Below are 57,671 nucleotides of genomic sequence, written 5' to 3' on the forward strand. Positions count from 1 at the left end.
AAGGACCCATATTACGGCATTAAAAAATCAGGCAGCACAACAACTTAACGAAAATCCAGCCGCAGATTTAGTCGCTGCATTTAGCCAAGTAAGACGCGCCAAAGATAGTTTTAGTTGACCTCTATCGCAACGTCTTTAAAATGACCAAACTTTATCCAAAATTGTGACCTAAATGACCTATAAAATATTCTGGATTTGTCTTGCCAGCCTAGTTCTCAGTGCATGTCAAACCACCTCAAAACTAGAACAAAGCGATACATCTAACGAATCTATAGAAGCAACAGAAGATACAGATATTCTAGAAGCTGACACTGAACAATTAGGCTTTATTGATACCGTCCCTCCCGTTGATAGCGTAGAAGAAGAACAAGTAGTTGAACAGGATGAACCAGCTATTGCGGCGAAACCGAAAGCCCCTACAGACATTTGGGATAGAGTACGTGCTGGATACGGTCTGGATCTAGATATAGATCGCCCTCGCCTATCTTCACAACTTCGCTGGTTTAGCTCTCACCCCTCTTACCTTGACAGAGTATCAAAACGTGGCGAACGTTATTTATACTACATTGTCGAAGAGCTAGAAAAAGCAGGCATCCCAACTGAAATTGCATTATTACCCATTGTTGAAAGTGGCTTTGATCCTTTTGGATACAGTCATGGCCGTGCCTCTGGACCTTGGCAATTTATTCCTTCGACAGGCCAAATGTACGGACTTGATCAAACTTGGTGGTACGATGGCCGTAGAGACATTATTGGTTCAACTCAAGCTGCTATCGCTTACCTAACACGCTTGCATAAAATGTTTGACGGAAACTGGCTACACGCTCTTGCGTCTTATAACTCAGGTGAAGGTACAGTATCAAGAGCAATTAGAAAGAATAAGAAAGCAGGTAAACCCACTGACTTCTGGTCTCTGGATTTACCAAAAGAAACACGCGCCTATGTTCCAAAACTAATCGCATTAGCAAAAATCATCAAAAACCCGGAAAAATACAACTATTCAACGTATTTCATCCCGAATAAGCCTTACTTTGATATCGTCAATATCGGCGGTCAACTTGACTTAGCACAAGCGGCAGACATGGCTGAAATAAGTATCGATGAAGTTTATTTACTTAATCCTGGATTCAATCAATGGGCTACATCTCCTGATGGACCTCATCGTTTGTTGATGCCTATTTCCAAGGCCAAACTATTTAGAACTAAGCTAGCAGAAATACCAAGTAAAGAACGTGTTACTTGGGTTCGCTATACAGTAAAAGCAGGCGACAATTTATTGCTGGTTGCGAAGCAACACAATACCACGGTTAACGTTCTGCAAAACGTCAACAAGATCTCTTCTACGATGATCCGTGTTGGCCAAGAGCTCATGATCCCCGTTGCTGGGAACGATATAGAAAGCTACACCCTAAGCTCTCATCAGAGACTGCTAGCAAAGCAGTCCCGAGCACCAAACCGCAACAGAATCAAAATAAACTACACGGTTAACTCTGGTGATAGTTTATGGCTAATTTCTAACAAATACGGAATAGACAGCAAAACACTGGCTCGATGGAACAACATGGGACTTGGCGATCCACTAATGCCAGGCAAAAAACTTGTCGTTTGGTTGGAACCAAAAGCCTCTGAAAAGAGTACTCGTAGCGTGATGAAGAAAGTGGTTTATACCATTCGATCTGGCGAGTCATTGGCTGTAGTAGCAAATAAATTCAAGGTTTCCATTAACGACATTAGAGACTGGAACCCTAAAGTTAGCAGCCAAAAATACGTTCAACCGGGTGACAAGGTGACCTTACTTGTTAACGTGGTCGGCGGTTAAATAATACATCTGAATCACCATAAAAAAGGGGCTGATTATTAAAATCAGCCCCTTTTTTTGTTCATAAACAAAAAAGAAATTATTCGTAACGGCAAAGGTATGCTGTTGTTTCTTCTACTTTAACTTGAAAACTTTGATTCGCTTCTACGATAAAAGTATCGCCTTTGGTAAACACTTTCCAGTCACTTTGCGCAGGTAGTTTAACGGTCAAAGCACCTGATACAACAGTCATGTACTCACGCTGACTTGTCCCAAACTCGTAGTCACCAATAGCCATTACACCAACTGTTGACGTTCCTTCAGCATTGTCCAACGCAATGGACTTAACTTGATCATTAAAATAACTGTTCACCGTTAACGCTGTGCTCATATATAAACTCTCATCTTTATTTAAAAAACTTTGCTGTTGATCGCCTACGGCTCAAGAGTGCTGATTGCCCGCCATCTCTTCAATAATCCACTCTTTAAAAGCCAACATTGCCGATGTCACTGAGCGACGTTTTTCATACACCAAATAAAACGAACGGTTCGTAATTAAATGCTGATTGAATAGAACTTTTAACGTGCCAGCCTCTATTTCAGGCATGATTAACTCAGGATCTGTTAAAGAAATCCCCAAACCTTGCGCTGCAGCACCAGCCGTTAAAGACCCGCTAGAGAACATTAAACCTCGACGAAATAATTTAGGATCAAGATCATGTTGTTGCAGCCAGTCGTGCCATTCATCCTTTCTTTTTGTAACATGAAGAAGCGGATAAAAACGCATGTCTTCAGGCTTATTTATTGGCTGTTCTGGTTTTATTAATCGCGGGTTACATACAGGAGCAAGACGAGCAGGACGCAAGTAATGTGCTTCAACCCCTTCCCAGTCTCCTGCGCCAAAATACACAGCCATATCGATATCATTCGCCGAAAAATCAATCAAGCCTGTCGAAGAACTTATCTCAATTTCAATATCTGGGTATCTCTGCTGAAAGCGTTCCATTCTTGGCATTAACCAACGAGTAAGAAACGCAGGAGCAACAGCCAACCGCAGCGAGCCTGATTTTTGCTTACTTTTCAGCTCTGATGTGGCATTTTCCAATTGTTCAAAAATACTTTTGATGGGCTTTAAGTATGACTCCCCTGCCTCCGTTAACACTACTTTTCGCTTAGTGCGTCGAAACAACTCAAGGCCTAGAAAGCTTTCTAGGCCTTTAATTTGATGGCTAATTGCTGAAGGCGTCACAGACAGTTCTTTGGCTGCTTTATTGAAACTGCCATGTCGAGCAGCGGACTCAAAACACTTCAATGAGTTCAATGGGGGCAAACGATTAATAAGCTCATCTCCAATAGATAAGAAAGATTAATCAATAGCGTGAATATGGCTCACCTGTCAATTAAAAAATCTTTTCTGTGTAAAAAGTCATCTGACAGCAACGAGTTACTCGTCTTCATCACCAAAATTAGGCTGTGAATCAGCTCGTTTAGTTGGCAGTTTAAACGCCTCAAAACCATCTTGCTGGTTATCATGAAAACGCGCTTTCGCTGGCGCTTTCTTAGTGACCTTTTTGGACGGTTTAGTTGACGCTTGGGCTTTAGGTTTTTTACTTACAGAACGAGCAGGCTTAGGAGGTAACAAACCTTTAAACTTACCTTCTAACCCTTCAATTACTTCTGTCGTAAACGTTTTCTGTAAGAAAGTCTCGATTGCTTTAAAGTTCACCCAATCTTTAGGGCCAACTAACGAGTATGCATCCCCTTTAAATCCTGCACGTCCAGTTCGTCCTGTTCTATGGACAAATTCTTCGGCTTGTTTTGGCAAATCGAAGTTAAAAACATGTGACACACTAGCAATATCCAACCCTCGAGAAGCAACGTCAGTACTTACCAACACTTCAAACTGGCCTTTAGCAAAGCTTTCCATGGTTTTATTACGAGCACTTTGAGATAAGTTCCCGTTGAGCGCCTGAGTCGTCAAGCCCCATTCCGCGACCATATCAGACAAGCGAACCGTATCATTTTTCGTTGCAGTAAAGACAATCGCCTGCTTAATCGTTTGCCCTGTCAAAAGATGCTTTAACAATGCTTCTTTGTGATCAAGATGGTCGCAAAGTAAAACGTGCTGCGATATGTCAGTATGCTCATCAAATCCCTGTCCCACAGCCACTCGAGATGGCTCTCGCAATAATTCACTCGCAATAGTACTGACTTCCGTATTATCAAGTGTCGCGGAAAAGAATAATGTCTGGCGCTGACGGTGATTCGCTGCAGCATTGATGGCTCTCATAGCTTCTGCAAAGCCTAAATCCAACATTCGGTCAGCTTCATCCAAGATAAGAAGCTCCAGACCTTCCAAAAACACATTTCGCTGCTTCAGGTGATCAACCAAACGCCCTGGTGTCGCCACAATAAAGTGTGGATCTTTTTGTAATAACTTATGCTGATCATTAAAGTTTTCGCCACCTTGAATAAGAATAGAGGTGAAACGACTAGACGCCAATAAAAGTCGTAGCTGCCCATACACTTGCTTTGCCAACTCACGCGTCGGCACCAAAATAACCACTCGAGGATCACGCTTGGACAAAGCTTTCTTTTTATAAACTCGATGCAGCGCAGGTAAAAGGTAAGCGAGTGTTTTTCCTGAACCCGTTTTTGAGGACGCTAATAAGTCACGACCAGCCATTGCCTCTGGGATGGCACGAGATTGAATTTCGGTTGCCTTATCAAATCCCAAATGACCGATGGACGTTAAAATACGATTATCAAAACCAAATTCTTCGAATAACAAAAAAATACCCCTTCAAAACTCAAATACGACGCAAACAAAGTGTCACGCTTAATCCCTACATTATAACCTAGACGCAAAGAAATTCGTCATTCATCTTTCATTAAAAGATAGCTTTTACCTGCACTTATCACCCCCATTCCAGAGCCTTCTGCTGTATTAACATGTTCCAAACACTCCACTACGCCATAAAACACATTTCGGTTAACCAATGCCTTCATTCCATAGCGCATAGAAACATAAGGCCGTTCTTCTTTTTGAAAGAAACCCAACCAAATATCACAATCGACGCCCAATATAAGGACATCGTCTGTTTGCGTGATAAATTCAATAGCGCGACCCGCTTGTGTCTCTATCCACTGCCAACCAGTCACCAAAAAAGGCGCATCCTCAACTTTAATCCGCACCTTTTCCACCGGTGTTACCAAGAAGTATTCACCCGCCTCAAACCATAATATACGGCTGAACATGGTTACCATCGCTGGACGATTGATCTTCCCACCTTCATGAAACCACTCACCGTTCGCCTTGATCACCATATTCATGTCACCACAAAAAGGTGGGGACCAAGTGTGCACTGGTGGCAATCCAGACGTTTTTACCTCAGATAACCCCTTTAATTCTTTATTTAGCATGACGCCTCCTTTGCCATATCAGCAACTCAGCAAACTCATTAGATCACCAGAAGATTAACCGCCTTCACTTAAACTACAATATAATTCAACTTTATAAGAAAGCCTTGAATTCATTTCACTGTTAGAATAGATCCAACGAACAAACATACCGAAGAGCAGAACGTTATTATCTGCCTCGCTTATTTAGAGTGTGACATTATGAAATCGGAATTGGCAACAAAGTTTCAAGACCCTACACGTGGTATCTACTTTATCGGCACAACGCCACCAAAATCTTCGCTTGAAGAAGAGCAACTCGCACAAGTTAGTCAAAAATTGCTTGAACGTCTTGATAATATCGACATTGATGGTTTGGTTGTCTACGACATTCAAGACGAAACTAGCCGTATTGATAAGCCACGCCCTTTTCCTTTTATGGAAACACATGACCCACGAGCTTGGTCTAAACGCCTTCACCAACAGTCTGGCAAACCTGTCATCACTTACAAATCTGTCTCATCTCGTAGCTCAGAAGAGTTTTCGGGTTGGCTTTCTGAAGCGTGGGAGCAATATGGGATTCGAGATCTAGTATTGGTCGGCTCACCTTCTTCCAATGGCGATATTAAGCTGCCATTACCACAAGCGTATGAAACTCTAAAAGCATCTGAACACCCCTTTAATTTGGGCGGCGTCACAATCGCTGAGCGCCACGCTAAAAAAGGCGATGAACATTTACGTTTAAGCAAAAAAACAGAAGCAGGTTGTGAGTTTTTCATCTCTCAGGCCGTTTATAATCACCAAGCGACAGCGGACCTCATCAGCCGTTACGCAAGAACCTGCAAAGAAAAGAGTGAAGCACCAAAACGCATCATTCTAACCTTCACACCTTGCGGCAGCGCGAAAACATTAGAATTCATGGAGTGGCTAGGTATTTCGGTACCTGAAGCAACAAAACATCGTATTTTAGATGCCGAAGCACCATTAGATGAATCTATTAAGATATGCCGAAACGCTTTAGAACAGATTATTGAAATCGCCTTACCACTTGGCGTTCCTTTGGGTCTAAATATAGAAAGCTTAACCAACCGAAAAGAAGAAATTGATGCCTCTATTCAGCTATACAAGCTATTAAAGGCGACATTAGACCTTAAATTAGCAGAGCAATCTCTGATTAAATAAGCGTTTTTAACTTCGCTAGAACAGACTCTACTTTAATATGCTGCATGGCCTTAGGGTCATGCACGCGTGTTGACCAAGGCAATTCTGCTGCTGGCTTCTGATATTCTTTCTCTACCAATTCATCATAAACACTGATTACCTTATCCAAATCGCGGTAAGGCCCTGTACGCCGAGGATCGGAGTGCGCATATAACCCCAAAACAGGCGTTCCCACCAGTGTCGCCATGTGTGCAGGCCCAGTGTCTGGAGAGATAACCAAAGCTGCATTTCTTAACACCGACAACATCATATCCAAGGGTGTTTTCCCAACCAGATTGACAACGTTTTCTGCGCGATCAGCCATGATACTGTTGGCAAAATCTATCTCGTCTTGGGATGGACCACCCGTCATGACGGGACATATCCCTTTCGCTAATAAATAGTCCAATATTGCTTGATAGCCTTCTATCGTCCAATTACGCTCTGCTTTGGACGCAGATGGGTTAATCACCACATACTTGGCTGGCAATCCAAATGTTTCAGCAGGCAAAGAAAGCTCGCAAGGCAAAGAAGGCTGATCAACACCAAGTACACTTGCAATAGATAAAAACGAATCCAGTACATGCTCGCCTTTCGGCTCTGGAGCATACTCATTCACAAACCAATGCTGTCGCTCACGAGAATGTGACAAAGCAAAACCTATACGTCGCTTCGCTCGAATCATTCTGGATACCAAACTCGCTCGAATTGACCACTGTAAGTGCAGCAGCACATCAAAGACCTGGCCTTTTAACTGAGAGCGTAATGCCAACAAACCAGAAAAACCGCTTTTTTTGTCGTATTCAACAACGTCCACACCTTCCAGCAAGCGCACAAGCTTAGCTTCTAAAGGAGAAGTCACCCAAGTCACTCGCATGGAGGGATAGCGTTTCATAATAGACTGAACCACTGCCATAGCGTGACATACATCCCCCAAAGCGGATAAGCGCACTATCGCCAAATGTTGAATATTCTCTTGCTGCATCTCGTCCTCTAGGGCTGCTTAAATTCAGCAAGTATTATAGAATAGTCGCCCTTGAATGTGTCTAACTTTGTAGACATAACCCACAGAGATCATGACAAAGCGAGTAACATGCCACAAGCTATCAAAATATCGCCCAATACAGTGTTACTAAAAAGCGATCCAGAGCTCCCATTATCCAAGACATGGTTTGATTCTTCATTTTGGCAGTTAGAAGGTGAACTCGCAGGCACAGGCAATGGACGTGGCGCCGTTTGGTTTATCAATAGTCAATTTGGCAAATTTGTTCTGCGCCGCTATCGGCGTGGCGGCTTGATCGCCAAAATTAACAAAGATCGTTTTTTATTTACAGGCAGAGACCGCACCAGACCATGGCTAGAACTCACCCTTCTAGAAACCATGCGCAACTTAGACCTTCCTGTACCACGCCCAATTGCAGGTATATATTCGGTATCGGCTGGTTTTTATCAAGCCTTACTACTAACTGAAACAATACAAGGCGCTAAAGATTTATTCGACATAATAAAAAGTGATCAACAGGCTCAAATTAATTGGAACGACATTGGGCGAGTAGTAAAACGTTTTCATCAAAATGGCATCTATCATTCTGACCTTAACTGCCACAATATTATGATAGATGAGCAACAGAAAGTTTGGATTATTGACTTCGATAAGTGTGAGCAAAAAGCGCCTCACTCCAGCTGGATGGAATCCAATGTTGAACGCCTAAAACGCTCACTCGACAAAGAATCCAGCAAACATACAAATTTTCGTGTATCAGAAAAGCAATGGCAGGCTTTTTTGGAGGGATACCATGGCTAAAAAAACGACAACATTAGACAAAAGCATCACAAACTTTTTGGGACCAAAACACTGGTTAAGTTGGGGCGCGATGGGCGTCGCTTATTTACTCAGCTATTTACCTTGGTGTGGCCAAAAATTTCTGGGTAAAATTCTTGGTACGATACATTACGCTTTAAGTTCAAACCGTAAAAATATTTGCCATGTAAACTTAAAAATTTGCTTTCCTGACATGACGGATGCTGAGCGAACTCGATTAGCCAAAGCTCATTTCAAAAGCATGGGGATAGGTGTTTTTGAAACGTTTGCCTCTTGGTTTCAAAATCAGAAAAAGTTTCAATCACGAGTCACATTTGAAGGCCAGGATGTGATCGATCGCGTTCTAGCCAAAGGTCGCGGCTGCATCCTTATTAGTGGACACTTTTCTTCTCTCGATATTTGTGGAGGCCAAATGCCACGCTTTATCGATGTTCATCCGATCTACAAACTACAGAGCAACCCAGTTATGAACTGGGTAATGGAACGTCAACGCCAAGCCATTTTCTCTAAAACTATCGAACGTACTAATATGCGCGAAGTGTTGAAATCACTAAAACAGAACAAAGCGGTTTGGTACGCCGTGGACCAAGATTACGGACGTAAAAATTCAGTCTTCGCCCCTTTTTATGGTCGTCAATGTGCAACGATCGCCCATATTGGCCGTATAGCTAATATGACCAACGCCCCTGTTGTTCTTTACGACTATGGTAGAACAGAGAAAGGCTTTCACTTAAGTCTAACCGAAGTAGAAAACTACCCAACTCAAGATGACGTCGTAAACGCCACTAGAATAAACGAATTGATGGAAGCCATTATCGCTCCCAAAAAAGAACAATATTTTTGGTCTCACCGACGCTTTAAAACACAGCCTGTACCAGGTGATCCTTCACCTTACAAAAAATAAAAAATAGCCACTAAAGAAACGTCTTTAGTGGCTATTTACCTCACCTATAATATTGCTCTTACCCTACAAGCTATCCCGAACTTCGGCCATTAGACGCAAAGATTTCAATCTGGCTTCGGAGTCATGGATTGGCATAGAGACAATCAATTCATCAACATTTGTTTTTTCTAAGAAACTAGACAGTTGAAAGGCAACCGATGCTTTCGAGCCCACCATAGCGTATTGCAACATATGCTCAACCATGTACTTCTCACTAGGCGACCAAATACCATCCATTGTTTCAACAGGCTTAGAGAAAGGCAGGTTGCGGCTACGACGCAAGTTCACAAACTGCTGCTGTGCTGAGGTAAACAAATATTTTGCCTCTTCATCGGTATCAGCGACGACAGCCATCACCCCCGCCATTGTATGAGGTTTAGACAGTTGCTCAGACGGTTTAAAGTTACGACGATATACAGTAAGTGCTTGAATTAACTGATCTGGAGCAAAGTGAGAGGCAAAGGAATAAGGCAAACCAAACTCAGCGGCAACTTGCGCACTGTATAGACTGGAGCCAAGCATCCATAAAGGAACGTGCGTGTTACGCCCAGGAACAGCCAAAACACCCTGATCACCACTGCCAAGTAAACGCTGCAACTCCAGCACATCGTCAGGATAGCTATCAACAGAGGCATCCATATTGCGACGCAAGGCTCTGGCGGTTTGCATGTCTGTACCAGGTGCTCGACCTAACCCTAAATCAACGCGATCAGGATATAACTCAGCCAAAGTACCAAATTGTTCAGCAATAACTAATGGTGAGTGGTTCGGCAGCATCACGCCCCCCGAACCGATTCGAATTTTCGATGTTGCAGCCCCCAAATAGGACAAGACAACAGATGTAGCGGAACTGGCTACACCAGCCATACCATGATGCTCTGCAAGCCAGAAGCGAGCATAATCATGATTTTCAGCGGCAACTGCCATTCTACGACTCATCGCCAAGGATTCTGCAACTGAGTGGCCATCAGCCACTGGTGCTAAGTCCAATATAGAAAACGGAACCATAATACTTACCTAGTAGAGAATATACCTACTATTTAAGGCGCTTCTCTATTAGTACAAGTACACAATCATGCAGAAAATGCAGAAGTGCCTTACAACGACTCGTTAACAAGACAACTTAGCGATTTTCTAGACGATTATAATCTAAAATACCACTTTCCCTTGGGCGATCTTGCTTATTCAAGTTAGCAATAGCATCACTGACAAACCAAAAGTTAGGGTGCGTTCTACGAATACCAAACGTATCCAGTAAATTCGAATAATCTTCTGTCGTTTGAAGATTTCCTACTTGTTTGGCCCAATCAATTAGTTCAGCCTCTTCTACCTGCATCAAGACATTCGGATAATCACCCAACACACCTTTCACTAAGGTCACACCGTCTTCTTCAGGTAATCGAGTATCTTCTTCATCTAATAAACTTGAAATATTGGCATGTGCTTTATTGTGTATAAGACTAAGCACTTCAAGTGGAACACCTTGCTGCGTCACCAATATCGTCGAGACATTAGGCAGATGGACCAAACCACCACCGCGTACAGCTTGCAACTCATATAAAGCCTTAAGCTGATCTGATGTCAATTTACTTTGTTCTAAGTCATGACTACGATCTAGAACACTCGATAATTTGTCACGCAGCTTTTCATAGAGTTCAGATTGATGATCATCCGTTGCGTACTGAACTTCGGACTGTCGATCGACCTTAATATAGTCACTGAATATGTAATCCTTGATGATTTGATTTACATCTCGATACCAATATTTTCGAACGGTTTCTCGATTTTCTTTAGGGAGAAAAAGCAAAAAATTCATTTCCCCTTCCATCCTCAAGAAGTCCATATACAAGCGTGTCACTAACTGATGACCCACATTGCCATACACATCAAATCCCGCTACGAGAAGATAATGGATTCGCTCTAATAATGGATAATCAATCACCCAAGCGGTTTTCGGTTGCTGCCCTACCATACCTTTGACAACGGAAGCATTGTCAAAGTGACGAAAAATAGTCAAGGCTGCGTTTTTGTTAACACCTTCGCCATCCCAAATAAGGCCTAGATCCAAAGGAGTATTATTGAACCCTGAACTTTCAATCAAAGCAGCTTTGGCCGATAAATAAGACTTCTGTTGCTCAGAAAACCTAACCCATGACGCTATAGGCAAGCTATTGCTTGAAGCAGGTAAATCTAAGCTCTGCACTTGGTCTTCTAAGTAATCCGTCGAGCCTTTGCCATACACCACTTCCGGATCAATAAAATACACCCAAAATTGATCATTAATTACATTAACTGCCACTTGCCCACGACAAACAGGGCCTTTTATAAACGACATAATCGTTTTTTGTGAATGATCCAATAAAAAGCGATAACGCGCACGTGTGGGTATCTCTTGAAATGTCTTAAACGGATTCGCTGCAATTTCAGGCTTATAACCTGGATCTTTGGTCACTTCATAATCATCGGAATAAAAATACGATTGCCAGCGAGCATAGCGCTCCTCATCCAACTGCATAGGAATATGGTTTTTTTGCACTTTTACTTCTTGGTCTAACCAAAGTCGGTAGTAGACGTGCTCTACACCGGGATCATCATAAGGGCGTCGGGTCGCGATTCTATCAATTGCTTCTCCAGGTGGAGTTTTAGAACGGACCAATTGAAAACGGAAGGCTTCACCGCCATCAAGATACAAGCTGTATAAATAAAGGTGCTCGTAAATATAACGGGAGACTAATTGAGTCTTTAGATCATCTCCATTTAAGCGCGATTCCCATAGCGCAACTTTCTTTTTAAGATTTTCTGGAGCAGACGCCGCTTCTGGCATTTTCCCACCCGTGGCTAACCAACGGGATAGCACATCATACTCGCTGGGACTCAGTGCTGGGAGACCGTACGGCATTCCCCAATTTGGGTAGTCTTGCTCAAATTGCCGATACTCTTCAACACTGACACACTGCTGATCACGAGCCAAGGAGAAGTCATAATCATCGGACAATATAGGCTGAGTAAATGAGCCTTGCTTGGCGCGTAAAGCAATTGCCCTATACAACAAGCTACCTTGTAAGTTCGCTGCAGGGGATTGGCCTCTTTCATTTAAAACAGGATGAAAACCTTTTGATCGCCATTCATCAGTGCTATTCGCATCAATAAATAAACGCGTAGGAGACGATGCTAGTAAGCGAGTACCATCGTAAACCAACTCTTTCGAACCTCCTCGCTCAAGACCAGCAGGTGCTGTTAGTTTCAACTGGCAAGGCGCGTCATAACAAGCATGACAAGAGACACAACGACTATCGAGAATAGGTCGAACTTGCTCATTATAAAAAACTTTGTCTTCTTCATTAACATCAACAACACGATGCTTTGAATCTTGTTCACCAAATACAGTATCAAATTGGTGTGTCGCATAAGCAGCACAACCCGATACCAGTACAATTAGACAAAGAAAAGTCAGCCATCGAGACATTAAAAAGATCCTCTTTTATATTCCATCTTTTTTAAACCGTGTTATTCAACGTTAAAAATGCACCATTCACTAAATATAACACGACAAAGCCACCATAAGGCTTCATTAAGAAAATGATCTTTTATAAATAAAAAAACGCCGTGAGGCGCTTCTTTATTTATGCTTTTATAAAAACAAACTCTATATTTGTTTTTTATTCGTCATCAACAATACCATCATCTGGGTATTCATCTGACAATTCATAAGAATCATCACCCATATCATCATTAGCCATCAATAGAGCTTCTTCATATGCGCCGCCAAATTCAATACGTGTAATATCATATAAGTCATATTCAAATGTTTCGTCGAACCAACGCGCATCAGAACCAATTTCTTCAAGCTCATAAGTAACGGAATCAGCACGAACAACACGACCGATTTCGCAGCTATCAGGCTCTATTTCTTCACGGTGAAGTGTTACAAGTCCAAACTCTTCACTAATATCAATCAACATGACCGCTAGATCATCTAGATCAACTTCTGGGTCAACAACTTCTTCACCACGAAGTGACAATACTTTTTTCTGAAAGTCATTAAAGGGAGCTGGATGTGCAAAGTCGCTAATATCCTCCAAAAAGAGGACTTGATAACCATTAAGACGAACACTGTCATCCACTAATTGGAGCAAAACCATTTCTTCGTTGGCATCCACAACAAAACCGTCCGTCCAACTATCTGGTCCGTCCAATTCTTCACGAAAAATGCGAACAACATTATTTCGAGTGCGGGCTTTTTCCAATTCGATGAGCATATCGGCTCCCTAAAAAAACGTAAAAAATAAACAACGCTAGTGTAAACCTAGCTAGCACTAGGAACAACTACCCTGACACTTAAGAATTAATTCAACACTTGATGCCAATTCTCAACCATATTGATGAGATCTTCTAAACCACACTCAGCTTGAATACCATCCGTCGATGTTTGATAGAAACTGTCTTGCGAGTCAAACATCGCCTTAATTTCTTCTTCGGCTGAGTCAAGATCAATCTGTCGCGATACAGACACCCCCTCTTCACTGACAATAACCTCGAAAGGGCCATGCTTAAATTCGGTTGTTTCCTTTTCTGTTTCTGCCAAACGAGCAGCAATTAATACGCGTTGAATGCTTTCGACATCACGTACATACTCAGAAACCCACTCACCAATTGCGGCGAATTCATATCCGGTGTAAATGCGATAAACATTTTCGTCCTGATCAAAGGCAATTTCATAATCCATGACCGTGAACCTCACTGCTTGTCATTTGTATTCTCATCATGCTTAGTAGACTGGGCTTGGTCGTCCGTTTGCTGTGTTTGATTATTGCGATAAGCTCGATTGCTCGCCTGTTGTCGCTGCGGAACCGCCGCGGCCAACCTTGCCTGCCTTTCTGCTTCTTTCTTCGCTTTAGCCTCTTCCACCAAACGCTCTTCATGCGCAATCATTTCTGGTGTTTCCATCACGTAAGGACCAATCGCACCAGTCCTTACATCATTTAAAAAAACTTCTGCCGCCTTGTGCATATCGACTTTACCGCCAGATCGCAAAGCGCCTCGCTTGGAACCAATCACCCTTAAGACGTCATATGGATCTGTTGATATATCTTTTAATTTATAGCGAGTCATAAGAGCATCTAAATAATCGGCAATAAAGAACTTCAAACCGACTAATGCCACATCTTCGTAATCAATCGCTGTATCTCTAACAGCCCCCGTTACGGCTAAGCGATAACTCGCATCTGGGTTTTCAATTTTTGGCCATAAAATGCCAGGTGTATCTAATATTTGAAAACCGTTCGTCACTTTCAGTTTTTGTTGAGCCTTTGTTACTGCTGGCTCATCACCTACTTTTGCGACTCTTCGCCCTAGTAGAGCATTCATTAAACTAGACTTCCCCACGTTTGGAATACCAGCAATCATCGCTCTAATCGGCTTTTCAGCGCTGCCTCTATGGGGCACCATCTGACTAACCCATTGGCTAATTCGACCAACATCTGCTTTATCTAATGTCGAGAAAGGGTGTGCTAAAACGGTTTCGCTACCGCGCCAATGCTCTAACCATAAGTCTAGTCGAGACTTGTCAGCTAAGTCTTTTTTATTAAGTAGACGCAAAACAGGCACGTCACCACGCAATGTATTCAACATGGGATTTTGGCTGGAATCAGGAATACGGGCATCCAACACTTCAATAACGATATCAACTTGCGTCATAACCTCTTCGATTTCTCGACGCGCTTTATTCATGTGCCCTGGATACCACTGAACGCTCAACCTAACTCTCCCATTTCGACCACGCTTTTTTCGGTGGCGAATTCTACCATAAGTTCGAACAAGATAGAGAAAATACTCTACTAAGAAAAAGCATTACCTTGTTATGACTATTTTAATACGATGGACGCCTTAAGCCTGACTCAGATCAAGGCGTTACTGTGCCAACAATTTATACTCGTCCATTCCAGATTAAGTAAAGCAAGGAATCTGCACCTAGCTTAACGCATAGTCTGGTTGTTCTCTCGATCGGGCTGACTTTCTATTCGATTGTCTAAAAGCCCATTAGCCGAGGCTGTGTGTGGCCTCGGCTTTTTTCATTCCCTCATCTACAAACTTTAATAAATCAGGGTACAGACGCAAGAAAGGCGCTTCCGCCTGCTTGATGATCTCGTCTAGGTCCTCTACGAAATCGGCCAAATACTCGCCATGTCGCCAACGTCGCATAATAGAGCATATTGCTTTTTCTACCCCTTCAACAGTTCCTAAATTTGCTAACCAATTTTCGTTTTCCAATGAACGAATCATGCTTTGTAAACGCTCAGGGCAGCGCTCCTTATCCTGGACTAATCCTAATAATGCCTGATGGCAAAATGTATTTAGCGGTATGACGCTAAAGCGCTCCCAGTATTGTATTAGCCAATAATCCATCACAATATCTTGAACTATCCCTGCAAAGCGTCGACGCCCTTTTCTTGGTATAGAGCGAAAGGACACACTAGCCTCATGTTTATCCACCATCACATCCACCTTTTGATGTAGACGCCACCCAATCCACAGATCAGTATCAAGGCTCTCCACATCGACAGGGAAATCCCCAAGCAAATTACCCACCCAAGATGTATGGGTAATAGAAGCGATATGAAGATGGGCAAAATAATTCATGGTGGCCTGCAAGTTATGGATGTCTGAGTCAAAGCTTATGTGACATTATTATCTAAAAAAGCCATCGAATAGCAGTCTTGCTGTCTTTTTGCGCTTTTTTTTGCAAAAATGACCAATTGTCATCTTTATGGTCAAGATTTAACATCTCTCTAGGATTTACATCATATCAAGCCAAGAGCTGTTAGATACAAAACACCACACTCGAAAATTCAGCCTACATACGAGATCAAGAACAATGAAGATAAAGGTTATTATAGCCTGTTGTTTGGCTTTACTTTTATACAACAAAGCAGTGGCAACAACGCTAAAAATAGCCAATGACACTGATCCTGTTTCATTAGATCCTCATGAACAATTATCAGAAAGTACGCTACAGTTTTCTCATCTTGTTTTTGACCCATTACTAAGATGGAACAAAAATGGTCAATTTGAACCTCGCCTCGCCACCAAATGGGAACGCATTGACAGCCATACAGTGCGTTTTTTCTTAAGAAAGAATGTTGCATTCAGCACTGGCAACACCTTCTCAGCAAAAGATGTTGTGTACACCATAGAGCGTTTAAAAAAGTCACCTGATTTTCGAGCCATGTTCGACACAATAGACAAAGTCATAATGGTTGATGAATACACCATTGATGTACACACCATTTATACCAATCCATTATTGCTCAACATAATGACCTATGTTTTTCCAATGGATAAAGCCTTTTATCAAGGGCAAGATCAAATCATTAAGTACGGTGAGACCTTTGCTTCTCGCCACGTATCAGGGACAGGACCTTACATACTAGCAGAAAGAAAACTAGGCAGTAGCATGGAGCTAACTCGCAACCCCAATTACTGGGATAAAAACTCAGTAGGCAATGCCGACAAGGTGATTCTGACTCCTATTCGAGCAGATTCCACTCGACTTGCCGCACTGCTTTCTGGGGATGTGGATTTTATCTTTCCTGTTTCCCCAATTGATATCGAACGCGCAAAAAAAGTCTCAGGCATTCAACTCGTCACCCTACCAAGCACTCGCATACTATTGCTGCACATGAACCAAAATAGACGCAAAGAATTTCAAGATGTCAGAGTAAGAAAAGCCATCAACTTAGCCATAAATCAGGCCCTAATTGTTGATAAAATATTAAAAGGTTACGCGACACCTGCAGGCCAGTTAAGTTCAGACAGGTTTCTAGGCTACATCAACGACTTAGAACCAGAGTACAATGTAGACAGAGCATTAAAGCTAATGAAAGAAGCCGGCTACGAAAAAGGCTTCCGTATTAGCATGATGGCACCAAACAACCGCTACATGAGCGATGAGAAGGTCGCCCAAGCCATTAGCGCCATGCTATCTAGAATAGGCATTACTGTTGACTTAAAAACGCTACCTAAAGCGCAATACTTTAAGGAATACGATAATCGTAGCGCAGACATGATGATGCTTGGCTGGCAATCGGACACGATGGATTCAAATAATTTATTTGAATTTATTATTGCTTGCCCAGATGCCAATACAGGCATGGGCGCTTATAATGCCAGTGAATATTGTAGGCCTGAAATCGATGCGGATATCCGCCAAGCAAACAGAGAAATGAATCCAGAGAGACGCCTGCGCCTTTTACAACAAATCGAACGGAAAATTTATGACGATGCAGCTGTCGTGCCTCTTTACTGGCAATCTCTTACTTGGGCCGCCAAAAGCAACGTTAATATAAATGACATAGTCAATGATCAAAATTACCCGCACATAGGAGATCTATTCATTGAAGAATAGAAAGTACACCAGACGAATTAAAGGTATGCAGCCCCTAAAAACCGCCTTAATGAAATGTGGACATATAACCTTCCTATGCTGATTTTTTTACTCCGCCGCTTACTACAAGCTTGCTTTGTCATGATCATTATCAGTGTGATTAGTTTCTCTATTCAGGACAAACTAGGCGATCCAGTACAACAAATGGTGGGAATGACAGTATCACCAGAAGAACGCAATCAGTTACGTAACGAACTGGGCCTAAATGATGTTTTTCTCGTTCAATATTGGCGTTTTGCAAAGGGTGCAGTACATGGCGACCTCGGCACATCTTATTACTACAAAGAACCTGCGCTTGATGTGATTTTGGAAAAACTACCAGCCACTTTAGAACTGGCTTTTTGTGCAATATTAATTGTGATATTAATTGCCACGCCATGTGGGGTGCTCGCTGCGATTAAACCCAAACACATTCTCTCAAGATTACTCATGCTGATCAGCTCCATTGGTCTTTCGGTACCTATCTTCATTGTTGCTATTCTGATGGTTTATATTTTTTCAATAGAGCTCAATATAGCTCCTAGCTTTGGCAGAGGGCAGACAACAGAGTTCTTTGGTTTTTGGGAAAGCGGACTATTTAACAAAGACGGACTTAGTCATCTACTACTGCCGAGCCTATCATTGTCAATTGCATTAATGCCTATTTTCGTTCGCTTAATCCGCGCTGAGATGATGGATGTCTTACAATCTGAATACATACGTTTTGCTTGGTCAAAAGGCTTGTCTGCGCGACGCATTTATTTCATTCACGCACTGAAAAACACTATGCTCCCCGTGATTACAGTTGGCGGCATTCAGGCTGGCACCTTAGTGGCTTATACTATTCTCACAGAAACCATTTTCCAGTGGCCCGGCATGGGTTTTCTGTTCATGGACGCTGTCAGTCGAGTTGATACACCATTAGTTTCTGCGTATTTAATTGTGGTAGGAGGCATTTTCGTTATCACAAATACCTTTGTTGATTTGATTTATGGGTTATTCAATCCAACAGTACGCTTAGCGAGTCATGGTCTATGAAGCCCATCAAGAAAGACCTCATTCACCCTATTCCGGGCAGTCGTTGGAATCATATTTTATCAGGTGTTGTAGGCGACAAGCTTGCGATGCTAGCGCTTATTATCTTTGTTTTCTATTGCCTTATTGCCTTACTAGCACCTTTAGTCGCCCCCTATGACGTTTCAGATCCCGCCTTTATGGATCTTATGAACTCTGAGATTCCTCCAAGCTGGATCAGTGGAAATAGTCAGTTTTTATTAGGCACTGATGCCCAAGGCCGAGATTTACTGTCCGTGATTTTATACGGTACACGGCTGTCACTAACTATAGGCATTTGTGCTGTTCTGATTCAGGTAACACTTGGCATCTGCATTGGCCTAGTTGCTGGCTATTTAGGTGGCCGTATAGATAACTTTCTCATGCGCTGTGCAGATATTCAGCTGTCTTTTTCAAATATGATGGTAGCCATTGTCTTTTTAGCCATTTTCCAGTCTTTGTTCGGCATGGCCCGATATCAACAGCTGGCTATGATCATTCTTATTCTTGTTATTGGTTTAACAGAGTGGCCTCTATTTGCCAGAACTATTCGCGCCTCGGTACTAGCCGAAAAACAGCAAGAGTATGTGGATGCTGCAAGGGTCATGGGAATAAGCTCGAAACGCATCATGTTCAGACATATTTTGCCCAACACTTTGTCACCTATTTTGGTGATTTTCACGGTACAAATTGCCAACGCCATTGTAGCTGAAGCTGCCCTGTCCTTTTTAGGATTAGGTATGCCTGCGACTGAACCGTCGCTGGGCTCACTTATTTCAGAGGGTTTTGCCTATATGTTCGCCGGCTCATGGTGGATATGCGTCATCCCAAGTATCACGCTCATTATTTTGATATTGGCCATGAATCTTCTAGGGGACTGGTTGCGCGATCATTTAAATCCAAGGGCGTACAAAGACTAATATGAATTTACTCAGCGTCAGCAATCTAAACGTCAATTTTCATATGAAGAAGCGAGAACTCGCTGCCCTTATTGACGTCAGTTTCACACTCAATCGCGGCGAAAGAATCGCCATTGTTGGAGAATCAGGAGCCGGTAAGTCGATCCTCGGATTTTCCATCGTCAATTTGATTAGCAAGCCAGGTTACATAGAATCTGGCTCGATCAAACTAGAAAACAAAGAACTGACGACAATGAATCTGCGACAGTTACAGGAAGTTCGTGGCAAACGCATCGCGATGATATTTCAAGACCCTATGATGACGTTGAATCCAGTGCTCACCATAGGCAACCAGTTAGTTGAAACCATTCGCAGCCACACCAACATTTCTTACAAAGACGCACGTAACATTGCTATTGAAAAGCTTCATAATGTCCAAATAGCATCACCCGAAAAACGTTTTGATCAATACCCCCATGAATTATCTGGCGGCATGAGACAGCGAGTTATAATTGCTTCTGTCTTATTGCTGAACCCCGACATCATCATTGCTGATGAGCCAACTACGGCTCTGGATGTCACCATTCAAGCAGAAATACTACAACTGCTTTTAACCATTTGCCAAGACAACGGAGTCGCTCTGGTTCTGATTAGTCATGACCTTGGCGTGGTTTCAAAAGTCGCTGAACGCACCTTAGTCATGTATGCCGGTCACATAGTGGAAGAAGGACCTACCCTGGAAATAATCAACGATCCGCAACACCCTTACACCCAAGGCTTGTTGAATGCGCTTCCTCAGATGACCATTCCTGGCCAGCGCCTTAATCAGATACAAGGCAGCATGCCATCATTGGCGGAGCGCCCTTCGGGCTGTGCATTTCATCCTCGCTGCCCTTATGCAACTCAAAAATGCAAACAAGAACAGCCACAGTTTATCTACAGCGGCGTGTCCAGTGTGGCCTGCTTTATTATAGAAGACATGTTGAATGAATTTACTGATACCGATAAGGAGGCCTTGTAATGCCAACACCTCTTATTCAAATCAGTGGCTTAGAAAAAGCCTTTTCAACAAATGAAAGTTGGCTCGGGCAATGGCGCCTTCGCCAAGGCAAATTAGCTAGGCATAAAGACAGTGTTCATGCGCTCAACGGTGTAAACCTGACTATTAACCAAGGTGAAACCTTATGTGTTGTTGGTGAGACTGGGTGTGGTAAATCAACACTAGCTCGCGTCATTATGGGACTAACGTCTCCCAGTGCAGGTGAAATCCATTACCTAGATCAGCGCATTGATCAACTAAACAATCGTCAACGCATGTTTTTTAGACGTCGTATGCAAATGGTTTTTCAGAACCCTTATGCGTCCTTAAACCCTAGAATGACGGTGTATCAGACACTCAGCGAACCTATTTCATTTCACAATCCACAATTATCACAATCGAGCGTGGATGAAAAAATCGATGAGCTTTTGGAATCTGTTGGTATCTCTGCTTCAAGCTCTGACCGCTACCCTCATGAGTTTTCTGGTGGACAACGTCAGCGAATCAGCTTGGCTCGCGCTCTATCGGTTGAACCGGATTTCATTGTTGCGGACGAACCGCTTTCTGCACTAGATGTATCAGTACAAGCACAAGTGCTCAATTTGATGATGGATAAACAAGAGGAACACAACCTCAGCTATCTTTTTATTACCCATGATTTAGCCGTTGTCGAGCATTTTGCGACCCGAGTCGCTGTCATGTATCTAGGAAGAATTTGTGAGTTATCTCCAACTAAAACCCTATTTAGCTCGCCAAAACACCCTTACACTCAGGCACTGCTATCCGCCATTCCAAGACTGGATAGTAATACAGCTCAACCTATTCGTTTAATTGGCGAAGTACCAACACCAACAGAGAAACCAATAGGATGTGTTTTTCAGGCTCGCTGCCCCTATGCGAATCAGCGCTGCTATGAATCTTCCCCTAGCATGACATTACAAAGTGATGGCAGTAGTGTGGCTTGCCATGCTATTGAAGAGGGTCGACTATGATTCTCCTATTTACACTGCGTTTTATGTCTTCTGGTCGTCAGGAGGCTCCATGGAAATAAGATGGCTTGAAGACTTTATCGCACTTGCGAAAACTCGTCACTTTTCACGCGCGGCAGATGAACAAAACGTTACCCAACCGACATTCAGTCGACGCATTAAACTGCTTGAAGAAGAGATGCGCGTCACTTTGATCGACCGTAATACTTTGCCGTTATCATTAACACCAGCAGGCGAAGTCTTTCTGCAGAGTGCAGAGCTCATCACAAGGCAATTAAGAGATACGAAAGAGCGTTGCCAAGAAATTCGTAAGCAAGAAGAGTCTCAAATACGTTTTGTCACTACGCAAACCTTGTTCCTTAGTTTTTATAAAGAAGTAATAGAACCTTTTTGCCAACAAATCGATATGGAGCTCGACATTAATATGAAGTCCAGCTCTTGGCTTGGCATTGATTTCGTAAACTCTTTAATGGATCAGCAATGCGACATTATGCTGTGTTATTGGCACCCTGCCATCAACTTCATCAGAGCGCTTGATGACGAACAGTATGATCATATTGTTATCGCCCAAGAAACCCTCATTCCATGTAGTGCAACCGATGCCAGTGGCGAACCAAAATTCACGCTGCCGGGCGCCAAGCGTAAACCTTTGCCCTATATTGGCTATTATGAAAATTCATTCTTGCAGCCTGTTATTCACCATCATCTGCAACGCCAACGTGAAATCCCTCAGCTACAAACACTATCGGAGAACTATCACTCGGTGAGTATTAAAGCCATGGTTAAAGAAGGCTATGGTGTCGGCTGGATCCCCAAACGTCTCATGCTAGATACATTAAACTATGGCAAAGTGGCTTTGGCAGGAGAAGAGAATTGGAATATTCCGCTCGAAATACGCCTGTATCGATCTAGGTTCAACCAAAACCCCAACCTAAATCAATTTTGGGAAGCGATAAAGAACAAAGTCGCCCGTAACGGATCACTCTAGATCAGGCCGCTACGGGGCTTTTATAGGTTGATTCGTGGTCACAGCCCTATTCATTAAACGCGATCATAATAGGGTCACTTCCCATGTTTTTAGCGCCTAAGGCTTTACTGAATAAATAACCTTGCCCAATGTCGCAACCGTACTCTCGTAATAGTGCCAGCTGCTCAACATCAGTAATTCCTTCTGCAATAACTTTCAAGCCTAAACTATGGCTTAATCGAATAATCCCGTTCGTTAAAGCGGCATTGCTTTCATCATTCATAATGTCACGAATAAATACCTGATCTATTTTGACTGAATCAAAGGGGAGGTTTTTCAGGTAGCTTAAACTAGAATAGCCTGTACCAAAGTCATCTATTGCTAATGCCATACCAAGACGACTAAGGTGTCGCAGAAGCTCTGCACAGCCTTCTGGGTCTTCAATAAGAATCGATTCTGTCACTTCAATTTCAAGCAGTGTGGGGTCCACTTTATATTTATCTAGCAAGGCCAATAATTTAGGCAAAAAATCGACTCGTTTTAATTGCGCAGCCGAACAATTAATAGCAATAGGAGGAACGGCAACGCCCTGTCTTTGCCACTCAACAATATGTCGAAACGCTTGTTCAAACACCCAGTCACCTAAAGGTAAAATAATGCCACTCTGCTCTGCAATAGGAATAAATTCAGCTGGGGAAACAACACCAAGCTCTTCATCTTCCCAACGCAACAAAGCCTCCATACCGACACAAGACTCAGTAACTAAATCTACCTTAGGCTGAAAATGTAGCTCTAAATTTTCTTTCTGTAACCCTTGGCGCAATCGTGTCTCTATACGCACATTACGAGCAAATCGCCGCCCCATTTCGCCATCATAAAAGTGATAAGTAGCTCGGCCAGAATTTTTCGCTTGATACACTGCCATATCAGCATTTTTTATCAATGTAACAGCGTCTAAACCAAATTCTGGGTACAGAGCCACACCAATGGAGCAACCTATATCCAGCGTTAAACCTTCTACAAAGTAGCTTTGACTTATTTTATGAATAATATCCTTAGATAGTAGATTAAGTTGGGGCATCTCTTGATCATCGCCTTGCACTAACAAGACTAAAAACGTATCTCCTCCCAAATACCCAACCACAGTATTTTCAGGAACAATAGACGTCAAACGCTCTGACACCTGAACCAGTAACTTATCGCCTATTTCGTGACCAAACGCATCGTTAATGGTCTTAAAATGATCTAAGTCCAGAATCATCGCCGCCAATTTTTTATCTTTTTGCTGACAAAAAACGAGTAGCTCATTGAGCTTTTGCTGTATCTGATAACGACTTAGCAGACCCGTTAGTTCGTCTATTTCAATACGCTTGTTGGCGTAGGCTAGAGCTGAGGAATAAGCAGATAAGAGTTTTTTAGCGTACAAAGACGAGCCGAGTGCTAATAAGCCAAATACCCATATCGGGCTCACTTTCCAAGGCACAACACTTACGAGTATGCCTGACAAAAAAACAGTAATAAAAACAATGTAATGCAGATTTTTAATTTTCACTTTATCCCTTGAATCAGCCATTATTGACTCGCCAGTAGCCCGTAAACAAAATACCCTTTAATACCGCATCCGCTTTATAAGCGCTTACTTTACCTAAAAATAATATCACCAACACGGAATAATTAGCGAAGCAAAGTATTTAGCTGCATTTTCTGGTATTATTTGTTTATTATTTTTCCTAATAGACAGGCCTTTTGTGACCCAATTTAATCACACCTTAAACACCCTTTTTCCAACTAAGCTAACATCCCTGCTTTCAGACATGGGTTTTACCGAATTCACACCCATTCAAGAGCAGAGTTTGCCTGCGATCATTGATGGTAAAGATATCCTAGCGCAAGCTCAAACAGGCAGTGGTAAAACGTTAGCCTTCGCAATTGGCCTTTTACTAAAAATTAATCCTCGTTTTTTTGGTGTTCAAGCTCTTGTTATGTGCCCAACTCGCGAGTTGGCAGATCAAGTGTCAAAAGAAATTCGAAAAGTCGCTCGTTTTCAAGACAACATAAAAGTTCTAAGCCTATGTGGAGGCATGCCATTTGGCCCGCAAATCGGCTCATTGGAACATGGCGCTCATATCGTTGTAGGCACTCCAGGGCGTTTGATGGAGCACCTTCGCAAAGGCACACTAAAATTGAATGCCCTTAACACCCTAGTGTTAGACGAAGCAGATCGCATGTTAGACATGGGATTCGTCGACAGCATTCGTGAAGTCGTTGAACTAACCCCAAGCAACCGTCAAACACTTTTATTCTCGGCAACTTACGGCGATGGCATCGAAGCGATTAGTGCTGAATTTCAAAACAACCCTGTCAGCATAAAGGTCGAAGTTCAAGAAGACCTTAAACCAAATATAGAACAGTTTTTTGTTCGTAGCGAAAATAAAGACAAATGCGAAACCTTATTAGCAGTACTGCAACATTTTGAGCCCCGCCAAGCCATTGTCTTCTGTAACACCAAAGCGGAATGCCAAGTGGTTGCGGATTGGTTAGCCGACCACAAAGTAGCCGCTCAAGCCATTCATGGCGACCTTGAACAAAGACAGCGCGATCAAGTGCTGGTTCGTTTCAGCAACCAAAGTAGCTGTGTATTAGTGGCGACTGATGTGGCGGCTCGTGGTATTGATGTCAAAGAAATTGACCTCGTGGTGAATTATGACACTACTCGTGATACCGATGTTCACACTCACCGCATTGGTCGAACAGGCCGTGCAGGAGCCGCTGGCAATGCAGTCAACCTTGTCACTTCAAAAGACGATTACAAAGTGCGTGATATTGAAACCCGCTTCAACACCACAGCGAATTTCATTGAGCTTGGAGAGATCGATCTTCATTACCGCTTGATTCCACAAAAGACTACGATATCTTTTGATGCTGGTCGTAAAAATAAGCTTCGTCCAGGTGACATCCTTGGCGCTCTAACCGCAGGTCTTGGATTGGATAAATCACAAGTCGGTAAAATCGATATTTTTGATTTTCATGCTTACGTATCGGTCGACAATGAAGTCGCAAAAAGCGTAGTAAAAGAATTCGAGAACAAAAAAATCAAAGGCAAAAACATTCGAGCACGCATCTTACGATGATTAAAAGGCTCACCTCACCGGCAGCACAAGCTGCCGGTTTTGTTTTGGGGGCACTGGTTATTTGCTTTGCCACCCTAACACCTGTCGATCAACTTCCCTCCGCCCCCGGTACAGACAAACTTCACCATATCCTTGGCTTTGGTGGCTGGGCGTTGCTATGTGCTTTTGGACCCAATAAGCGTTTTATTTTATTCTCTGTGTTTATCATATTATCTGGCGGTACCATTGAGCTGATTCAGCCGTATGTGAATCGTTATGCTGAATGGATGGACTTCTATGCCAATGCACTCGGCGTTATTTTAGTAGTACTAAGTCGGTTAACAATGGGCTGGTTTCTAAAATCAACATCTAAGGTTTAATGAAAGTACAAAAAAGACCTGCTAAAGTATAACCATTCGGTCAAACTTTATAATTTAAATCCTTTTGAAAACACTTAAGAGAGATATATGAGCCATTTGAAAGCGTGGCGCTCCGCCATCATTCACTGCATTGCTGACCCAAAAGACGTGGGTGTCGATGCTGCTTACGAATACTTTGAAGATGGCTTATTAGTCATTCAAGACGATAAAATCCATGCTTTAGGACATGCGGCAGATTTACTTGCTACACTCCCAGACAACACTGCCATTGAACACCATCCAGATGCCATCATCACACCGGGCTTTATTGATACACACATTCATTACCCACAAACCGATATGATCGGCTCTTACGGTGAACAACTATTAACTTGGTTAAATACCTATACCTTTCCTGAAGAAGGTAAATTTGGCGACAAAGCGCATGCTCGCAATGTGGCAGACCGCTTTCTGAAAGAACTTTTACGCAACGGCACAACCACCGCACTCGTATTCGGTACCGTACATAAAGTATCTGTCGACGCGTTTTTCGAAGCCAGCGAAGTCCATAACTTACGCATGATTTGTGGCAAGGTCATGATGGACCGTAACGCGCCAGATTATCTAACAGATACGCCAGAAAGCAGCTATCAAGAAAGTAAAGAACTTATCGACACTTGGCATAACAAAGGCAGATTGCACTATGCCATCACGCCTCGCTTTGCGCCGACTAGCTCTGATGAGCAATTGCAATTAGCGGGCAAATTGTTAAGTGAATATGACGACGTTTACCTGCACACTCATTTGTCCGAAAACAAAGACGAATGCGCCTGGGTAAAAGAGCTCTTTTCAAACAGCACAAACTACTTGGATGTTTATGACCAACATAAACTGTTAAGTGAACGTTCCGTTTTTGCCCATGGCATTCATCTTTGCGACAGCGAATACCATAGATTGCACGAAACAGGCTCGGCTATTTCTTTCTGCCCAACCTCTAACCTGTTTATCGGTAGCGGTTTATTCAAACTCAATAAAGCAGAAGAACATAAGGTCAACGTTGGCCTTGGCACTGACGTAGGTGGCGGTACAAGTTTCTCTATGCTGCAAACCATGAACGAAGCTTACAAGGTTATTCAGCTGCAAAACGAGAACCTTAGTCCGATTAAATCTCTGTATTTATCTACTTTAGGCGGCGCTAGAGCACTTAGACTAGAAGATAAAATTGGCAACTTAGCGGTTGGTAGCGAAGCGGATTTCGTCATTCTAGACAAAAAAGGCACGCCGTTACTAAAATCGCGCTTAGCGCTATCCAAAGGCATCGAAGAAAGTTTATTCGTCTTCATGACCATTGGTGACGACCGAGCCATTCAAGCAACCTACTCCGCAGGAAAATGCGTTCACCAGCGCTAGAGCAATCCAACACTCACCTAAGCGGAACAAAAAATGACCACTTTACATTCCTGTAAAAGTGGTCATTTTTTTATATAATCATTACAAATGTTTTATTGAGCACAAATTTTATGAATTCACTTGCCACTGTCGCGCTTGGCGCCTTTGCTATTATTTTCTTTTGCGCTGCGTTAATTTTTGGACTGATTGCTCTAAAAAAATACAATTCAGAAAAGACACGTCTTGATGAATTAGCAAACAAAAGATCAAAAGAAAAAAGATAAACGCAGAATAAGCAACCTCGCTAGCACCTAAAGACTACCGAAGCTTATGGATAAAGGCGGATAATACCACTTTTTCCCTCTATGTCACCGAGAATCCAAACCTTCTCGAACGCATGAGGCACAGGAATAGTAATCATATGCTCCAGCGCCTTGATGTCGGTTTGGCTCCATGCAGGGTGGGTATTACGGATCACCAACCAGACTCGTTCCGAATCGTATTGCTTACCCGATTTATTCTCTAAAATCTTATTGAGCGACCTCAGTAACCGCCCATCCGCTGGCTCTTGTTTTAATGCACGCAACACATCGCGGGTTATTGGCGTAAGATCTCGCCCAAGGAATTCCATTGCCTCTTCTTCAGAGCCATATAAGTGCGCAATTTCTAAATCCAATCGCTCGCCTTCCAACATGCAAGATACATCAGGTCGAATCGGATCATTGTGCCATATATGGCGAATATGCTTCCCTGTGTTTCGCTCATAACAGCGCATAAACAGCTTAGCTGCTTGATGTTCAAGCTCTATTTTTTCTTTTTCGCTGTTATGCATAACCCGTTCCCCATACAACAAAACATAACTCCTTTCTTATCTTATGGGGAAAACAACAACAGCACAAAGACTAAAGCACCCTAGACTAAATCCTTATTTTATACACATATTGACAAACTGGATGTTATAAAGCCTGAGTATAATACTCAGCTATTATTAGGGGACGACATCGCTCTCCCCTTCAAACAACCTTTTTTCTTTGGATAACATATGGAAAATGCTCACAACGATACTTCTTCTTCCGGTATGGGATCGAAGGAGTTCACACTTTTAGTTGCTCTATTAATGTCGATAACAGCAATATCAATTGATGCTTTGCTGCCAGCGCTTGGGATAATAGGTAAGGAACTCGGTGCCGTTACCGCGAATCAGCCACAACTACTGATCAGCATGTTATTTTTAGGTTTAGCAATGGGGCAGTTAATCTGTGGGCCTTTGTCTGATTCTCTAGGTCGTCGTCCTATTTTATTTTGTGGCTTTACGATCTACTTAGTCGGCACTGTGGTTTGCTATCAGGCGGACAGCCTAGAAATGCTCATGTTAGGTCGCTTTATCCAAGGCTTGGGCGTTGCTGGACCTTATATCTCAGCCATCTCGTTAGTACGTGATTTGTATCACGGCGCTCAAATGGCTCGCATCATGTCGTTGGTGATGATGATTTTTGTATTGGTTCCAGCCATCGCTCCGACCCTCGGACAAGCCATGATGCTCATTGCCGACTGGCGCAGTATTTTTGAACTCTATTTGGTTTACGCTGCTATTTTGATGATTTGGATTGGCTTTCGTTTAAAAGAAACCCTACCAAAATCCAATCGAATTCCGTTTTCAAAAAAAGGCTTCGTAGAAGGGTTTAAAGAAGTTGTCACAAACCGCATAACCGCGAGCTATACAATTTGCATGGGATTATTTTTCGGTAGTTTCATTGGCTACTTGAATTCTTCACAACAAATTTTCCAGGTGCAATTTAAGACGGGGAATTTATTCGCACTTTACTTTGGTTTGTTGGCTTTGGTACTTGGCTTTTCTTCACTAATTAATTCACGCATCGTGGAAAAACACGGAGCCAAATACATTGCCTTTCGTGCTATATGCGTCGTTGTTATCGCCTCCATTGCATTCTTTGCCCTACATGCTTTTGTAACGATCAGCTTATGGATGTTCTTGGTATATGCTTCGGTTTTGTTCTTCTGCTTTGGCTTGTTGTTCGGTAACGTCAACTCCCTTGCAATGGAACCAATGGGTCACGTAGCAGGCATTGCCTCTGCGGTTATTGGTTCGGTATCGGCAATCATGTCAATGGGGATTGGTACCATCATAGGTCAAATGTACAACAATACTCTAATGCCCATTTCAGGCGGCTTTGTGATCATGGGATCACTAGCAATATGCATCATGTATTGGGCTGAAAAAGGCCGTGTTGAAGAAGTAACGGAAGAAGAAAGCGTTGTTGCTTAACAACAAAACTCGACCTAGTTGAGTTCGAATAAAAAGCCAAATAGTTTTTCTATTTGGCTTTTTTTGTACTGCTTGAATCAACTAACAGAGCATCAAGCTGACTTTCTAGATCTGTCTTAGTCATCACTACTTGTTTCATCAGTGCCGGCGTTAAAAGAGCCTCTTTACTAACCGCTTTCAACGTAAAAAAATTCATTGGCGATACTGAAAACTCAGCAATCCACGCTGACAAAATAGATTCTAAAACAGCTTCAAAGTCAGCAAACAAAACAAATGTCGATGGAAGCATCTTATGTTGTTCACCAAGCAAAATACGGTACACAGCAAGGCGTTCCGCTTTATTAACCCAGGCTTCCCAAAGCAAGATCCAGCCAGCAATTAGCGATAGCCCTTTTTTCGATTGCAGATGCATCAACGTTTTTTGCATCTCATCTTGCGCTTGCTCTGTTAATGAGATTAACACCATTTCCCACAGCACCAGCTTAGTTGGAAAATTACTGTAAACAGTCGGCTTAGACACACCAGCTGTTACTACCACCTGATCAATACTGGTACTTTGATAACCTTGCTTCGTAAATAAACCACCCGCTGCCTCTACTATGTGGGCTTTCTTACTGGGTCTTCCTCTTGCCATTACTGCCTCTTAACAAGTGTTATTTTATCTAATGGAATTCTAACCCATTGATGTAACGTTGCTTTCTATATTTGAAAAAGCGACATTGGTAGATAATAGCAAATTAAGATTATGAAAGGGACGCTACCTTTTTTTCTTCTGCTGATACATAGCAGCATCGGCACATTGAATCATCTCTTCAATCGATTTGTCAGTGTCATGCGGGAAATGGGTAACACCTGCACTGTATTGAATCCTATAAGGCTTTTTCAAACTGTCATTCACTTCATCTACACACACCGCAAAGCGCTCTAAAAACACAGCAATCTCTTCGGCCGTACGGTCACTCAACATAGCAACAAATTCATCCCCACCTAAGCGCCCAATCACATCATATTCACTAAATGACTCAAGCATTATCTGAGCAAACTTAGCCAAAACAAAATCACCTTCATGATGACCATAATCATCATTTATCGCTTTAAATTTATTAAGATCAAAGACGACAAAAGACATTGTTTTTTTATCGCGCTGACACGCTTTAAGCATCTGGTTGACCATAGTCATAAAGCCACGTCGATTAGATATCAGTGTCAGTTCGTCCAAGGTCGCAAGCTGAATCGATTGAATTTCCTGCTCAATGATCGTACCTAAGTCTTTCAGTAATAACTGATCTTCTTCATCAAATACCCTTGGCTTGCTATCTATGATACACAAAGTACCGATATTAATTCCTTGACGAAGTTTCAAAGGGTAGCCTGCATAAAAACGAATATTCGGCGCATCGGTAACAAGCGGGTTATCAAAAAATCGTTCGTCAATTGACGCATCGGTAATGATAAACAAACCATCCTGATGAATAGCATGGCCACAAAACGAAACATCTCGCGGTGTTTCACTCGCCTCAAGCCCTTGTCGTGATTTAAACCATTGACGGCTTTCATCTATCAGACTAATCAACGAGATAGATACACTAAACATTCGCTTAGCCATCCGAGTGATGCGATCAAATCGTTCTTCGTGAGAGGTATCAAGAATTCGCAACGCTCTTAATGCATGCAATCGTTCAGCTTCATTTTTTGGGATGTCAGGTTTAATCATAAAAGTCCTACTACAAAGAAATTAGCTTACTCAAATTGTAGCAGTAAATTGAACATTAACCCGTTACTTACCAATCACTCAGAACAATCAATAAAGCGCAGAAATTTTATCAAAAATGTAAAAGCACATCTTAGCCAAAAAATACACTTGACGACCAATCAATGCTGCATTAAATTAACTAAACGGTATAGTTAATTTAATAGAGAAAAAATAGCAATTTTAGGAGCAAGTCATGCAAAGCGAGAACGGTTTCTACGGGCAATACGGCGGTAGCTATATTCCTGAAATTCTTTATTCGAGCCAACAGCAAATTTTACATGCGTTCGAAGAAGCCAAAAACGATCCTGAGTTTCTCGCTGAGCTAAACCAACAATGGCAGCAGTTTTCTGGCCGCCCTACTCCTCTTACGTTTTGTGCGAACTTGACCGAACACTTTGGTGGCGCACAAATTTATCTAAAGCGCGAAGACTTAAATCACAGTGGCGCACACAAGATGAACAACGTAATTGGCCAAGGGCTATTGGTCAAACGTATGGGCAAAAAGCGCGTTATTGCCGAAACAGGTGCGGGTCAGCATGGTATTGCTACAGCGCTTGTTGCAGCGCGTTTAGGACTGGAATGTACCATTTACATGGGCGCGAAAGACATTGAACGCCAATACCCGAACGTATTCTGGATGAAACAGCTTGGCGCAACCGTTGTGCCAGTTACCACTGGCGCACAAACTTTACGTGATGCCTTAGACGAGGCCCTTCGTGACTGGTCTTCTAGCCACGAAGAAAGCCACTACCTAATCGGCACCTCTTGTGGTTGCGCGCCCTTTCCTGAAATGGTGGCCTACTTCCAATCTATTATTGGCAATGAAGTACGAGAACAAAGCGTTGCACAATTCGGTCAATTTCCAGATCGCTTATACGCTTGTGTTGGCGGTGGTTCGAACGCTTGCGGTTTATTCCTACCTTTCCTTGATGACAAAGACGTGGAAATGGTCGGCGTTGAAGCTGGCGGCAAAGGTTTAGAACTTGGCGAGCACTCTATTCGCTTATCTCATAACCTTGGACAGCCAGGTATCGCCCAAGGTTTTGCAACCATGTTCCTGCAAGATGATGCAGGACAGCTACAAGAAACCCACTCTATCGCAGCCGGTTTAGACTATGTTGGCGTTTCGCCTATCATTGCCCATTTGGCAGAAACAGGTCGCATTAATATGACCTATGCCATGGACGATGACGTGATTGCCGCTTGTACGTTATTACTGAAAAAAGAAGGCATAATCCCTGCGCTAGAATCGTCCCATGCTTTAGCGGGTGCCTTTAAAGACGCGCCAAACTTGCCGAAAGATTCAAAGATCGTCATCAACCTTTCTGGTCGTGGCGACAAAGACATCTTTAACGTAGCGAAAGCCGTGCAGGACGAAACCTTCCCACAGTTTTTAACCGATTACCTTGCGGCTTATCCAACTAATCACGCCGACAATGAGGAGCAAAACGCATGAGCCAGTTAGCCACCTTTATTGCAGAAAAACGCCAGCAAAAGCCGATTTTGTCCATGACCCATGTAGTTTATGGCTACCCAAGTGTAGAAGAAAGCTTGAGCTGGATGGAAAGGTTAATGCAGGAAGGCGTCGATTTTATCGAGGTGCAATTTCCTTTTTCCGACCCTGTCGCCGATGGCCCAAGTATCGTTGCGGCTTGTCATAAAGCATTAGAGCAAGATTTAAATGTAGAAACCTGCTTATCTCAACTAGGCAAGCTCGCGAAAAACTTCCCTGACAGCCGCATCGTGTTAATGAGCTATCTAAACCCAATGTATCGCTTTGGTTTAGACAAACTCGCCAAGCGTGCGGCTGAAGAAAATATTCTAGGCTTGATCCTTCCAGACTTGCCGATTGAACAAGCAGCGACCTATCAAGCGGCTTGTAAAACCAGCGGTATCGATCCAGTTTGGTTGGTGACACCAGTGACGCCACCAGATCGCTTAGCCATGTTAGCAAACCAAGCCAGCGGTTTCTTATATTGCGTGGCGCGTTCTGGTGTTACAGGGCATTCTGTCCATGAGACAAAAAGCAACGCAGGCAAAGCCAAACAGAACTCTCTGGATGAGTATTTGGCGCAAATAAAACAACACGCCAGCGCACCAATGGGCGTCGGTTTTGGTTTACGCGAACGCGCTCAGATAGAGCAACTGATTGGCAAAGCTGACATCGCTATTCTTGGTTCTGCATTATTGGATGCATACAACAAAGGTGGTCAAGAAGCTGGTATTAAGCTAATCCGAGACTTGTTTTAAAATTAGATAAAAAACTCAATTACCAAAAATTGCTCCCTCTTATCTTATAAAAAGGGGGGCGCTTTTGTTGTCTCGAAGGCTTGGCTATCTAATCTCAGCAATCGTTTGTAATGCGCTGATAACCTCTCTTATTTCAGGTCGGTTCTCTACTGACTGATGATAAATAATGTACCAAGTACAAGGGGCTGAATAAGCTGCATTTTTTAAGGTTGTGATATTTTCGAAAGCTGAATTTTTGGCTGCCCAAGCGGATAAAAACGTTACATATTGTTGATTCATAGATAGAATTTTTAATATTAATGAAACAGAGTCTGCTTCCCTGATAGTCTTAGGACTGCAATTATTTGGTCTGAAGATTATGTCAAACTCCATATCCGGCTGATGGGCTCGACTGTAGGTAAGGTATGGGTATTCTGCAATTTTTTCGATACTGAAATGTTTAGTAGTATTTAGAGGATGCTTATGATTAATCGTAAGCAACAGCTCATCATCAAAGATTTTTTCGCAATGAAAGTCTTTCGTATTGACTGGAGTCGTATCGATAATAAAATCCACTTCTCTTTCGAAAAGCGCATTCACAAGATTGGATGTGCTGTATCTGTTGATATCCAACTTATCAAAAGAGGTCTCAGGAAGGTATTGTAGAATGGTGTCAAAGGTGTCGTAGGCACTAACACCCCACCTAATATAGCTATCTGACCGTCCTAACATTACCGCTTCTGTTTCTACTTTACGGACAAAAGGTAACAACAACTTAGCGGCTTTCAACAGTCTCTCGCCTGATGGCAAAAGTACGAGTTTTCTCCCTCTTTTATCATAAATATTTACTGTTAATCGCTTTTCTATTTCCTGTAAACGATAAGTAGCTGCCGGTTGCGTCAACCCAAGCGCCGAGGCTGCATCTTTTAACGAACTGTGCTCATCAATCGCACATATCAGCTCATAGTGTTTTATATCTAGCATAAAAAATCTCAATAAAATGATGAAAATAAAACAGTGCACCATACTTTTTCATGATGTTTTCTTTAGCATCAAGACCGTTATGACACACTTTTTCTCTCCATAAAAACCTTATTTTAAAATATATACAATCTAATCACGACATGAAAAAGCAAAAAAAATCATGAAAAAAACTTCACCTCGAAAACAAAATTAAACATAAGTAATTGAAAATTAATACATTTTATACCATTACAAAAAACGCAGCCAATTTAAATATAAAAAAATGATGACTTATTCAATCACAACTTTATTTTTTTTTCCTCTAAATATTATTTAGGCTAATAGGACACACTAAATAGCAGAGACGATTGAGATGAACAGAAACTTACGAATTAGGCCTTATACATTTTACCCCTCACTTACTATTTTAGGAGTTCTAAGTTACTTAGCGCTTTTTGACAATGAAAACTTCCTAGCAATAACCTCAGTAATACATCATTGGTTGTTAGATAACTTTGGCTGGATGTACCTTCTTTCCGCTTTTTCATTGGTCATAACTTGCTTCGTGGTTTTCTTCTCTCCAATAGGCGATATGAGAATCGGAGGAAAAGAAGCAAAACCACTTTTGACAAAGTGGCAATGGGCTTCGATTACGTTATGTAGTTCTGTTGCTATAGGGTTACTCTTTTTTGCCTCATCCGAACCTATTATCGATATGACTTACCCCCCTAAATTTTTAGGGGCAGAACCACTTTCAAGAGAGTCTGCCGTCTTTGGTTTGGCCGCCGTATTTATGCATTGGTCGCTAACCACATACGCTCTCTATAGCATTCCTGCATTAGCATTCGCACTTGCTTATTATAATTTTAAACGCGACTTCAGCATTTCTTCAGCCATGTTTGTTGGCAGTAATGTTGAATTAAAAACAACAACAAAACAGTTGATTGACGCCTTTGCTCTCATTGCGTTAGTCGCAGGGATGATCACATCTTTAGGGTCTAGTATTTTAATGCTTGAAGGTGGGATCAACGCGCTTTTTGACACTAACATAGGCACCACAGCACTCGCTCTGATTGCCGCCTTAGTGATGGTGGCTTCAGCTTTGTCTGCTGCATCCGGCCTACACAAAGGAATTGCCTTCTTATCCAGCTGGAATGCGAAAGCATTTATCGTTTTCTCACTGCTCGTTTTAGTTTTTGGCCCTACTAGCTTCATCGCTCATGCAGGGCTCGACAGCCTTTCCATGTACCTTTCAAACTTTGTGAGCTGGAGCCTAGATACAGGTGTTGTTGTAGAAGATTCTTGGCCAAAAGATTGGACTGTCTTTTTCTGGGCAGCTTGGTATGCATGGGCACCAATAGTCGCAATTTTTCTTGGTAAAATCTCACGCGGCTACACTGTCAAAGAGTTCCTAATTTTCAATGTGGCAATGCCTTCCATTTTTGTACTGTTCTGGTGTTCTATTTTTGGAGGCTACTCTATTTACCTTGAGCTAACAGCCAATAATGTCTTATCTGATACGCTAAACCAAAAAGGTCCAGGTGCAATAATTTGGGAGCTAATGCAAGATCTCCCTGGTTCTATTTTCTTCATTGCATTTTTCCTAATTATGTCCTTCGTGTCTTATGTAACCGCATCAGATTCGGCTATTGATGCCATAGCTGGAACATGTGTTGAGTCCTCTAATGAACAGGGTGAGGAACCAAAATCACCACTATTTATTAAATTAGTATGGGGCGGAATCATTGCTCTATTGGCCTGCATTATGACAATCAATAGCGGTTTGGATGGTCTGAAATTGGTATCAACCATCGGTGGTTTCTTGGGAATGATTATTGCGGTATGTGCGCAAATTTTCTTATTACGTTTGTGTTTTTCTAAGACTGGGAAAAATAAAGCGAAGACATGAAGGAAGGTACGAACAAGCTCTTTCCTTAATAAAATGGCAACTATTTAACTAAGGCCACGTAAAAAGATGCCATTTTAAAAAAATGACACCTATATGAAATTAAAGGATTTTTTTATTATGAACCCTACAAACAATCAAGATCAAAATACGCAACATGAATTAGACAGCCTTGTCCAGATGATAAATATGTCTGACTACCCGCTAAATGACAAAGAGTCGGCGGCCTATAAACAAGCGGTACTTGCTTGCCAGCAACAGCTTGAAAGTGATGGCTGTGCTCACTTACCCAACTTCATTCGTGAAGATAAAATCGAGTTAATTAGAAAGCAGAGTGAAGATGTCTCCCATTTAGCCCACTATCACGAAAATAAAGTGACGCCTTATGCCACTGAAGGCAATCCAGAATTAGGCGAAAGCCATCCGGTTAACCGATACCAACAGTTTAGCAATGGTTTTGTTGCAAAAGATCTTCTACCAGAAGAAATGATCATTAAACAACTTTATCAGAATACTATTTTCCAAGAGTTTATTGCTGAATGTTTGGGTAAAGACAAGATTTATGAATATGCAGATCCCATCGCGGGCCTAGTAATTAATGCAATGCCAGAAAATACATCATTGCCTTGGCATTATGATACGAATGAATTCATTGTCAGCTTGATGACTCGTCGCCCAGAAGAAGGCGGCGAATTTCAGTATTCTCCTGGGCTTCGTCAGCCAGGTAACGAAAACTACCCAGAAGTACAAAACATTCTCGATGGTGATCTTACTAAAGTGAAGTCACTAACACTGAACACAGGCGACCTACAAATGTTTAAAGGCCGCTTCTCTATGCACCGTGTTGCATCATGCAAAGGCACTAGATTATGCGCCCTGTTTGGCTATGCCGAGAAACCAGGCATGATCGGCAAAATCAAACGTACGAAAGACGTTTATGGGCGGGTAACTGAGGCTCACATCAAGGCAGAGCAAGAAACAAGGGAAGACGGTTTAGCTGGCTAAATTCAGTCAAGTGCAAAACTTTTAATACTTTAAAACCATTACAATTCAAAAGGCATATCTCAAAAATGAGCTACTCAACTTTCGATTTTTTCAATCAAGTAATCGATAAAGACTTAGAAGACCGTGTCGCTATGTACCGACTAAATCGACTAAGAGAACAAATAATTAACTTCAAACTTGATGCCGTGGTGCTATTTGAACCAATTAATATTCGCTACGCTTGTGGTGTTCGTAACATGCAGGTGTATTCTCAGCGCAACCCTGCTCGTTACTTAATTGTGCCCGCAGAAGGCCCAGTGGCTTTGTTTGAGTATCGCTCATGCGCCCATTTAACAGAAGGTGTCGTGACACTGGATGAGGTACATCCAGCCAGTCCTATCATGCCACTACACAGCGGAGATCATTCTCATCGCCATGTACAAAGCTTTATTACTTCTCTGAAAGATATTCTGAGCCGATCTACACAAAACTTCGGACGTATTGGTATTGAATCAGCACCAACAGAATTATTAGCTGATACGATTAAAGCAGGATTTGACGTAATAGATGCTTCTCGCCCTATTGAAGTAGCTAAGTCTATTAAAAGCCTGGATGAGCTTACACTTATCGCTCGTTCAGTGACATTAACAGAGAGAGCCATGTCTGTTCTCGAGGGTTACCTTAAGCCTGGCATTACAGAAAACGAAGCATGGGCCGTATTTAACAAAGAAGTACTCGCGACAGGTGGCGAGTATGCAGAAACTCGATTATTTTCCTCTGGTGACCGCACTAATCCATGGTTCCAAGAGTGTTCAGATAAAATAATGAACGCGGGTGAACTGGTGGCTTTTGATACCGATACAGTTGGTATTTTTGGCTACTACACTGACTTTTCGCGCACCTTCGTCATTCCAGGCAAAGAAGCCACACCGACTCAAAAGGCGCTATATCAGCTATCTAGTGAAGAACTAGAAACCAATATTGCGCTAATGAAACCAGGAATGAGTTTTAAAGAGTACTCACAAAAAGCGTGGAAAATCCCAAAAGAATACCAAAAAAACCGTTATCTGGCGGTGGTGCATGGCTGTGGAATGACAGGAGAATGGCCAATCATTTCCCACAATATGGACTGGGATGAAGTGGGTTATGACGGCATTATTCAACCCGGCATGACACTATGTGTTGAATCCTACATTGGCCGTGAATACGGTGAAGAAGGTGTTAAGTTAGAAGAGCAAGTTCTGGTTACAGAAACCGGAGTTAGAAGAATGTCATCGTACGGCTATTCAAATGAGCTTTTAAACTAACCCTATGCCGTCTCATTCAGATTTCTGACAAGCCAGCCTTACTAAAAGCTAATCAATAAATAGCGCTTGAAAAAACCAAACCGTGAATATATGATCCATATACATTTTATATATGGATCATATCTCATGGGTATTATTAAAATCTCCGACGAACTTCACGACGACATTCGCAAAAGTTGCCATGTCATGTCGCGCTCTATCAATGCACAAGCCGAATTTTGGATGAAAATGGGGCGCTTAGCCGAACTCAACCCCAGCCTCACCTTTTCCGAGTTGATTGCCAACGAACTGGCCAGTGCAAATGCTGAAACACCACTCAAATCGGTGAAGTAGCATGCAAGTTCATATTAAAACGCCAACAGAAATCGAATTCATGCGTGAGTCTGGCAAGTTACTGGCCAGCGTATTTCATATGCTCGATGACTTCGTCAAAGAAGGTGTATCGACTTTAGAAATCAACGATAAAGTAGAAGACTTTATTCGTAATGAACTGAACGCAAGACCCGCAAGCCTAGGGCAATACGATTACGGCTTCTCCTTGAACTCTTCAATAAACGAGGTAGTTTGTCATGGCGTTCCAAACGACAGCCATAAACTCAAAGCAAAAGATATCGTCAATCTAGATATCACACTTGAGAAAAACGGCTTTATCGCCGATTCCAGCAAAATGTATGTCATGAGCGACGCAAACCCTATTGCCAAACGCTTAGTAAAAACTACCTACGAGGCAATGTGGGCTGGGATCAAAAAAGTAAAACCTGGTGCTACCTTAGGTGATATTGGCGCAGCGATCCAAACCCTAGCAGAAAGCAAAGGTTACTCTGTTGTAAAAGAATACTGTGGTCATGGCATTGGTCGAGAAATGCATGAAGAACCACAAGTTCTGCATTACGGCAAAGCCGGAACAGGAATGACACTGAAAGAAGGCATGACTTTCACCATCGAACCCATGATCAACCAAGGGAAAGCCAAGACCAAGACAAAAAAAGACGGCTGGACGGTTGTGACGGCTGATAAAAAACTCTCCGCTCAATGGGAGCACACCATCTTAGTCACAGACACGGGTTATGAAGTTCTGACCTTAAGAAACGATGAAACCAGTATCTAAAGGGGTAAAGATACTGGTTTCATCGTTTAGCCAGCCGACCTTATTAGTTAAATACAGGTTTTTGGGCTAGATCTGCGCTTTAGTACTCGCTTATTGCTTAGGCAAAAGCACAGTATCAATTACATGAATCACACCGTTGGATTGTTTAACATCAGCAATAGTCACGTTAGCAACACGGCCGTTTTCATCTTCAAGCATGATTTTATCTCCCATATAAGTAGCCATTAATGTACAGCCACCGATGGTTGGCACTGGGTGTTTGCCCATATCATCATCGATCATGGTTTTAATTGCGCCAGACAAGGCATCGGCTTTTACCACGTGACAAGCCAACACTTTCGTTAAAGCGGCTTTGTTTTCTGGCTTCAGCAAACCGGCTACGGCACCCTCTGGTAATTTATCAAACGCGGCATTGGTTGGCGCAAATACCGTAAATGGGCCAGGTCCTTGTAATGTTTCAACCAAACCTGCTGCTTTAACGGCAGCCACTAATGTCGTGTGATCTTTAGAGTTAACCGCATTTTCAATGATATTTTTGCTCGCATACATTGGTGCGCCACCGACCATTGGATTAGCATTGTCATCAGTCGTTTTCATACCACCAGCAGAACAGCCAGCAAGTGTTACAATTGTTGCAGCAGAAACAAGACTTAGTAATTTCATTGTTATTCTCCAGTTTGTTTTTCCATAACAATTCGCCATGGTTATAAGTACATACGCAGCGAATTTAAAATGGTTTCATTTTTTTATAAAAAAAATATTTAAGCAGGTTGAAATACTAAAGAAATACCATTTAAACAATGGCGTAATCCCGTTGGTTGTGGGCCGTCATCAAATATATGACCAAGGTGGCTACCACATCGACGACAATGCACCTCAGTTCGCTCCATAAAGAAACCATTGTCTTCTTTTGTTCCAATCGCATTTGGCAAGCTGTCATAAAAGCTTGGCCAACCTGTGCCACTCTCATATTTTGTATTACTCGGATAAAGAGGAAGATCACAACCTTTACAGAGATACGTTCCCTCTCGCTTTTCATTCAGCAAAGGACTACTACCAGCACGCTCTGTTTTCTCTTCTCTCATTACTTGGTATTCAAAATCACTTAACTTTGCTTTCCATTGCTGCTTAGTTCGATACACCTCAAAATGTGAGCTAGAAGCTAATACCGCTGCAGTCGCGGGCATAGTTGAAAATTTAATAACACCTGCCGCGCAAGCCGCTTGTACAAGAAAATGTCGACGATTCATAACAAAACCTCCAAATAAAAAATGCCTAAATGCTTTTAGCAAATTCAGCTCATACTTAGAAATACGAGACAGGAGCAATAAAGTTTCAGAAAAAGGCTTTAGAAAAGGTTTTGGAGAAGGGTTTAGGGAAAGTTTTAAAGACAAAAAAAGGGCAAGTTCCGAAGAACTTACCCTTTTTTAAATATTCTTAGTAGCTAATTAAACTACTGTAATATTCTCTGCTTGAGGGCCTTTTTGGCCAGCAGTAACAACGAATTCTACTTGTTGGCCTTCAGCCAATGTTTTGAAACCATCGCTAACAATCGCGCTGAAATGTGCGAACACATCTGGGCCAGACTCTTGCTCGATAAAACCAAAACCTTTAGTTTCGTTGAACCACTTAACGGTTCCTTTCACTGTATTAGACATAAATAATCACCTGAGTTTTAAATAGCCCTTTAGGGGCCGGTTTTGCAAAAAAAATAGACTTGTACTTAGAAACTTTCAGGACGAGGATTTTATGAATAAAACAACGTATTGCAGAGTTAATAATTTTAGACTTCTTTCTAGCTTGTGCCGCCATACTATAGAGATTAACTTAGGATAGATAGCTTTTTACAACTTATTTTAAATTACCCCCACACCTTCTGCCCATCAATCCATGTTGATGTGACAAAATAATCTTCGCTTAAACCGACGAGACTGGCTCGGTATCCCGCTTTAATACGGCCAAAAGATTGTTCTATCTCTAAAAATTCAGCAGGCCTTAAAGACGCCATTTGCAACGCTTCCATGGGTGTTCGCCCGATTAGGTGAATAGTATTACGTACGGCCGTTGCCATGTCTAAATCAGACCCTGCAAGAGTGCCGTCTTCGGTGGTCACTTTACCTTCGCTGCGCAGGACTTTTTTTCCTAAAAATGGCATTTCTTTTTCATCAGATCCAACACTCTGAATCGCGTCAGTCACCAAAAGCATGTGATCGCAACCTTTCGCGGCAATCGCGACTCGCATACTCGCAGGATGAACATGATGGCCATCGGCGATTAGTCCGCACCAGGTAGGCTTATCCGTTTGCAATGCTGCACCAACCACACCAGGCTCACGGCTAATTAAAGGCGTCATAGCATTAAACAAATGGGTGAAACCACGAGCACCATCCATCACAGCTTGCCTTGCTTGATCATAATTCGCAGCAGAGTGGCCAATGCAAACAATAACGCCTTCGGCAACAAGCCATTCAATAAAGCCTTCTGGCACTTGCTCTGGCGCCAATGTCACCATAAGTTTCCCGCTACGACTTACTTCCAATAAAGCGGCCAATTTGCCTTCTGTCGGCTTGCGCAATTTCGATTCATTGTGAACCCCTTTTCGAATAGGGTTAAGATAAGGGCCTTCATAATGCATCCCTAAAATACCCGCCATGTTTTGCTTGAGTGCTTGGCAAACCGCTTGATGCGCTTGCGACATAATTTCGTAATCATCGGAAATTAATGTCGGCATCATGGCCACAGTGCCAAATTGAGCATGCACAGCCACCATGCGCTCTAATGCTTCAATAGTCGGCGTATGGTTAAACAAGGCCCCGCCGCCGCCATTGACATGCACATCAATAAACCCTGGCGCCAGAATATCAACCACGTCTGTATTTTCAGTGGATTGCTCAACAGCTAAATCAGCAACAGATGTAATAGAGTCAATCACTTGCCCTTTAAAGGTCACCTTTTGATTAGTGAGCCAATTCTCTCCATCGAACAAACGCTTGGCAAACAAAGTTGTTAACTTATGTTCCATCATATTGCTTTCCTTCCTATTTGAGCTTTAGCCATCAAAATGGCACCCGCCATAGCGTCACCCTTTGGCTGACAAAAGTAAGGCGAAAATCGCTCTGGCAAATATTCTAAAATGGCCTCTGAGACGCCGCCAACTAAAACGATCTTCTGAGCACCTTTAGCTATCAAAGCGTCTAGGTAATGACTCACCCACTCCACTTGTTGCTGGATAATTTTCAGGGCAATTGGATCTTTTTGCTGAGCAAACTGAAACACCTGAATAGCAAACGCACCGTATTCTTTTGGCAATGGAGCTTTGTTTTGATACAAGACATATTCTTCTGCAGACAAAGAAAATTCCGCATTAATGCTGTCGGTAAAAGGTGTCGATGGAGAAATACCATCCAAGGCCGCTAGTGAATATTCTAAAGCAGCAAGGCCAATACGCGCCCCACTACCCTGGTCCGATAAGGGAAACCCCCAACCACCAACAATGTTGAATCCTTCATTTTGATAAACAACACCACAGCTGCCTGTGCCCAATATCAATAACGCGCCATCTTCGCCATTAAAGGCCCCTAAACAAGCCGCATGGGCATCGGTTAATAAATAACGCTGCCCAAAAGGAGACTTTTGAGAAATCACCAACTCTTGTTCCAATGGCTGATTAGCACCCGCTAAGCCTAAACCTAAGGTAATTTTTGCATAAACTTCGGGAGAAATATTGCCTTGATGGCACGCTTCAAGACAGGCGTTGATAATATTCTGCCAAGCGGCCTCGATACCAATTCTTGGATTACCAGAGCCACCGACGGCTTCACCCAATACATTACCATCGCCGTCAACCAAGCGGGCGCGGCAAAAAGTACCGCCGCCGTCCACACCAATATATAAACCGCTCATGCCAAACTTCCCTCGTGCAATTGTTGGCGTTTTTGCTCACACCATTGGTAATACTCTTTTAACGTTAACAAGCTAGCGGCGTCCTCATCTAATACTATGGTTGCCGCTTCATGCAGTTGCAGTGCTGACGCTGGACACATGGCAGATAATGGGCCTTCAATCATGGCTTTAACCGCCTCTGCTTTCGCTTTACCAGTAGCCATCAACAACACTGACTTGCTTTCTAAAATAGTACCAATTCCCATGGTTAGCGCTAAATGCGGCTGATACTCACCTTCTTCAAAAAAACGTTTATTCGCAACAACAGTCGACTCTGACAAGGTTTTAATACGCGTTCGTGAAGCAAAACTGGAAGTGGGTTCATTAAAACCAATATGACCATTTAAGCCAATGCCTAAGATTTGCAAATCAATACCACCAGCTTGCAGAATCCACTCCTCATAGTCCTGCGCGCTGCGTTTCAATACATTAACATCCTGACTGTCTGCAATAGGAACATGCGTATTCTCATCAAAGATATCGATGTGCTCAAACAGATAACGCTCCATGAAAGCTCGATAACTTTGTTGATGGGTATCAGCAATACCTATGTATTCATCTAAATTAAAACTAACCACGCGTCGAAATGACATCTCTTTAGCATGATAGCGCGCCACCAACTCTTTATATAAAGCAATGGGCGTAGACCCAGTCGCCAACCCTAAAACAGGATTCGGTTTGGTATTAATCACATCAACCACACGATCAGCCGCATACAAAGCCACATCATGAGCAGATGGGAGAATAATAACTTGCATAAGAACCCTCTTTCCTAACATGAGCAAACACAACCAATAAAATACCAATTAAAGCGTAAGATCAAATTATTTTCCATAATATTGTCATATTTATTTGCTTGACAACATAATTGGTGCTAATTTTTAAAAACTAGCAATACCTAATAAATACCATTTAAATTTAATTACCTAATAAAAAGAACACTCACATCACAATTGGAAAACACAATCGGAGAGTAATCATGTTAAATGTTCGTTCCGCTTTACTTAACAAAAAACCGACAGCAACAACGGTTACAAGGCTCACTTGCTTAGCAGCGATCATGCTCAGCAGTACCGGCATAGCGCAAGCAGCAAATGGTTTATCTATTGAAAGTTGGCGTAGTGACGACGCTAATATCTGGTCAGATGTTATTATTCCAGCCTTCAACAAAAGCCACCCAGACACAAAAGTAAATTTCGCACCGACGCCTCCAACTGAATACAACTCGGCACTGCAGGCAAAGTTAAAAGCGGGTTCCGCTGGTGACTTAATCACTTGCCGTCCATTCGATACCGCTCTTGACCTTTATAAAGACGGCCACCTTGCCAAACTTAATGATTTAGAAGGTTTAAAACAATTCTCTGATGTTGCGAAAAGTGCTTGGGTAACAGATGACGGTAAAGATCAATTCTGTATGCCTGTTGCTTCTGTTTTACATGGTTTTGTTTATAACAAAGAAATATTTGAAGAGCTCAATTTATCGATTCCCAAAACACGCGATGAGTTCTTTAGCACTCTAGAAACTATCAAGACTGAAAGCCGTTACATTCCGCTAGCTATGGGTACTGCTGACCAATGGGAAGCCGCGACAATGGGGTTCCAAAACATTGGGCCGAACTATTGGAAAGGCGAAAAAGGTCGTAAGGCATTATTAACAGGCGAAGAAAAATTAACTGATAAAGCCTATGTGGACACTTGGAAAGAGCTTGCCAAGTGGAAACCGTATCTAGGTCGAGGCTTTGAGGCACAAAAATACTCTGATTCACAGAACCTATTCACTCTAGGTCGAGCAGCCATATACCCAGCAGGTTCTTGGGATATTCAGACATTCAACAATCAAGCGGATTTTGAGTTTGGCGCCTTCCCGCCACCCGTTGCTAAAGCTGGAGACACTTGCTACATCAGTGACCATACCGATATGGGTATTGGCATAAATGCAAATTCCACTAACAAAGAAGCTGCTAAAGTTTTCTTAAACTGGATGGCCAGCAAAGAATTCGCCACACTTTATGCCAATGCGGTACCGGGCTTCTTCCCATTGTCTAATCATCAAATCGACATCAAAGACCCAGTGGCGCAAGAGTTTATGAGCTGGCGTCAGCAGTGCGAGTCGACCATTCGTAACTCTTATCAAATCCTATCTCGCGGTACGCCAAACTTAGAGAACCAACTATGGAACGTTAGTGCTCAGGTTATCAATGGCACCATGACACCAGAAGAAGCCGCCAAAGAAACACAGGACGGTTTGGAACAATGGTACAAACCTCAGCAATAAGTTACACCCAACCCTGACCCTCTCCCCTTGAAAATAAGGGGAGAGGGTAATAACTAGCCTGCTCCTCCCCCTGCCAAGGGGGAGGCTGGGAGGGGGTTAAGATTAATAACCATTTGAGATGAACTATGACGCCATCCAACCAACATGACGAAAAGAAACCTTTCCCATGGCACTTGGTGTTTTTCCTTGGGCCAGGATTGCTGATTTACGTTGTTTTCAGTGTTTACCCCTTGCTCGATACACTCGTATTAAGTCTGTATAACGAGCAACAGGGACAAAGTAGCTTTGTCGGCTTGCAAAATTTTATAACCTTGGTAACGGACGATACTTGGTCACAAGCTTTCTGGAACGCACTCGGCAACAACTTCAAATTTTTCGCCATTCATATGCTTGTGCAAAACCCTATCGGTCTGCTTTTGGCTGTTTTATTAAGCGCGCCAAAATTACGACTCTCTGGCACTTATCGAACGCTCATTTTTATGCCAACTATGCTTTCTGTGGTTATCATCGGCTTCGTTTGGCAGCTTTTACTAAGCCCTATCTGGGGAATTTCAGAAGACTTTCTTTATAACATTGGCCTTGGCCAATACTTCGATGCATGGCTTGGCAAAGAAGGCAGTGCGCTCATTACTTTGGCCTTTATCTCTGTCTGGCAGTTTGTCGGTATTCCGATGATGTTGATCTACGCCACCTTGTTGAATATTCCTGACGATATTGTCGATGCCAGCGTGGTAGATGGCGCTAATTCATTCCAGACTTTTTGGCACATTAAATTGCCATTGATTTTACCGACTATCGCCATGGTCTCGATTTTGACTTTTGTGGCGAACTTCAATGCTTTTGAATTGATATACGCCGTGAAAGGCGCTCTTGCTGGCCCTAACTTCTCAACGGATTTAATGGGGACCTTCTTCTACCGAACCTTCTTTGGCTTCCAGCTACAACAAGGCAGCGCTTCCATGGGTGCCGCGGTGGCTACTCTGATGTTCTTAATCATTTTGGTGGGCGTTATGTTGTTCCTATTCTTTATTCAACGTCGCATTCAGCGATTCCAATTTTAAGGAGGCTATGATGAAACTATTAGATCGGCTTATGCCCTCCTCTGGAATAAGACAAGTCCCAAAAAGCGTCACGATACATGCCGTGTTATTGGCCTACACCGTAATTGCCCTTTTCCCAATTATTGTTGTTGTGATCAATGCTTTTAAAGAACGTCGCGCTATTTTCCGCGACCCACTCGGCTTGCCAGACAGTGACTCCTTTACCTTGGTGGGCTTCCAACAAGTGCTATTGAGGTCTGACTTCGGTTTATATTCGTGGAACAGCTTAGTTGTTACTATTTTGGCCGTCGGCTTAGTACTTTTACTAGGCGCAATGGCGGCTTGGGCACTGACAGAATACAAATTTAAAGGCAACTTGCTGATTACCTTTTTGTTTGCCATGGGTATCATGATTCCCATTCGTCTGGGTACGGTAAGTATCTTGAGCCTGATGGTTAGCTTGGACCTTGTGAATACACTTACCGCTCTGGTGTTGGTGTACATAGCCCAAGGCTTACCGCTTGCTGTGTACATCTTGTCAGAGTTTGTACGCACTATTCCGAAGGAACTCACCGAGGCTGCCCGTTGCGATTCCGTTAGCGAATATAAGATTTTCTTTTGTGTCATCTTGCCACTATTGAAACCCGCGATGGCGACCGTCGCTGTATTTACCATGATTCCGATTTGGAATGATTTATGGTTCCCGCTGATACTCGCTCCAGGGGAAGAAACACGCACTATTACCCTTGGCGTACAGCAATTTGTTGGTCAATACGTTACTGACTGGAACTCTGTATTATCAGCGTTAACCTTGGCGATCGTTCCTGTACTGATCCTATACACCATTTTCTCAAGACAATTGATCCGCGGCTTAACCAGCGGAGCGGTCAAATAACAGTTTATATCTTTGACCGTTGGAGGTTTATTTCATGGCTAGTGTAAAACTGAACAATATTAAAAAACGCTTTGGCGATGTTGACGTACTTCATGGCATCGACCTTGACATTAAAGACGGTGAATTTGTCGTGTTGATTGGCGAATCCGGTTGCGGAAAATCAACTCTATTACGTTTATTGTCTGGGCTAGAAGACATCACTGAAGGTGACTTATATATCGACGAAGAGCGCGTTAACGGGCGCTCACCAGCCAAACGTGGTATTGCTATGGTGTTTCAATCGTATGCCTTGTATCCACACATGAATGTGTTCAAAAACATGGCATTTGGCTTAAAAATCTCAGGCAAAGATAAAAACTTTGTGAACAACAAGGTAATGGAAGCCGCAAAGAAGCTGAAGATAGACCATCTATTAGAGCGACTACCACGAGAGCTGTCTGGCGGTCAGCGCCAGCGTGTCGCCATAGGCCGCGCCATTGTTCGCGATCCGAAAGTCTTCTTATTTGATGAACCTTTATCTAACTTAGACGCCTCGTTACGGGTTCAAACACGGGTCGAACTTGGCAAGCTTCATCAGGAACTAAAAGCCACCGTGGTTTATGTTACCCACGATCAAGTCGAAGCCATGACATTGGGTGATAAAATCGTCGTCATGAACAAGGGTCGTGTAGAACAAGTCGGAGCACCTTTGGACTTATATCACCACCCAAAAACACAATTTGTTGCCGCTTTTATTGGTTCACCAAAGATGAACTTTTTAACCGCAAAAATCAGTCAACCTGACCCGGATAACACGCAACTTGTGCTAGAATCCGGCCGCGCTATTCATGCCTGCGTTGATACGTCATCGCTAAACAAAGGCGACCTAGTGCAAATTGGCTTACGGCCAGAGCATATTACGCTCGACTGCGAACATAATACCGTTGAAGGTACTGTTACCTTGATAGAACACCTAGGTGAACTGTCATATTTGTATGTCGACATCGGTCAGGAAGGCGAAATGGTGCTTAAAGTAGATGGCGATAATCAACACAAAGCAGGTGATAAAATCACCTTTGGTATTAAATCTAATCGTTTGTATTTATTTGATCATCAAGGCAAGGCGTTAAAAAGGGTCAACGCCCACACTTCTGCGACTATTACCCTTTAAAGCTGGAATACTTAGCCCTTAGCCCTTAGCCCTTAGCCCTTAGCAATAACAAGTACGGGAACCCCTTCCCGTTCAGGACACTAAATATGAACCAAAATCGCGTTAATGAGTTATTTGGCGCTGCCGAAGAACTGAGAGAAAAAGGCATTCCTCTCTATATGCAGGTAAAGAAAGCCATTTTAGCGTCTATTTCTGCAGGTCGAGTACTTGGCGGTGATACGCTGCCGCCAGAACGCGATCTTGCTAAATATCTTGATATATCAAGGGTGACAGTACGCCGTGCAATCGATGAGTTGGTGAAAGAGGATGTTCTAACTCAACGTCAGGGTGCAGGCACTTTTGTCAGCGAGCGGGTGGAACAACCACTGAATCACTTACGCAGTTTTACTGAAGTCATGAAAGCCCGCGGCAAAGCCATTACGTCTAAGTGGTTGGATCGTTCTTTGGGAATGCCCCACGAAGATGAGTGCAAAGCGCTGGAACTCTCTCCAGAACAAGAGGTAGTTCGCTTTTATCGTTTGCGTTATGCCGACGACAAACCCATGGCTCTCGAGTTAGCAACGATCCCAAGCAATTACATTCTTAACCCTTTTGCAATGGAAGGATCGCTATACGATTTATTAGAGCAACAAGGCTGCCGCCCTGTTCGTGCATTCCAACGCTTGCGAGCAATAAGTATTGATGAACAGCGAGCCCAGTTGCTCGACATCCCAGAGCTTAGTGCTGTGCTTTACATTGAACGTACCGCAGTTACGCAAGCTGGCACGCCCATTGAGTTTACGCGCTCATGGTTCCCTGGGGATTCTTATGATTTCGTGGCGGAAATTCATAACACCATATAATCAGTATTTCTCTATTCAGACGCAAAAAGGCTTTCTACGTTAAATTAGAAAGCCTTTTTTCTAGGGTTTGGCTTATCAAAACGCCTGCTATTTCTCTTCTTTTGCTTTAGCTAACAACAAAAACCGCTTATGTATTTTTCGTGTCGCAAACCACACACTTCCAACAACAAGAGGCACTGACAAACCAATCACTAGACTTTTATCGAAATTCAGACCTTTGTCGTATACAGCTTCGATCAGAAACTTTAATAACCCAACACTGTAGTAACTAATTGCAGCAACTGACAGACCTTCAACCGTATGTTGCATGGCAAGCTGAATCTTTGAGCGACGATCCATGGAGGTTAGCAATTGCTGATTCTGAGATTGAATCGACATTTCTACTTGGGTGCGCATCATGTCTGACACCCTATCAATTCGGGTCGAAAGACTCTCTAAATGGTTACCAGCTGTATTACAAGTCCGTACGGCAGGCGTTAGTCGGCGAGTCATAAATTCGGTGATGGTTAAGTGCCCTGATACTTCGTCTTCTTTCAATTCAGTTAAGCACTTTAATACTAGCTCGTGATACGCCCTTGTAGCACTAAATCGAAACGTGGTCTTCGCTCGAGTCGCTTCTACCCAAGCGGCCATTTCAATTAATTCACTCAACAAAGCCTGTTCATCAAGAGGCTCTATTGCATCAGATAAGTTGGCAGTGGTTTTTGCCAACTCTTGATCCATAGCAACCAGCTCGGCATTGTATTTACGTGCCATAGGCAAAGCCAGTAACGCCATTAATCGGTAGGTTTCTATTTCAATAACACGCTGCACCATCCGACCTAGCTGGCTGTCACTCATGTTTTTGTTATAAATCAAAAACCGCCCACAGCCGTCGCTGTGCAACTGAAAACTAGTCCAAACTTGTGCATCGCCATTTTGTGGGCGACTGCCAACTAAACGCATCCCTTCAAAATGACTCTTCACCAAGGCTAAATCTGGTTCAGGTATCGTTCGTGCATCTTCAATAGCTATATGAAAAGCAGCGATGACGGCGCCTGGGATAGTAGAAAGCCAATCGACAGGCAAACACGACAAGGCATTTTGATCAAAAAAACCAAGCCTAGAATCGACTTGGCCATGTGTGATTATGTAAGACGTGAACTCTAAATGTTTATCACGACGTATTTTACAATGCCCAAAATCCACTTCAATACAGGCCCCATCTTCTTTTGGAGGAGTGCCAGAAAAGTATTGATACAGCGAACAAAAATGTTCGAATTCAGCTTTTTTTTGCTCCGGCCTCAAAATAACCGCAAGATAGCTTATTCTGGCTGGGCTAGGAAGAACTTGGAAAGGACGGGAATGCAATTCTGCATACAAGGAGTCACGTAATGGATGGACATCTAATCCGTACGAGTTGTTAACCTGATTCACTGTATTGTTCCAACTAATATTGGTTAATGTCTGTTCAGCAAAAATCCTATTAAGATAAACACGTGCGGAATAAAACACATAATCTACCCAGTGATATCTATAATATTCGGCTTTTGCCTCTTCTTCTTGTAACCCAAGCATATCATCAGACATAGAAATTCATACTAAATCTTACAGCTTTGTCCTCCTCCTACTTAATCAAGGTAAGGACACAGCAGCAATCTGTGCTTATACTAGAAATGAATTAAAGATGATAAAGCAGGTTAATAGCATAATGTCGATGCCAATCATAAAATCTAGCCTTCTAATACTTAGCTTAGCCATGGCAAGCAACCTTACCTATAGTAGCAGCTTGGTAGAGTTTGGAAAAAAATGCTTGGTAAAAGAGGACCGACTTAATAAAGCCCAAAATAGATTGGAAGCACTGTCTCTTCGAGCGGAAAGAAAACAAGGAAGAAGTAATAGATCAATAGATCGTTTAGATCGCTATCAGGCAGAAAAAGAACTGTTAGAAATCGATATGGCAGAGTGCAGCGAAACCACGCCAAATAGTGCTTTTTGCCACCAAGTTCGTCTTAGGTTTCACGAGATAGCCTATTTAATTCAAAGCGCAAAAACAGACAGTGTCGGAAGTGGCTGGGGTGGCAATGATGCCATCACCGATTATGAGATCACCAAAGATAACTTCAACCGTCGCTATGATGACTTTCTTGCTCTTTGCCGAGATTCAAATGCTCATTATGCCCTGATACAAACTCCAGAAGCCTACGCTGAAGTCTGTTCAAGCGAGGCGGCCAAGCAATCGGTCACCTGCACATTGTTTTGATCTCACGACCCCTTTGGGGTATGCACCACTGTCACCAACTTATCCATGGGGAAACCTAACACTTCTGCTTTGGCTAATAACCGACGTTTCACGGCTTCAGGCATAGTAGGTGTGCGAGATAACAACCAAAAATAATCACGGCTTGGGCCGGATATCATGGCGTATTGATAGTCTTTTTGATCCAGTTCGAAAATAACATAAGCGCCATAAAAAGGCCCAAAAAACGATACCTTCAGATGCCCTACATTAGAAGAGTTAACAAAATAAGCCCGCCCTTCAGCTTCTCGCCATGCTTTATCTTCCGCGGAATAACCGCGATTCAATACTGATACACCACCATCATCACGCATAGAATAGGTCGCCGTAACTTCTGATAAACCTTCTTCAAAAGCATGATCTTGGCGGACAATTTCATACCAAGTCCCTAAATAACGTTTAACTTGAAACTCAGTCACGGGATCAATGTTTTTAGGCGCACTGGTACAACCCATCAATAAAGCGCAGCCTGCAAGCAAAATCGTCTTTATCCCATTCGTTATTTTCATCTAAGTATCCTTTATAAAAAATGGTACATGTAAAGCATCATAAAAATGTCACACTTTTATCGCAGTCTAGTAAAACCTTTTATGAGGGATATGAACTCTTGTTTTATTCTAGATTGCAAAGACGGCACAATATTCATCAAAATAAATCGCTGCTCGTTAATCTTAACAGCACGACACCCATTACCACTATAGACCCAAGATACTTATCTTTCTCGATTGATATTTCCGTATTGGCTGGTGGTTTCTGGTGGGAAGGCAGTGAAGGCACACAAAGAGGACTTGGCACACAACGAGTTCCTCCTTTGGATTTAAACCAAGAAAAACTGAATTTATTAGTCAAAGGCCTTGGTAGTGCTTACGTACGTGTCGGTGGATCCGAAGCCGATAACGTCACTTATTTCACCAGTAAAAACATGAATAGTGAAGCCTCTCCAAACGCCCTGCTTCTTACTCGGGATATGTGGCATCAGCTTCATGATTTCTGCCAGCGAAATGCATTAGCCCTCATGTTTACCATGAAATATGGTCTATTCGAGCGGCGTCAACAAGGTAACTGGCAAGCAAGCGAAGTCAAAGCGCTGTTAGAATATAGCCAAGAGCACGGACAAAACATCGACATTTGTGAACTGGGCAATGAACTCAATGCATATTGGGCGTTTCATGGATTAACGTCTCAACCCAGTGCGCGAAATCTTGCCAAAGACTACGACACCTTTATCCATTGTGTTCGCCAATGTAGCCCAGATAGCAAAGTTGCAGGCCCAGGCAGCGCTTTTTGGCCAAGAATCGGTGAAGCTATCAAACCCTTGAGTAATATTTCCGCACCATTCCTAGGTTACCTAGAAGAACCTCTCGATATTGTTGATTGGCATTATTACCCATTTCAAAGCAGCCGATCTCCGGTTAAAACCCGAGCAGCAACCATCAAAAATATTCTCTCACCAAGCTCTCTTATGGACTATGAGCGATATTCGAGGCAACTCGAAAAACTTCGTGACCAGTACCAGCCTCGAGCACAACTTTGGACAGGAGAGACTGGCTCAGCTCAGTGCGGTGGACAAGCCAAGTTATCAGACCGTTTTGTATCCTGCTTTTGGTGGGCTGATCAATTAGGAAGAGGCGCGAAAATCGGCCAAAAAGTCATGATAAGACAGAGCTTAATAGGCGGTGATTACGCTCTTATTAACCGCCAAACGTTAAAACCAAACCCCGATTATTGGGTCAGCTGGCTCTGGGGGAAACTCATGGGTGAGCAAGTTTTTGATGTTCACAGCAACGACCCTTTTGTACAAATTTATTGCCATAGTGCCAAAAAAGTAGGCAAATGCACCCTTCTTATCATCAATATGTCTGCCAATCCCAAAATTTTACACTGCAACGGTTTTGGTGCCAAAAAGAAGCGCTTTGAAATCACCGCGGACTCTCTCACTTCAAAAAAAATTCGTATCAACGGCCTCAAACCAAAATTTAGAAATGGCAAGGTCAAACTCAGTGATTTTCCTAAGCTCTCCAAGCTCAACCTCGTCAGCCCTTATAGCATTAACTTTTGGTGTTTTACTGTGTAGCAAATAGAAGCACTCAAAAAAATAAATAGAAATGATTATCAATAGTATAAATATTCTATTCTCATCTATATAATGGCGCGTTCTTCTCGGTCTACAGGATTTTAGACATGGTTCGCTTTATGACACGCTTCACACCAGTTTTCGCTCTTCTTTTTTTAAGCCTTACTTTAGCAAGCTGTGATCAATCACCCACAGCCGCGCCAGACAAAACACAGTTAAAAATAGATCAGGTAGAAAAAAGCACATCGGGTTGGCCAAGAAAAATCATGACCCCGGAAGGTCTGCTCACTCTTAATAAAAAACCAACCAGAATTGTGTCCACCAGCGTCACCTTGACGGGGACGTTACTTGCTATCAAGGCCCCCCTTGTCGCTTCTGGCGCTACTATGGCGAATACCAGCGTAGCATCTGAACAAGGCTTTATGCGCCAATGGGCAGATATCGCAGAAACTCGAGGTGTCACTCCTCTCTATCAAACCGAACCCAATGCCGAAGCGATTATCAAGGCCAACCCAGATCTAATCATCATTTCTGCAACTGGTGGAGACTCCGCCCTCAAGCTCTATGAGCAACTTAAAGATATCGCACCAACATTGGTTATTGCGTATGACGACAAAAGCTGGATGCAATTAGCGAACATTTTTGGTGACCTTCTAGGCTTAGAAGAACAAGCGAAAACCATGATCCAACGCTTTGAACAAGAAGTGGAACACACCAAAACTACGATCAACTTACCGCCTCAACCGACCACGGCCATGGTCTACTACCAAGACGACACTGGTGCCAATATTTGGACCTCAGAGTCAGCACAGGGTCGATTATTACAAGAACTTGGTTTTACTCTAGCTGACGTCCCTGAGAGCGTAAAAGGCAATATCAGCATGGGAATTCGTCATGACATTATCATCGCTACTGGGGAAAGATTTCCTGATGCGGTAACTGGAAATACCACGCTGCTGTTTTCAGCCAGCTCTGATACAGAGCAAGCCTTTATAGATAACCCTTATTTACATGAAACAAGTTCAGTACAAAACCATCAGGTATTCGCCGTTGGCGAAGACACTTTTCGCTTAGACTATTACAGCGCCACCAATTTATTGAAGCGATTGCAAGTACTGTTTGGGCGTGAAAAGTCATGACCCATAACACAATGTCTGCGTCAAAGAACAAGCGATACGCTTGGTTGTTCGCATTGCTGCTATTTTTACTCATTATTATGATCGCCAGTTTATGCATTGGGGCTAAGCCGATTTCCATGGGCATTCTGTGGAATATATTCATGGGCGAAGAGCATGGACTGGCTAAAACCATTGTTATTGAAGGTCGCTTACCACGCACTTTAAACGGGCTTTTTGTTGGTATGGCGCTTGGAACGTCTGGCGCACTGATTCAGGCAATAACCCGAAACCCTTTGGCGGACCCCGGTATTCTTGGCGTTAACTTAGGTGCCAGTTTAGCCATCGCGATCGCCATCGTCTTTTTAGGCGCAACTCAGCTGACCGAATTTTTTGGTTATGCGGCTCTGGGGGCTTTTTTAGCCAGCTTATTAGTATATTTCGTTGGTAGCATCGGCGGTGGTAGAGCCGACCCACTGAAACTGACGCTAGCTGGGGTTGCCATTGGCGCCGTATTTGGCGGAATTAGCTCTGGCCTTACCCTTTTCAACCCTAGCGCATTTGATCAGATGCGTTTTTGGGCGGTTGGCAGCCTAGATATTCGCGCGATATCTGTCCCATTATTTATTGCCCCTATTGTCATCGGCGGCTGTTTGTTAGCCATATCGATTACCCCAGCCCTTAATGCATTTGGACTAGGCGACTCTTTGGCATCAGCACTGGGCAGCAAACCCGCTCGTATTCAGTTATTGGGACTAATAGCAGTTACATTACTTTGTGGCGCTGCCACTGCGGCGGCCGGACCCATTGGCTTTGTCAGTCTAATGATGCCACACATTGCTCGCTGGATGGTGGGCCCAGATCAACGTTGGATCATTCCTTTTTGCTTTATTTTAACGCCCATATTGCTATTAATCGCTGACATCATCGGACGTGTATTAATTGTTGGGGAATTACGGGTTTCTATTGTGACAGCGTTTATCGGCGCACCTATTCTGATTTATTTAGTGCGCAGAAAAGGAGCTTCTGGACTATGAAGATCGATCGTCCCCACTCAATAACAATAACTAACTTTGTCAGCCACTACCCAAAGCAAATCATTTGTCTTTTTACTCTTTTGTTGGTCACTGCCACACTTTTTTTTGGCCAACACATTGCCGAAAATGCTCAAGGTATTTGGCAACTTGTTACAGGCCAAGCAGATCCCTATCAATCCATTGTTGTGTGGCAATGGCGAGCATCCAGATTGTTTGCCGCCTTAGTGCTCGGTGCGGCGCTAGGAATCAGCGGTGCCGTATTTCAATCATTGGTTCGTAACCCTTTGGGTAGTCCTGATATAACGGGTTTTAATGTGGGAGCCTTTACTGGGGTTTTGTTGTCTATTGCTTTGTTTGGCAATCTCTATTGGTTCAGTGTGTTGGGCGCGATTCTTGGCGGTCTTTTTTCTGCTTTGCTCGTCTACTTATTCGCCTACCGAGATGGTCACTCCGGTTTTCGATTAATCATTGTCGGCATCGCGATTAGCGCCACCCTTTCTGCGTTTAACCAATGGCTGATTCTTAGCGTTTCATTAGAAACAGCAATGACCGCCGCGCTTTGGGGCGCTGGCACACTTAATGGTATGACCTGGGTGCGTATATTGCCCGCCGCGGTAATCATTGCGGTCTTTATAATCTGTGCTTTTTTACTTAATACTCGGATGAAGTTGCTCGAAATGGGCGACGATACCGCGGCGGCTCTGGGCGTTTCAGTGAATAAAACCCGTCTCGCCCTAATGTTTGTTGGCGTTGCTCTAACCGCTGTCGCCACCGCCATCACTGGCCCAATAGCTTTCATTGCCTTGGCGGCGCCTCAGATAGCAAAACGCCTTGAAAACAGCGCGAGTATCTCATTGGGATCATCCGCTCTAGTAGGCGGTTTGTTATTACTTAGCGCAGATTTTATCGCGCAACATAGCTGGGAAGGCTCAACATTACCGGTAGGACTCATCACCGTGAGCTTAGGTGGTATTTATCTAGTGTTTTTAATTATTCGTGAGGGAAGATAATGAAGGCAACAGTCACAGAAATTCATCAGAACAAACTAAACGACGACACCTCTCAAACGCTGCCAAAACTTTCTTTGTCGACCCATT

58 protein-coding genes (2 of these 58 only partly in view) are annotated in these 57,671 nt (G+C 42.9%); 34 read left to right on the top strand and 24 right to left on the bottom strand.

Annotated features, from left to right (window positions below):
• Together gloB and JSY38_RS02720 are read left to right on the top strand one after the other, a co-directional pair.
• Nucleotides 1-118: the 3' portion of a hydroxyacylglutathione hydrolase gene (gloB, locus tag JSY38_RS02715; protein ID WP_205115137.1), read on the top strand. The gene continues 656 nt to the left of window position 1, outside the view; only the last 118 of its 774 coding nucleotides appear in the window; its start codon lies off the left edge, out of view; it ends in the stop codon at nt 116-118.
• A 54-nt stretch (nt 119-172) separates the two neighbouring features.
• Nucleotides 173-1,819 carry a lytic transglycosylase gene (locus JSY38_RS02720; protein ID WP_205115138.1) on the top strand — a complete coding sequence of 549 codons (1,647 nt, stop codon included), beginning with the start codon at nt 173-175 and terminating at the stop codon, nt 1,817-1,819.
• Nucleotides 1,820-1,898: 79 nt separating this feature from the next.
• Here JSY38_RS02720 and ppnP read toward each other — a convergent pair whose 3' ends face one another.
• From ppnP to JSY38_RS02740, 4 genes are all read right to left on the bottom strand, one after another.
• Complete coding sequence (gene ppnP, locus JSY38_RS02725) at nt 1,899-2,189, bottom strand: pyrimidine/purine nucleoside phosphorylase (RefSeq protein WP_114410899.1); 291 nt, start codon at nt 2,187-2,189, stop codon at nt 1,899-1,901.
• A gap of 51 nt (nt 2,190-2,240) precedes the next feature.
• On the bottom strand, nt 2,241-3,128 hold the full coding sequence (gene gcvA / locus JSY38_RS02730) for a transcriptional regulator GcvA (RefSeq protein ID WP_309477154.1): 888 nt from the start codon (nt 3,126-3,128) through the stop codon (nt 2,241-2,243).
• A gap of 114 nt (nt 3,129-3,242) precedes the next feature.
• Nucleotides 3,243-4,589 (bottom strand): DEAD/DEAH box helicase, encoded by a 1,347-nt coding sequence (locus JSY38_RS02735; protein WP_205115140.1) that lies wholly within the window; start codon nt 4,587-4,589, stop codon nt 3,243-3,245.
• An 86-nt stretch (nt 4,590-4,675) separates the two neighbouring features.
• Nucleotides 4,676-5,221 (bottom strand): DUF1285 domain-containing protein, encoded by a 546-nt coding sequence (locus tag JSY38_RS02740; RefSeq protein ID WP_114410902.1) that lies wholly within the window; start codon nt 5,219-5,221, stop codon nt 4,676-4,678.
• Nucleotides 5,222-5,419: 198 nt separating this feature from the next.
• On the opposite strand from JSY38_RS02740, the gene JSY38_RS02745 reads away from it, so the two are divergent.
• Complete coding sequence (locus tag JSY38_RS02745; protein WP_205115142.1) at nt 5,420-6,379, top strand: methylenetetrahydrofolate reductase; 960 nt, start codon at nt 5,420-5,422, stop codon at nt 6,377-6,379.
• Here the strand turns inward: JSY38_RS02745 and JSY38_RS02750 are convergent.
• Nucleotides 6,372-7,382, bottom strand: a complete 1,011-nt coding sequence (locus JSY38_RS02750) for a glycosyltransferase family 9 protein (protein WP_205115143.1) — start codon at nt 7,380-7,382, stop codon at nt 6,372-6,374. The two genes, JSY38_RS02745 and JSY38_RS02750, sit on opposite strands and share 8 nt — an antisense overlap.
• A gap of 108 nt (nt 7,383-7,490) precedes the next feature.
• On the opposite strand from JSY38_RS02750, the gene JSY38_RS02755 reads away from it, so the two are divergent.
• Both JSY38_RS02755 and JSY38_RS02760 read left to right on the top strand, forming a co-directional pair.
• On the top strand, nt 7,491-8,201 hold the full coding sequence (locus tag JSY38_RS02755; RefSeq protein WP_110573543.1) for a 3-deoxy-D-manno-octulosonic acid kinase: 711 nt from the start codon (nt 7,491-7,493) through the stop codon (nt 8,199-8,201).
• Entirely contained in the window at nt 8,194-9,123 is a 930-nt protein-coding gene (locus JSY38_RS02760) for an LpxL/LpxP family acyltransferase (RefSeq protein ID WP_110573545.1), read from the top strand. The genes JSY38_RS02755 and JSY38_RS02760 overlap by 8 nt, the downstream gene beginning before the upstream one ends.
• A gap of 63 nt (nt 9,124-9,186) precedes the next feature.
• On the opposite strand, the gene JSY38_RS02765 is transcribed toward JSY38_RS02760, so the two are convergent.
• The 6 genes from JSY38_RS02765 to JSY38_RS02790 all read right to left on the bottom strand — a co-directional run bounded on the left by JSY38_RS02765 (nt 9,187) and on the right by JSY38_RS02790 (nt 15,801).
• Nucleotides 9,187-10,170: an LLM class flavin-dependent oxidoreductase gene (locus tag JSY38_RS02765; protein WP_110573547.1), complete on the bottom strand. Its 984-nt coding sequence runs from the start codon at nt 10,168-10,170 to the stop codon at nt 9,187-9,189.
• Between the two features lie 115 nt (nt 10,171-10,285).
• Nucleotides 10,286-12,628: a fatty acid cis/trans isomerase gene (locus JSY38_RS02770; RefSeq protein WP_205115144.1), complete on the bottom strand. Its 2,343-nt coding sequence runs from the start codon at nt 12,626-12,628 to the stop codon at nt 10,286-10,288.
• A 193-nt stretch (nt 12,629-12,821) separates the two neighbouring features.
• Nucleotides 12,822-13,421, bottom strand: coding sequence for a hypothetical protein (locus JSY38_RS02775; protein ID WP_114410907.1), 600 nt, complete (start codon nt 13,419-13,421; stop codon nt 12,822-12,824).
• An 86-nt stretch (nt 13,422-13,507) separates the two neighbouring features.
• The gene (locus tag JSY38_RS02780) at nt 13,508-13,888 is read right to left on the bottom strand and encodes a YacL family protein (protein ID WP_205115145.1); all 381 of its coding nucleotides are present in this window, start codon (nt 13,886-13,888) and stop codon (nt 13,508-13,510) included.
• A gap of 11 nt (nt 13,889-13,899) precedes the next feature.
• Nucleotides 13,900-14,919 (bottom strand): ribosome biogenesis GTPase YlqF, encoded by a 1,020-nt coding sequence (gene ylqF / locus JSY38_RS02785; RefSeq protein ID WP_114410909.1) that lies wholly within the window; start codon nt 14,917-14,919, stop codon nt 13,900-13,902.
• A gap of 282 nt (nt 14,920-15,201) precedes the next feature.
• Nucleotides 15,202-15,801, bottom strand: coding sequence for an acyl carrier protein phosphodiesterase (locus JSY38_RS02790; protein WP_205115146.1), 600 nt, complete (start codon nt 15,799-15,801; stop codon nt 15,202-15,204).
• A gap of 235 nt (nt 15,802-16,036) precedes the next feature.
• Here JSY38_RS02790 and JSY38_RS02795 point away from each other — a divergent pair, with 235 nt between their 5' ends.
• The 6 genes from JSY38_RS02795 (at nt 16,037) to JSY38_RS02820 (ending at nt 22,552) form a co-directional block, all read left to right on the top strand.
• The gene (locus JSY38_RS02795; protein ID WP_205115147.1) at nt 16,037-17,566 is read left to right on the top strand and encodes an ABC transporter substrate-binding protein; all 1,530 of its coding nucleotides are present in this window, start codon (nt 16,037-16,039) and stop codon (nt 17,564-17,566) included.
• Between the two features lie 75 nt (nt 17,567-17,641).
• The gene (locus tag JSY38_RS02800; protein WP_205115149.1) at nt 17,642-18,622 is read left to right on the top strand and encodes an ABC transporter permease; all 981 of its coding nucleotides are present in this window, start codon (nt 17,642-17,644) and stop codon (nt 18,620-18,622) included.
• On the top strand, nt 18,619-19,557 hold the full coding sequence (locus JSY38_RS02805) for an ABC transporter permease (RefSeq protein ID WP_114410912.1): 939 nt from the start codon (nt 18,619-18,621) through the stop codon (nt 19,555-19,557). Before JSY38_RS02800 ends, JSY38_RS02805 begins: the two co-directional genes overlap by 4 nt.
• 1 nt (nt 19,558) lies before the next feature.
• Nucleotides 19,559-20,557, top strand: coding sequence for an ABC transporter ATP-binding protein (locus tag JSY38_RS02810; RefSeq protein WP_114410913.1), 999 nt, complete (start codon nt 19,559-19,561; stop codon nt 20,555-20,557).
• Entirely contained in the window at nt 20,557-21,567 is a 1,011-nt protein-coding gene (locus JSY38_RS02815; protein WP_205115151.1) for an ABC transporter ATP-binding protein, read from the top strand. Before JSY38_RS02810 ends, JSY38_RS02815 begins: the two co-directional genes overlap by 1 nt.
• Before the next feature lie 49 nt (nt 21,568-21,616).
• Entirely contained in the window at nt 21,617-22,552 is a 936-nt protein-coding gene (locus tag JSY38_RS02820; protein WP_114410915.1) for a LysR family transcriptional regulator, read from the top strand.
• A 46-nt stretch (nt 22,553-22,598) separates the two neighbouring features.
• Here JSY38_RS02820 and JSY38_RS02825 read toward each other — a convergent pair whose 3' ends face one another.
• Nucleotides 22,599-24,083, bottom strand: a complete 1,485-nt coding sequence (locus JSY38_RS02825; RefSeq protein ID WP_205115153.1) for a putative bifunctional diguanylate cyclase/phosphodiesterase — start codon at nt 24,081-24,083, stop codon at nt 22,599-22,601.
• 196 nt (nt 24,084-24,279) lie between these two features.
• On the opposite strand from JSY38_RS02825, the gene dbpA reads away from it, so the two are divergent.
• The 4 genes from dbpA (at nt 24,280) to JSY38_RS02845 (ending at nt 27,673) form a co-directional block, all read left to right on the top strand.
• Nucleotides 24,280-25,662, top strand: coding sequence for an ATP-dependent RNA helicase DbpA (dbpA, locus tag JSY38_RS02830; protein ID WP_205115155.1), 1,383 nt, complete (start codon nt 24,280-24,282; stop codon nt 25,660-25,662).
• Nucleotides 25,659-26,021: a VanZ family protein gene (locus tag JSY38_RS02835; RefSeq protein WP_114410918.1), complete on the top strand. Its 363-nt coding sequence runs from the start codon at nt 25,659-25,661 to the stop codon at nt 26,019-26,021. The genes dbpA and JSY38_RS02835 overlap by 4 nt, the downstream gene beginning before the upstream one ends.
• A gap of 87 nt (nt 26,022-26,108) precedes the next feature.
• Complete coding sequence (gene guaD, locus JSY38_RS02840; RefSeq protein ID WP_205115157.1) at nt 26,109-27,410, top strand: guanine deaminase; 1,302 nt, start codon at nt 26,109-26,111, stop codon at nt 27,408-27,410.
• A gap of 110 nt (nt 27,411-27,520) precedes the next feature.
• Nucleotides 27,521-27,673 carry a hypothetical protein gene (locus JSY38_RS02845; RefSeq protein WP_181858490.1) on the top strand — a complete coding sequence of 51 codons (153 nt, stop codon included), beginning with the start codon at nt 27,521-27,523 and terminating at the stop codon, nt 27,671-27,673.
• 44 nt (nt 27,674-27,717) lie between these two features.
• Here the strand turns inward: JSY38_RS02845 and JSY38_RS02850 are convergent, their stop codons facing one another.
• A complete protein-coding gene (locus tag JSY38_RS02850; RefSeq protein WP_205115159.1) occupies nt 27,718-28,221 on the bottom strand; it encodes a hypothetical protein in 504 nt (167 codons plus the stop codon).
• Between the two features lie 210 nt (nt 28,222-28,431).
• Between JSY38_RS02850 and JSY38_RS02855 the strand changes: the two genes are divergently transcribed.
• Nucleotides 28,432-29,676, top strand: coding sequence for a multidrug effflux MFS transporter (locus JSY38_RS02855; protein WP_205115161.1), 1,245 nt, complete (start codon nt 28,432-28,434; stop codon nt 29,674-29,676).
• Between the two features lie 49 nt (nt 29,677-29,725).
• Here JSY38_RS02855 and JSY38_RS02860 read toward each other — a convergent pair whose 3' ends face one another.
• A complete protein-coding gene (locus JSY38_RS02860) occupies nt 29,726-30,310 on the bottom strand; it encodes a TetR/AcrR family transcriptional regulator (protein WP_205115163.1) in 585 nt (194 codons plus the stop codon).
• A gap of 123 nt (nt 30,311-30,433) precedes the next feature.
• Complete coding sequence (locus tag JSY38_RS02865; RefSeq protein ID WP_205115166.1) at nt 30,434-31,390, bottom strand: GGDEF domain-containing protein; 957 nt, start codon at nt 31,388-31,390, stop codon at nt 30,434-30,436.
• Between the two features lie 232 nt (nt 31,391-31,622).
• Here JSY38_RS02865 and trpB point away from each other — a divergent pair, with 232 nt between their 5' ends.
• Nucleotides 31,623-32,885, top strand: coding sequence for a tryptophan synthase subunit beta (trpB, locus tag JSY38_RS02870; RefSeq protein ID WP_205115167.1), 1,263 nt, complete (start codon nt 31,623-31,625; stop codon nt 32,883-32,885).
• Nucleotides 32,882-33,679, top strand: a complete 798-nt coding sequence (gene trpA, locus JSY38_RS02875) for a tryptophan synthase subunit alpha (RefSeq protein WP_205115168.1) — start codon at nt 32,882-32,884, stop codon at nt 33,677-33,679. The genes trpB and trpA overlap by 4 nt, the downstream gene beginning before the upstream one ends.
• 84 nt (nt 33,680-33,763) lie before the next feature.
• Here trpA and JSY38_RS02880 read toward each other — a convergent pair whose 3' ends face one another.
• On the bottom strand, nt 33,764-34,642 hold the full coding sequence (locus JSY38_RS02880) for a LysR family transcriptional regulator (protein ID WP_181858491.1): 879 nt from the start codon (nt 34,640-34,642) through the stop codon (nt 33,764-33,766).
• 352 nt (nt 34,643-34,994) lie between these two features.
• On the opposite strand from JSY38_RS02880, the gene JSY38_RS02885 reads away from it, so the two are divergent.
• The 5 genes from JSY38_RS02885 to map all read left to right on the top strand — a co-directional run bounded on the left by JSY38_RS02885 (nt 34,995) and on the right by map (nt 39,926).
• Nucleotides 34,995-36,530, top strand: coding sequence for a BCCT family transporter (locus JSY38_RS02885; RefSeq protein WP_205115169.1), 1,536 nt, complete (start codon nt 34,995-34,997; stop codon nt 36,528-36,530).
• A gap of 117 nt (nt 36,531-36,647) precedes the next feature.
• On the top strand, nt 36,648-37,532 hold the full coding sequence (locus JSY38_RS02890) for a HalD/BesD family halogenase (protein WP_114410928.1): 885 nt from the start codon (nt 36,648-36,650) through the stop codon (nt 37,530-37,532).
• A gap of 65 nt (nt 37,533-37,597) precedes the next feature.
• Nucleotides 37,598-38,818, top strand: a complete 1,221-nt coding sequence (locus JSY38_RS02895) for a M24 family metallopeptidase (protein ID WP_205115170.1) — start codon at nt 37,598-37,600, stop codon at nt 38,816-38,818.
• A 126-nt stretch (nt 38,819-38,944) separates the two neighbouring features.
• Nucleotides 38,945-39,151: a ParD-like family protein gene (locus tag JSY38_RS02900; RefSeq protein WP_205115171.1), complete on the top strand. Its 207-nt coding sequence runs from the start codon at nt 38,945-38,947 to the stop codon at nt 39,149-39,151.
• 1 nt (nt 39,152) lies between these two features.
• Nucleotides 39,153-39,926, top strand: a complete 774-nt coding sequence (gene map, locus JSY38_RS02905) for a type I methionyl aminopeptidase (RefSeq protein WP_205115173.1) — start codon at nt 39,153-39,155, stop codon at nt 39,924-39,926.
• A gap of 90 nt (nt 39,927-40,016) precedes the next feature.
• Here map and JSY38_RS02910 read toward each other — a convergent pair whose 3' ends face one another.
• The 6 genes from JSY38_RS02910 to nagB all read right to left on the bottom strand — a co-directional run bounded on the left by JSY38_RS02910 (nt 40,017) and on the right by nagB (nt 44,626).
• A complete protein-coding gene (locus tag JSY38_RS02910; RefSeq protein ID WP_205115175.1) occupies nt 40,017-40,589 on the bottom strand; it encodes a fasciclin domain-containing protein in 573 nt (190 codons plus the stop codon).
• A 98-nt stretch (nt 40,590-40,687) separates the two neighbouring features.
• Nucleotides 40,688-41,176, bottom strand: a complete 489-nt coding sequence (gene msrB / locus JSY38_RS02915) for a peptide-methionine (R)-S-oxide reductase MsrB (RefSeq protein ID WP_239544234.1) — start codon at nt 41,174-41,176, stop codon at nt 40,688-40,690.
• 198 nt (nt 41,177-41,374) lie between these two features.
• Nucleotides 41,375-41,584, bottom strand: a complete 210-nt coding sequence (locus tag JSY38_RS02920) for a cold-shock protein (RefSeq protein ID WP_113915034.1) — start codon at nt 41,582-41,584, stop codon at nt 41,375-41,377.
• A gap of 203 nt (nt 41,585-41,787) precedes the next feature.
• Nucleotides 41,788-42,951, bottom strand: a complete 1,164-nt coding sequence (gene nagA, locus JSY38_RS02925; RefSeq protein ID WP_205115177.1) for an N-acetylglucosamine-6-phosphate deacetylase — start codon at nt 42,949-42,951, stop codon at nt 41,788-41,790.
• Nucleotides 42,948-43,829, bottom strand: coding sequence for a glucosamine kinase nucleotide-binding domain-containing protein (locus JSY38_RS02930; protein WP_205115178.1), 882 nt, complete (start codon nt 43,827-43,829; stop codon nt 42,948-42,950). Before JSY38_RS02930 ends, nagA begins: the two co-directional genes overlap by 4 nt.
• Nucleotides 43,826-44,626 (bottom strand): glucosamine-6-phosphate deaminase, encoded by an 801-nt coding sequence (nagB, locus tag JSY38_RS02935; RefSeq protein ID WP_205115179.1) that lies wholly within the window; start codon nt 44,624-44,626, stop codon nt 43,826-43,828. Before nagB ends, JSY38_RS02930 begins: the two co-directional genes overlap by 4 nt.
• Nucleotides 44,627-44,847: 221 nt before the next feature.
• Between nagB and JSY38_RS02940 the strand changes: the two genes are divergently transcribed.
• The 5 genes from JSY38_RS02940 to JSY38_RS02960 all read left to right on the top strand — a co-directional run bounded on the left by JSY38_RS02940 (nt 44,848) and on the right by JSY38_RS02960 (nt 50,070).
• Nucleotides 44,848-46,143, top strand: coding sequence for an ABC transporter substrate-binding protein (locus JSY38_RS02940; RefSeq protein WP_205115180.1), 1,296 nt, complete (start codon nt 44,848-44,850; stop codon nt 46,141-46,143).
• A gap of 125 nt (nt 46,144-46,268) precedes the next feature.
• Nucleotides 46,269-47,204, top strand: a complete 936-nt coding sequence (locus JSY38_RS02945) for a carbohydrate ABC transporter permease (RefSeq protein ID WP_114412446.1) — start codon at nt 46,269-46,271, stop codon at nt 47,202-47,204.
• Nucleotides 47,205-47,214: 10 nt separating this feature from the next.
• On the top strand, nt 47,215-48,078 hold the full coding sequence (locus JSY38_RS02950) for a carbohydrate ABC transporter permease (RefSeq protein WP_114412447.1): 864 nt from the start codon (nt 47,215-47,217) through the stop codon (nt 48,076-48,078).
• Nucleotides 48,079-48,112: 34 nt separating this feature from the next.
• Nucleotides 48,113-49,228: an ABC transporter ATP-binding protein gene (locus JSY38_RS02955; protein ID WP_205115184.1), complete on the top strand. Its 1,116-nt coding sequence runs from the start codon at nt 48,113-48,115 to the stop codon at nt 49,226-49,228.
• An 86-nt stretch (nt 49,229-49,314) separates the two neighbouring features.
• Nucleotides 49,315-50,070 (top strand): GntR family transcriptional regulator, encoded by a 756-nt coding sequence (locus tag JSY38_RS02960; RefSeq protein WP_114412449.1) that lies wholly within the window; start codon nt 49,315-49,317, stop codon nt 50,068-50,070.
• An 87-nt stretch (nt 50,071-50,157) separates the two neighbouring features.
• Here the strand turns inward: JSY38_RS02960 and JSY38_RS02965 are convergent, their stop codons facing one another.
• Entirely contained in the window at nt 50,158-51,486 is a 1,329-nt protein-coding gene (locus JSY38_RS02965) for a DUF3422 family protein (protein ID WP_114412489.1), read from the bottom strand.
• 274 nt (nt 51,487-51,760) lie between these two features.
• Between JSY38_RS02965 and JSY38_RS02970 the strand changes: the two genes are divergently transcribed.
• A complete protein-coding gene (locus JSY38_RS02970; protein WP_205115186.1) occupies nt 51,761-52,312 on the top strand; it encodes a hypothetical protein in 552 nt (183 codons plus the stop codon).
• Nucleotides 52,313-52,314: 2 nt separating this feature from the next.
• Here the strand turns inward: JSY38_RS02970 and JSY38_RS02975 are convergent, their stop codons facing one another.
• Nucleotides 52,315-52,857, bottom strand: coding sequence for a lipocalin family protein (locus JSY38_RS02975; protein ID WP_205115187.1), 543 nt, complete (start codon nt 52,855-52,857; stop codon nt 52,315-52,317).
• Between the two features lie 98 nt (nt 52,858-52,955).
• Between JSY38_RS02975 and JSY38_RS02980 the strand changes: the two genes are divergently transcribed.
• From JSY38_RS02980 to JSY38_RS03000, 5 genes are all read left to right on the top strand, one after another.
• The gene (locus JSY38_RS02980) at nt 52,956-54,422 is read left to right on the top strand and encodes a glycosyl hydrolase family 79 N-terminal domain-containing protein (protein WP_205115189.1); all 1,467 of its coding nucleotides are present in this window, start codon (nt 52,956-52,958) and stop codon (nt 54,420-54,422) included.
• Nucleotides 54,423-54,529: 107 nt separating this feature from the next.
• The gene (fepB, locus tag JSY38_RS02985) at nt 54,530-55,561 is read left to right on the top strand and encodes a Fe2+-enterobactin ABC transporter substrate-binding protein (protein ID WP_239544238.1); all 1,032 of its coding nucleotides are present in this window, start codon (nt 54,530-54,532) and stop codon (nt 55,559-55,561) included.
• On the top strand, nt 55,558-56,574 hold the full coding sequence (fepD, locus tag JSY38_RS02990; protein WP_239544254.1) for a Fe(3+)-siderophore ABC transporter permease: 1,017 nt from the start codon (nt 55,558-55,560) through the stop codon (nt 56,572-56,574). The genes fepB and fepD overlap by 4 nt, the downstream gene beginning before the upstream one ends.
• Nucleotides 56,571-57,584: a FecCD family ABC transporter permease gene (locus JSY38_RS02995; protein WP_205115191.1), complete on the top strand. Its 1,014-nt coding sequence runs from the start codon at nt 56,571-56,573 to the stop codon at nt 57,582-57,584. Before fepD ends, JSY38_RS02995 begins: the two co-directional genes overlap by 4 nt.
• On the top strand, nt 57,584-57,671 hold the 5' portion of the coding sequence (locus tag JSY38_RS03000; RefSeq protein ID WP_205115193.1) for an ABC transporter ATP-binding protein. Its footprint extends 782 nt past the window's final position; only the first 88 of its 870 coding nucleotides appear in the window; it begins with the start codon at nt 57,584-57,586; its stop codon lies beyond the right edge, outside the window. Before JSY38_RS02995 ends, JSY38_RS03000 begins: the two co-directional genes overlap by 1 nt.

It is taken from the genome of Marinomonas foliarum (genome assembly GCF_016906065.1).
Classification (GTDB): domain Bacteria; phylum Pseudomonadota; class Gammaproteobacteria; order Pseudomonadales; family Marinomonadaceae; genus Marinomonas; species Marinomonas foliarum.

Excerpts from the sequence above, each read along its gene's own strand:
- JSY38_RS02900 (WP_205115171.1), top strand. The coding sequence starts at position 38,945 with ATGGGTATTATTAAAATCTCCGACGAACTTCACGACGACATTCGCAAA.
- JSY38_RS02800 (WP_205115149.1), top strand. The coding sequence starts at position 17,642 with ATGCTGATTTTTTTACTCCGCCGCTTACTACAAGCTTGCTTTGTCATG.
- trpB (WP_205115167.1), top strand. The coding sequence starts at position 31,623 with ATGCAAAGCGAGAACGGTTTCTACGGGCAATACGGCGGTAGCTATATT.
- JSY38_RS02780 (WP_205115145.1), bottom strand. The coding sequence starts at position 13,888 with ATGGATTATGAAATTGCCTTTGATCAGGACGAAAATGTTTATCGCATT.
- JSY38_RS02955 (WP_205115184.1), top strand. The coding sequence starts at position 48,113 with ATGGCTAGTGTAAAACTGAACAATATTAAAAAACGCTTTGGCGATGTT.
- JSY38_RS02755 (WP_110573543.1), top strand. The coding sequence starts at position 7,491 with ATGCCACAAGCTATCAAAATATCGCCCAATACAGTGTTACTAAAAAGC.
- JSY38_RS02940 (WP_205115180.1), top strand. The coding sequence starts at position 44,848 with ATGTTAAATGTTCGTTCCGCTTTACTTAACAAAAAACCGACAGCAACA.
- nagA (WP_205115177.1), bottom strand. The coding sequence starts at position 42,951 with ATGATGGAACATAAGTTAACAACTTTGTTTGCCAAGCGTTTGTTCGAT.
- JSY38_RS02950 (WP_114412447.1), top strand. The coding sequence starts at position 47,215 with ATGAAACTATTAGATCGGCTTATGCCCTCCTCTGGAATAAGACAAGTC.
- JSY38_RS02930 (WP_205115178.1), bottom strand. The coding sequence starts at position 43,829 with ATGAGCGGTTTATATATTGGTGTGGACGGCGGCGGTACTTTTTGCCGC.
- JSY38_RS02760 (WP_110573545.1), top strand. The coding sequence starts at position 8,194 with ATGGCTAAAAAAACGACAACATTAGACAAAAGCATCACAAACTTTTTG.
- JSY38_RS02790 (WP_205115146.1), bottom strand. The coding sequence starts at position 15,801 with ATGAATTATTTTGCCCATCTTCATATCGCTTCTATTACCCATACATCT.
- JSY38_RS02740 (WP_114410902.1), bottom strand. The coding sequence starts at position 5,221 with ATGCTAAATAAAGAATTAAAGGGGTTATCTGAGGTAAAAACGTCTGGA.
- JSY38_RS02720 (WP_205115138.1), top strand. The coding sequence starts at position 173 with ATGACCTATAAAATATTCTGGATTTGTCTTGCCAGCCTAGTTCTCAGT.
- JSY38_RS02805 (WP_114410912.1), top strand. The coding sequence starts at position 18,619 with ATGAAGCCCATCAAGAAAGACCTCATTCACCCTATTCCGGGCAGTCGT.
- JSY38_RS02920 (WP_113915034.1), bottom strand. The coding sequence starts at position 41,584 with ATGTCTAATACAGTGAAAGGAACCGTTAAGTGGTTCAACGAAACTAAA.
- JSY38_RS02880 (WP_181858491.1), bottom strand. The coding sequence starts at position 34,642 with ATGCTAGATATAAAACACTATGAGCTGATATGTGCGATTGATGAGCAC.
- JSY38_RS02855 (WP_205115161.1), top strand. The coding sequence starts at position 28,432 with ATGGAAAATGCTCACAACGATACTTCTTCTTCCGGTATGGGATCGAAG.
- JSY38_RS02835 (WP_114410918.1), top strand. The coding sequence starts at position 25,659 with ATGATTAAAAGGCTCACCTCACCGGCAGCACAAGCTGCCGGTTTTGTT.
- JSY38_RS02745 (WP_205115142.1), top strand. The coding sequence starts at position 5,420 with ATGAAATCGGAATTGGCAACAAAGTTTCAAGACCCTACACGTGGTATC.
- JSY38_RS02775 (WP_114410907.1), bottom strand. The coding sequence starts at position 13,421 with ATGCTCATCGAATTGGAAAAAGCCCGCACTCGAAATAATGTTGTTCGC.
- trpA (WP_205115168.1), top strand. The coding sequence starts at position 32,882 with ATGAGCCAGTTAGCCACCTTTATTGCAGAAAAACGCCAGCAAAAGCCG.
- JSY38_RS02765 (WP_110573547.1), bottom strand. The coding sequence starts at position 10,170 with ATGGTTCCGTTTTCTATATTGGACTTAGCACCAGTGGCTGATGGCCAC.
- JSY38_RS02890 (WP_114410928.1), top strand. The coding sequence starts at position 36,648 with ATGAACCCTACAAACAATCAAGATCAAAATACGCAACATGAATTAGAC.
- JSY38_RS02770 (WP_205115144.1), bottom strand. The coding sequence starts at position 12,628 with ATGTCTCGATGGCTGACTTTTCTTTGTCTAATTGTACTGGTATCGGGT.
- guaD (WP_205115157.1), top strand. The coding sequence starts at position 26,109 with ATGAGCCATTTGAAAGCGTGGCGCTCCGCCATCATTCACTGCATTGCT.
- ppnP (WP_114410899.1), bottom strand. The coding sequence starts at position 2,189 with ATGAGCACAGCGTTAACGGTGAACAGTTATTTTAATGATCAAGTTAAG.
- JSY38_RS02995 (WP_205115191.1), top strand. The coding sequence starts at position 56,571 with ATGAAGATCGATCGTCCCCACTCAATAACAATAACTAACTTTGTCAGC.
- JSY38_RS02750 (WP_205115143.1), bottom strand. The coding sequence starts at position 7,382 with ATGCAGCAAGAGAATATTCAACATTTGGCGATAGTGCGCTTATCCGCT.
- fepD (WP_239544254.1), top strand. The coding sequence starts at position 55,558 with ATGACCCATAACACAATGTCTGCGTCAAAGAACAAGCGATACGCTTGG.
- JSY38_RS02865 (WP_205115166.1), bottom strand. The coding sequence starts at position 31,390 with ATGATTAAACCTGACATCCCAAAAAATGAAGCTGAACGATTGCATGCA.
- JSY38_RS02850 (WP_205115159.1), bottom strand. The coding sequence starts at position 28,221 with ATGCATAACAGCGAAAAAGAAAAAATAGAGCTTGAACATCAAGCAGCT.
- map (WP_205115173.1), top strand. The coding sequence starts at position 39,153 with ATGCAAGTTCATATTAAAACGCCAACAGAAATCGAATTCATGCGTGAG.
- fepB (WP_239544238.1), top strand. The coding sequence starts at position 54,530 with ATGGTTCGCTTTATGACACGCTTCACACCAGTTTTCGCTCTTCTTTTT.
- JSY38_RS02910 (WP_205115175.1), bottom strand. The coding sequence starts at position 40,589 with ATGAAATTACTAAGTCTTGTTTCTGCTGCAACAATTGTAACACTTGCT.
- JSY38_RS02975 (WP_205115187.1), bottom strand. The coding sequence starts at position 52,857 with ATGAAAATAACGAATGGGATAAAGACGATTTTGCTTGCAGGCTGCGCT.
- JSY38_RS02820 (WP_114410915.1), top strand. The coding sequence starts at position 21,617 with ATGGAAATAAGATGGCTTGAAGACTTTATCGCACTTGCGAAAACTCGT.
- JSY38_RS02795 (WP_205115147.1), top strand. The coding sequence starts at position 16,037 with ATGAAGATAAAGGTTATTATAGCCTGTTGTTTGGCTTTACTTTTATAC.
- JSY38_RS02960 (WP_114412449.1), top strand. The coding sequence starts at position 49,315 with ATGAACCAAAATCGCGTTAATGAGTTATTTGGCGCTGCCGAAGAACTG.
- JSY38_RS02810 (WP_114410913.1), top strand. The coding sequence starts at position 19,559 with ATGAATTTACTCAGCGTCAGCAATCTAAACGTCAATTTTCATATGAAG.
- msrB (WP_239544234.1), bottom strand. The coding sequence starts at position 41,176 with ATGAATCGTCGACATTTTCTTGTACAAGCGGCTTGCGCGGCAGGTGTT.
- JSY38_RS02885 (WP_205115169.1), top strand. The coding sequence starts at position 34,995 with ATGAACAGAAACTTACGAATTAGGCCTTATACATTTTACCCCTCACTT.
- JSY38_RS02845 (WP_181858490.1), top strand. The coding sequence starts at position 27,521 with ATGAATTCACTTGCCACTGTCGCGCTTGGCGCCTTTGCTATTATTTTC.
- JSY38_RS02945 (WP_114412446.1), top strand. The coding sequence starts at position 46,269 with ATGACGCCATCCAACCAACATGACGAAAAGAAACCTTTCCCATGGCAC.
- JSY38_RS02815 (WP_205115151.1), top strand. The coding sequence starts at position 20,557 with ATGCCAACACCTCTTATTCAAATCAGTGGCTTAGAAAAAGCCTTTTCA.
- JSY38_RS02860 (WP_205115163.1), bottom strand. The coding sequence starts at position 30,310 with ATGGCAAGAGGAAGACCCAGTAAGAAAGCCCACATAGTAGAGGCAGCG.
- nagB (WP_205115179.1), bottom strand. The coding sequence starts at position 44,626 with ATGCAAGTTATTATTCTCCCATCTGCTCATGATGTGGCTTTGTATGCG.
- JSY38_RS02895 (WP_205115170.1), top strand. The coding sequence starts at position 37,598 with ATGAGCTACTCAACTTTCGATTTTTTCAATCAAGTAATCGATAAAGAC.
- JSY38_RS02970 (WP_205115186.1), top strand. The coding sequence starts at position 51,761 with ATGTCGATGCCAATCATAAAATCTAGCCTTCTAATACTTAGCTTAGCC.